This is a genomic window from Mesobacillus sp. ABV4_180 (genome assembly GCF_056158485.1).
This window is the reverse complement of the sequence record NZ_JBSWTJ010000001.1, coordinates 3,078,931-3,136,601: the sequence shown is the minus strand read 5'-3', so window position 1 is coordinate 3,136,601 and position 57,671 is coordinate 3,078,931. Positions and strand designations below refer to the sequence as shown.

Annotated in this window: 53 protein-coding genes and 1 other annotated feature (2 of these 54 only partly in view); of the genes, 52 read left to right on the top strand and 1 reads right to left on the bottom strand. The window is 44.5% G+C overall.

What is annotated here, in order from left to right; translation table 11 throughout:
• The 40 genes from ftsL to pyrE form a co-directional block, all read left to right on the top strand.
• Positions 1-300, top strand: the 3' portion of a protein-coding gene (ftsL, locus tag ACXAEA_RS16080) for a cell division protein FtsL (protein ID WP_475096883.1). Its footprint begins 60 nt before the window's first position; only the last 300 of its 360 coding nucleotides appear in the window; its start codon lies beyond the left edge, outside the window; the stop codon is at positions 298-300.
• Complete coding sequence (locus ACXAEA_RS16075) at positions 300-2,519, top strand: penicillin-binding protein (protein WP_475096882.1); 2,220 nt, start codon at positions 300-302, stop codon at positions 2,517-2,519. Before ftsL ends, ACXAEA_RS16075 begins: the two co-directional genes overlap by 1 nt.
• Before the next feature lie 191 nt (positions 2,520-2,710).
• Entirely contained in the window at positions 2,711-4,624 is a 1,914-nt protein-coding gene (locus ACXAEA_RS16070) for a stage V sporulation protein D (RefSeq protein ID WP_475096881.1), read from the top strand.
• Between the two features lie 176 nt (positions 4,625-4,800).
• Positions 4,801-6,261, top strand: a complete 1,461-nt coding sequence (locus tag ACXAEA_RS16065; RefSeq protein ID WP_475096880.1) for a UDP-N-acetylmuramoyl-L-alanyl-D-glutamate--2,6-diaminopimelate ligase — start codon at positions 4,801-4,803, stop codon at positions 6,259-6,261.
• 1 nt (position 6,262) lies between these two features.
• Entirely contained in the window at positions 6,263-6,709 is a 447-nt protein-coding gene (locus ACXAEA_RS16060; RefSeq protein ID WP_475096879.1) for a hypothetical protein, read from the top strand.
• A 1-nt stretch (position 6,710) separates the two neighbouring features.
• Positions 6,711-7,685, top strand: a complete 975-nt coding sequence (mraY, locus tag ACXAEA_RS16055) for a phospho-N-acetylmuramoyl-pentapeptide-transferase (protein WP_475096878.1) — start codon at positions 6,711-6,713, stop codon at positions 7,683-7,685.
• Complete coding sequence (gene murD, locus ACXAEA_RS16050) at positions 7,686-9,038, top strand: UDP-N-acetylmuramoyl-L-alanine--D-glutamate ligase (RefSeq protein WP_475096877.1); 1,353 nt, start codon at positions 7,686-7,688, stop codon at positions 9,036-9,038.
• A gap of 101 nt (positions 9,039-9,139) precedes the next feature.
• Positions 9,140-10,240, top strand: a complete 1,101-nt coding sequence (gene spoVE / locus ACXAEA_RS16045) for a stage V sporulation protein E (RefSeq protein ID WP_475096876.1) — start codon at positions 9,140-9,142, stop codon at positions 10,238-10,240.
• A 324-nt stretch (positions 10,241-10,564) separates the two neighbouring features.
• Entirely contained in the window at positions 10,565-11,659 is a 1,095-nt protein-coding gene (murG, locus tag ACXAEA_RS16040) for an undecaprenyldiphospho-muramoylpentapeptide beta-N-acetylglucosaminyltransferase (protein WP_475096875.1), read from the top strand.
• 61 nt (positions 11,660-11,720) lie between these two features.
• A complete protein-coding gene (gene murB / locus ACXAEA_RS16035; protein WP_475096874.1) occupies positions 11,721-12,629 on the top strand; it encodes a UDP-N-acetylmuramate dehydrogenase in 909 nt (302 codons plus the stop codon).
• Positions 12,630-12,900: 271 nt separating this feature from the next.
• Positions 12,901-13,692, top strand: a complete 792-nt coding sequence (locus ACXAEA_RS16030) for a cell division protein FtsQ/DivIB (RefSeq protein ID WP_475096873.1) — start codon at positions 12,901-12,903, stop codon at positions 13,690-13,692.
• Positions 13,640-14,374: a DUF881 domain-containing protein gene (locus tag ACXAEA_RS16025; RefSeq protein ID WP_475096872.1), complete on the top strand. Its 735-nt coding sequence runs from the start codon at positions 13,640-13,642 to the stop codon at positions 14,372-14,374. Before ACXAEA_RS16030 ends, ACXAEA_RS16025 begins: the two co-directional genes overlap by 53 nt.
• Before the next feature lie 87 nt (positions 14,375-14,461).
• The gene (locus ACXAEA_RS16020) at positions 14,462-15,235 is read left to right on the top strand and encodes a DUF881 domain-containing protein (RefSeq protein WP_475096871.1); all 774 of its coding nucleotides are present in this window, start codon (positions 14,462-14,464) and stop codon (positions 15,233-15,235) included.
• Positions 15,236-15,237: 2 nt separating this feature from the next.
• Complete coding sequence (locus tag ACXAEA_RS16015) at positions 15,238-15,588, top strand: small basic family protein (protein ID WP_475096870.1); 351 nt, start codon at positions 15,238-15,240, stop codon at positions 15,586-15,588.
• 139 nt (positions 15,589-15,727) lie between these two features.
• A complete protein-coding gene (ftsA, locus tag ACXAEA_RS16010; protein ID WP_475096869.1) occupies positions 15,728-17,011 on the top strand; it encodes a cell division protein FtsA in 1,284 nt (427 codons plus the stop codon).
• Between the two features lie 40 nt (positions 17,012-17,051).
• On the top strand, positions 17,052-18,194 hold the full coding sequence (gene ftsZ / locus ACXAEA_RS16005; RefSeq protein ID WP_475096868.1) for a cell division protein FtsZ: 1,143 nt from the start codon (positions 17,052-17,054) through the stop codon (positions 18,192-18,194).
• 392 nt (positions 18,195-18,586) lie between these two features.
• Positions 18,587-19,525, top strand: coding sequence for a sigma-E processing peptidase SpoIIGA (gene spoIIGA / locus ACXAEA_RS16000; RefSeq protein ID WP_475096867.1), 939 nt, complete (start codon positions 18,587-18,589; stop codon positions 19,523-19,525).
• 43 nt (positions 19,526-19,568) lie between these two features.
• Positions 19,569-20,288 (top strand): RNA polymerase sporulation sigma factor SigE, encoded by a 720-nt coding sequence (sigE, locus tag ACXAEA_RS15995; RefSeq protein WP_251542120.1) that lies wholly within the window; start codon positions 19,569-19,571, stop codon positions 20,286-20,288.
• A 166-nt stretch (positions 20,289-20,454) separates the two neighbouring features.
• Positions 20,455-21,234 (top strand): RNA polymerase sporulation sigma factor SigG, encoded by a 780-nt coding sequence (gene sigG, locus ACXAEA_RS15990; protein ID WP_207498507.1) that lies wholly within the window; start codon positions 20,455-20,457, stop codon positions 21,232-21,234.
• Positions 21,235-21,362: 128 nt separating this feature from the next.
• Complete coding sequence (locus ACXAEA_RS15985) at positions 21,363-21,635, top strand: YlmC/YmxH family sporulation protein (RefSeq protein ID WP_475096866.1); 273 nt, start codon at positions 21,363-21,365, stop codon at positions 21,633-21,635.
• A 68-nt stretch (positions 21,636-21,703) separates the two neighbouring features.
• Positions 21,704-22,531, top strand: a complete 828-nt coding sequence (gene pgeF / locus ACXAEA_RS15980) for a peptidoglycan editing factor PgeF (protein ID WP_475096865.1) — start codon at positions 21,704-21,706, stop codon at positions 22,529-22,531.
• Positions 22,532-23,218 (top strand): YggS family pyridoxal phosphate-dependent enzyme, encoded by a 687-nt coding sequence (locus ACXAEA_RS15975; RefSeq protein ID WP_475096864.1) that lies wholly within the window; start codon positions 22,532-22,534, stop codon positions 23,216-23,218. It abuts the gene before it with no gap.
• Position 23,219: 1 nt separating this feature from the next.
• Positions 23,220-23,660 (top strand): cell division protein SepF, encoded by a 441-nt coding sequence (locus tag ACXAEA_RS15970; protein ID WP_475096863.1) that lies wholly within the window; start codon positions 23,220-23,222, stop codon positions 23,658-23,660.
• 5 nt (positions 23,661-23,665) lie between these two features.
• Positions 23,666-23,926, top strand: coding sequence for a YggT family protein (locus tag ACXAEA_RS15965; protein WP_475096862.1), 261 nt, complete (start codon positions 23,666-23,668; stop codon positions 23,924-23,926).
• Positions 23,927-24,005: 79 nt separating this feature from the next.
• Complete coding sequence (locus tag ACXAEA_RS15960; protein ID WP_475096861.1) at positions 24,006-24,779, top strand: YlmH family RNA-binding protein; 774 nt, start codon at positions 24,006-24,008, stop codon at positions 24,777-24,779.
• 89 nt (positions 24,780-24,868) lie between these two features.
• On the top strand, positions 24,869-25,390 hold the full coding sequence (locus ACXAEA_RS15955; protein WP_475096860.1) for a DivIVA domain-containing protein: 522 nt from the start codon (positions 24,869-24,871) through the stop codon (positions 25,388-25,390).
• Positions 25,391-25,441: 51 nt separating this feature from the next.
• Positions 25,442-25,679, top strand: a binding site (T-box leader).
• A 79-nt stretch (positions 25,680-25,758) separates the two neighbouring features.
• The gene (gene ileS, locus ACXAEA_RS15950) at positions 25,759-28,518 is read left to right on the top strand and encodes an isoleucine--tRNA ligase (protein ID WP_475096859.1); all 2,760 of its coding nucleotides are present in this window, start codon (positions 25,759-25,761) and stop codon (positions 28,516-28,518) included.
• Positions 28,519-28,705: 187 nt separating this feature from the next.
• Positions 28,706-28,993 (top strand): TraR/DksA family transcriptional regulator, encoded by a 288-nt coding sequence (locus ACXAEA_RS15945; protein WP_475096858.1) that lies wholly within the window; start codon positions 28,706-28,708, stop codon positions 28,991-28,993.
• 377 nt (positions 28,994-29,370) lie between these two features.
• Positions 29,371-29,862: a signal peptidase II gene (lspA, locus tag ACXAEA_RS15940; RefSeq protein ID WP_475096857.1), complete on the top strand. Its 492-nt coding sequence runs from the start codon at positions 29,371-29,373 to the stop codon at positions 29,860-29,862.
• Positions 29,834-30,745 (top strand): RluA family pseudouridine synthase, encoded by a 912-nt coding sequence (locus ACXAEA_RS15935; protein ID WP_475096856.1) that lies wholly within the window; start codon positions 29,834-29,836, stop codon positions 30,743-30,745. Before lspA ends, ACXAEA_RS15935 begins: the two co-directional genes overlap by 29 nt.
• Before the next feature lie 211 nt (positions 30,746-30,956).
• The gene (gene pyrR / locus ACXAEA_RS15930; RefSeq protein ID WP_475096855.1) at positions 30,957-31,499 is read left to right on the top strand and encodes a bifunctional pyr operon transcriptional regulator/uracil phosphoribosyltransferase PyrR; all 543 of its coding nucleotides are present in this window, start codon (positions 30,957-30,959) and stop codon (positions 31,497-31,499) included.
• 171 nt (positions 31,500-31,670) lie between these two features.
• The gene (locus tag ACXAEA_RS15925) at positions 31,671-32,987 is read left to right on the top strand and encodes a solute carrier family 23 protein (RefSeq protein ID WP_475096854.1); all 1,317 of its coding nucleotides are present in this window, start codon (positions 31,671-31,673) and stop codon (positions 32,985-32,987) included.
• A 177-nt stretch (positions 32,988-33,164) separates the two neighbouring features.
• A complete protein-coding gene (locus ACXAEA_RS15920; protein ID WP_475098145.1) occupies positions 33,165-34,109 on the top strand; it encodes an aspartate carbamoyltransferase catalytic subunit in 945 nt (314 codons plus the stop codon).
• Positions 34,072-35,355 carry a dihydroorotase gene (locus ACXAEA_RS15915; RefSeq protein ID WP_475096853.1) on the top strand — a complete coding sequence of 428 codons (1,284 nt, stop codon included), beginning with the start codon at positions 34,072-34,074 and terminating at the stop codon, positions 35,353-35,355. Before ACXAEA_RS15920 ends, ACXAEA_RS15915 begins: the two co-directional genes overlap by 38 nt.
• Entirely contained in the window at positions 35,352-36,449 is a 1,098-nt protein-coding gene (locus tag ACXAEA_RS15910; protein WP_475096852.1) for a carbamoyl phosphate synthase small subunit, read from the top strand. The genes ACXAEA_RS15915 and ACXAEA_RS15910 overlap by 4 nt, the downstream gene beginning before the upstream one ends.
• Entirely contained in the window at positions 36,436-39,648 is a 3,213-nt protein-coding gene (carB, locus tag ACXAEA_RS15905; protein ID WP_475096851.1) for a carbamoyl-phosphate synthase large subunit, read from the top strand. The genes ACXAEA_RS15910 and carB overlap by 14 nt, the downstream gene beginning before the upstream one ends.
• Complete coding sequence (locus tag ACXAEA_RS15900) at positions 39,645-40,418, top strand: dihydroorotate dehydrogenase electron transfer subunit (protein ID WP_475096850.1); 774 nt, start codon at positions 39,645-39,647, stop codon at positions 40,416-40,418. The genes carB and ACXAEA_RS15900 overlap by 4 nt, the downstream gene beginning before the upstream one ends.
• On the top strand, positions 40,415-41,356 hold the full coding sequence (locus tag ACXAEA_RS15895; RefSeq protein ID WP_475096849.1) for a dihydroorotate dehydrogenase: 942 nt from the start codon (positions 40,415-40,417) through the stop codon (positions 41,354-41,356). The genes ACXAEA_RS15900 and ACXAEA_RS15895 overlap by 4 nt, the downstream gene beginning before the upstream one ends.
• Positions 41,328-42,044, top strand: coding sequence for an orotidine-5'-phosphate decarboxylase (gene pyrF, locus ACXAEA_RS15890; protein ID WP_475096848.1), 717 nt, complete (start codon positions 41,328-41,330; stop codon positions 42,042-42,044). Before ACXAEA_RS15895 ends, pyrF begins: the two co-directional genes overlap by 29 nt.
• The gene (gene pyrE, locus ACXAEA_RS15885; RefSeq protein ID WP_475096847.1) at positions 42,041-42,673 is read left to right on the top strand and encodes an orotate phosphoribosyltransferase; all 633 of its coding nucleotides are present in this window, start codon (positions 42,041-42,043) and stop codon (positions 42,671-42,673) included. The genes pyrF and pyrE overlap by 4 nt, the downstream gene beginning before the upstream one ends.
• Before the next feature lie 63 nt (positions 42,674-42,736).
• Here pyrE and ACXAEA_RS15880 read toward each other — a convergent pair whose 3' ends face one another.
• Positions 42,737-44,443 carry an Rqc2 family fibronectin-binding protein gene (locus tag ACXAEA_RS15880; RefSeq protein WP_475096846.1) on the bottom strand — a complete coding sequence of 569 codons (1,707 nt, stop codon included), beginning with the start codon at positions 44,441-44,443 and terminating at the stop codon, positions 42,737-42,739.
• A 151-nt stretch (positions 44,444-44,594) separates the two neighbouring features.
• Here ACXAEA_RS15880 and ACXAEA_RS15875 point away from each other — a divergent pair, with 151 nt between their 5' ends.
• The 12 genes from ACXAEA_RS15875 to ACXAEA_RS15820 all read left to right on the top strand — a co-directional run.
• Positions 44,595-47,285, top strand: a complete 2,691-nt coding sequence (locus ACXAEA_RS15875; RefSeq protein ID WP_475096845.1) for a cation-translocating P-type ATPase — start codon at positions 44,595-44,597, stop codon at positions 47,283-47,285.
• 110 nt (positions 47,286-47,395) lie between these two features.
• On the top strand, positions 47,396-48,271 hold the full coding sequence (locus ACXAEA_RS15870) for a YicC/YloC family endoribonuclease (RefSeq protein WP_475096844.1): 876 nt from the start codon (positions 47,396-47,398) through the stop codon (positions 48,269-48,271).
• A gap of 56 nt (positions 48,272-48,327) precedes the next feature.
• On the top strand, positions 48,328-48,591 hold the full coding sequence (remA, locus tag ACXAEA_RS15865; RefSeq protein WP_023614949.1) for an extracellular matrix/biofilm regulator RemA: 264 nt from the start codon (positions 48,328-48,330) through the stop codon (positions 48,589-48,591).
• 9 nt (positions 48,592-48,600) lie between these two features.
• Positions 48,601-49,215 carry a guanylate kinase gene (gene gmk / locus ACXAEA_RS15860; RefSeq protein WP_475096843.1) on the top strand — a complete coding sequence of 205 codons (615 nt, stop codon included), beginning with the start codon at positions 48,601-48,603 and terminating at the stop codon, positions 49,213-49,215.
• Positions 49,216-49,440 carry a DNA-directed RNA polymerase subunit omega gene (rpoZ, locus tag ACXAEA_RS15855; RefSeq protein WP_475096841.1) on the top strand — a complete coding sequence of 75 codons (225 nt, stop codon included), beginning with the start codon at positions 49,216-49,218 and terminating at the stop codon, positions 49,438-49,440.
• A gap of 154 nt (positions 49,441-49,594) precedes the next feature.
• Entirely contained in the window at positions 49,595-50,806 is a 1,212-nt protein-coding gene (gene coaBC, locus ACXAEA_RS15850; protein ID WP_475096840.1) for a bifunctional phosphopantothenoylcysteine decarboxylase/phosphopantothenate--cysteine ligase CoaBC, read from the top strand.
• Positions 50,803-53,217, top strand: a complete 2,415-nt coding sequence (gene priA / locus ACXAEA_RS15845) for a primosomal protein N' (RefSeq protein ID WP_475096839.1) — start codon at positions 50,803-50,805, stop codon at positions 53,215-53,217. The genes coaBC and priA overlap by 4 nt, the downstream gene beginning before the upstream one ends.
• A 107-nt stretch (positions 53,218-53,324) precedes the next feature.
• A complete protein-coding gene (def, locus tag ACXAEA_RS15840; RefSeq protein ID WP_475096838.1) occupies positions 53,325-53,810 on the top strand; it encodes a peptide deformylase in 486 nt (161 codons plus the stop codon).
• Positions 53,807-54,760, top strand: a complete 954-nt coding sequence (gene fmt, locus ACXAEA_RS15835; protein WP_475096837.1) for a methionyl-tRNA formyltransferase — start codon at positions 53,807-53,809, stop codon at positions 54,758-54,760. The genes def and fmt overlap by 4 nt, the downstream gene beginning before the upstream one ends.
• On the top strand, positions 54,753-56,102 hold the full coding sequence (gene rsmB / locus ACXAEA_RS15830; protein ID WP_475096836.1) for a 16S rRNA (cytosine(967)-C(5))-methyltransferase RsmB: 1,350 nt from the start codon (positions 54,753-54,755) through the stop codon (positions 56,100-56,102). Before fmt ends, rsmB begins: the two co-directional genes overlap by 8 nt.
• Before the next feature lies 1 nt (position 56,103).
• Positions 56,104-57,195, top strand: coding sequence for a dual-specificity RNA methyltransferase RlmN (gene rlmN / locus ACXAEA_RS15825; RefSeq protein ID WP_475096835.1), 1,092 nt, complete (start codon positions 56,104-56,106; stop codon positions 57,193-57,195).
• Positions 57,196-57,199: 4 nt separating this feature from the next.
• Positions 57,200-57,671, top strand: partial view of a Stp1/IreP family PP2C-type Ser/Thr phosphatase gene (locus ACXAEA_RS15820; protein ID WP_475098144.1) — the 5' portion only. Its footprint extends 281 nt past the window's final position; 472 of the gene's 753 nt are visible here — the first part of the coding sequence; it begins with the start codon at positions 57,200-57,202; the stop codon falls past the right edge of the window.

Sequence of the window (57,671 nt, the reverse complement as noted above, 5' to 3'; positions counted from 1 at the left end):
CCGGCAAAAGCACCGGCAAGAAGAAATTCGATCCTAACGCCCGGTGAAAAAATCCTGATGTTTGTTTTCGGAGCAATGGTATGCTTCGGTGCGACATTCATGGTATCAAAACAGGCCGCCATTTATGAAGTAAACAAAGACATCCAGATTATCGAAGGAAACATCCAGGAGCAGCAAAAAGTTAACAGTGATCTTGAAGTCCAGGTTAGCGAGTTAAGTACCTATGAGCGAATCAAGAAGGTAACTGAAAAGCTTGGTTTAACATTGAATGAAGACAATGTTAAGGGTGTTGAAAACTGATGGGCAAGAAACAGCCCTATATGAATCTTGGAGCAGCGGTATTATTCGTAATATTCAGCCTGCTCTTTTTTATCTTGATTTTCAGGTTCGTATCAATTCAGGTAACTGGTGAGGTACATGGACAAGCACTTGCTGCCAGGGCACAACAGAAATATGAAAATGAAAAAGTGATCGAAGCTGTCAGAGGTTCGATTTTTGACCAAAAAGGTGAGGTAATTGCCGAGGATACTACTGCATACACGCTGGTAGCAATTCTGGACGATTCAATGACTACGAACGAGAAAAAGCCGAAGCATGTAAAAGATCCGGGTAAGACGGCAAGCCAGCTTGCTAAATTTATCGATATGAGTGAATCGGAAATTTATCAGCGGTTGACGATGGAAGATGTCTTCCAGGTCGAATTCGGAAAAGCAGGCCGTGATATCTCCCATCAAACGAAACGGGAAATCGAAGAGTTAAAGCTTCCGGGCATCACTTTTTTACGAGATTCCAAGAGGTTCTATCCGAATGGGGTGTTTTCTTCGCATTTGATAGGGTTCGTTGAAAAGGAAGAAAAGAAAGAAAAGAAAGGGAAAAGTGTCACTTCCGGTAAACTGGGAATTGAAAAGACCCTGAATGATGAATTGACCGGTCAAAATGGGTCACTTTCTTTTGAAAGTGACCTTTGGGGATTCCTGCTTCCTGAGAGCGAGAAAAAAGTCACACCAGCACAGGATGGAAATGACGTTTACTTAACGATTGATAAAAAGATTCAGACATTTGTAGAGGATGCTGTCAACCGGGTGGATGAGGAGTATAAACCAAAAAAAATCATCGCAGTGGTTGCTGACCCGAAGACGGGGAATATTCTTGCGATGGCCCAGCGTCCGACATTCCACCCAACGACGCGTGAAGGGCTGGAAAAAAGCTGGCATAATGAAATTGTCGAAAACCCGCTGGAGCCTGGTTCTACCATGAAAGTCTTCACTTTGGCTGCTGCTGTAGAGGAGAAGAAATGGAATCCAGGGGAACTCTATAAATCTGGATCCTATAAGGTTACCGAAAAATCTGGGAGCATTGGTGACCACAACGGGCGTCAAGGATGGGGTACAATCACTTATCTTGAAGGGATTCAGCGTTCCTCTAACGTGGCAGTTGCGAAACTCGTTAATGAAAAAATAGGTACGGAAAAATTCCGCGAGTACCTGACTAAGTTTGGCTTCGATAATCCTACTGGCATTGATTTGCCCAATGAGGCGGTCGGTAAAATCCAGTATAAATGGCCAATTGAAAAAATAACTACCTCTTATGGACAGGGTTCTACGGTTACTCCAATTCAGCTTATCCAGGCAGCAACTGCCGTGGCGAATGATGGAACCATGATGAAACCGAGAGTCATAGACAAAATTGTTGACCCAAATACAGGAGAGGTTGTAAAACAAACTGAACCTCAAACGGCAGGCAAGCCTATTTCTGCTGAAACAGCTAAAGAGGTCAGGGATGTACTCGAAACTGTCATCACATCGGAAAATGGAACCGGAAAATCCTATGCAATAGAAGGATATAAAGTCGCCGGGAAAACAGGTACTGCAAACCTGACGGAAAACGGGAAATACCTGGACGGTGCAAATGATTATCTGTTTTCATTCCTTGGAATGGCACCGAAGGACGACCCGAAACTCGTTGTTTATGTTGCCGTCCAACAACCAGAAATTGATCATTACTATAAAGGCTCGATCCCGACGTCTATGATTTTTAAATCAGTCATGAAGAGCAGTCTTCAATATTTGAATATCAAGCCGACATCTTTGGAAAAAGCTGACTCAAGCCAGGTTCCTGACATCACTGGCATGGCTGCAGCCGAAGGAAAGAAATTGCTTGAATCAAAAGGATTTGAGACTGTTATTATCGGAGACGGGAACATGGTTGAAGATCAGCTGCCAAAGGCCGATACAATGGCTCTTGAAGGAGAAAAGATAATCATCAAAGCTTCCGGTGCGAAAACCTATCCTGAACTGACCGGCTGGTCGCTGAGGGATGTGTTGAAACTGGCACAAATTGCAGATGTTAAATTGAATAAAGCCGGAAGCGGCTATGTAACAAAACAGAACCTGAAGCCAGGCTCGCCAATCAACGAAGGTGAGAACCTGATCATCGAACTGGAAACACCACTTCAGCAATTTGAAGAATCACAGAAAAAAGAAGACAGTAATGAAGAAACAGAGGAAGTCGGCGGATGATGCCCTTCCTCTTTTTTTGTGCATTTTACAGGATTTAACAAAGTTGTCCGGAGCAGCCATGATGTCTGCCAAAACTCTGCTTGACTCGGACTTCTTGTTATATTCAAATTCGTACAAGCATATATTTGAACGAGTTAATAGAGTTTCCTGTTTAAATATTGGAACAAATATAGGGGAGGTTCGTTCATTATATGCGTGTTTCAAACGTGACGGTCAGAAAGCGGCTGGCGCTGATCTTAGTAGTTGGTATTCTGGTGTTTTTCATTATTGATGTTCGTCTCGGCTATGTACAGTTCATGTTAGGTGACTTTTTGACAGGGAAAGCAAAAGACTCCTGGAGCAGGAATGTCCCGTTCGAACCTCAGCGGGGCGAAATAACGGACAGGAATGGTGTAGCCCTGGCGACGAACATCAGTGCACCGACTGTATATGTAGTGCCCCGCCAGGTGAAGGAGCCGGAAACGACTGCTGAACAATTGGCGAAGGCATTGAATATGTCAAAGGAAAAAGCCTATCAGCATATCACAAAAAAAGAAATGATCGTCAAAATTCCTGAAGGCAGGAAAATATCCCATGAAAAAGCAAAAGAAATCAGGGCAATGGACATCAAAGGCGTGTATATCGGCGAAGACTCCAAACGCCATTATCCTTACGGCAGCTATCTTTCACATGTACTTGGGTTTGCGGGCATTGATAACCAGGGTCTGATGGGGCTGGAGCTTTATTATGATAAGGAACTGAAAGGTACCAAGGGTTCTGTTCAGTTTTATGCAGATGCAAAACAGCAGCGGATGAATAATATGGCAGATGACTATGAACCGCCAGTGGACGGGCTTGACCTTAAGTTGACAATCGACAGCAGGGTGCAGACAATCGTCGAAAGGGAACTGGATATTGCACAGGCAAAATACAATCCTGATGGAATCATCGCCATTGCCATGAACCCGAATAATGGCGAGATTTTGGCGATGTCTAGCAGGCCGGATTTTGATCCTGCAAACTTCAGGAATGTTGCGCCTGAGGTATATAACCGAAACCTGCCTATCTGGAGTACATATGAACCAGGGTCAACATTCAAAATCGTCACCCTGGCAGCTGCTCTACAGGAAGGAAAGGTTAATCTGGAAAAAGACCATTTCCATGATTCAGGTTCTGTAGAAGTGGCTGGGGCGAGGATCCGTTGTTGGAAAAAGGGCGGACATGGAAGCCAGTCCTTCCTTGAGGTAGTTGAGAATTCATGCAACCCTGGTTTTGTCGAGCTGGGTGACAGACTTGGAAAAGATACGCTTTTTAAATATGTTAAGGACTTCGGCTTCGGCCAAAAAACTGGTATTGATCTTCAGGGTGAAGGTAAAGGAATCATGTTCAATCTGGACAGAGTCGGGCCGGTCGAGCAGGCTACGACTGCATTTGGCCAGGGGGTATCGGTGACGCCGATCCAGCAGGTTGCTGCAGTGTCAGCGGCGGTGAACGGGGGTATCCTCTATACTCCTTATATCGCTAAGGAACTGGTCGACCCAGTAACGGGCGAGGTAGTCATAAAAAAAACGCCTCAAGCAAAAAGAAGGGTCATTTCGGAAGAAACCTCCAAAGAAATCAGGCATGCCCTTGAAAGTGTTGTTGCCAAAGGGTCTGGGAAAAATGCCTATGTTGATTCCTACAGGGTAGGCGGTAAGACAGGTACTGCTCAAAAGGCGCAGAATGGCCGATATCTTGAAAATAATCATATCGTGTCATTCATTGGATTTGCACCAGCAGATGATCCGCAAATCGTCATTTATGTAGCTGTTGATAATCCTAAAGGAACTGTCCAGTTCGGTGGTGTTGTGGCTGCCCCAATCGTAGGAGATATTATGGAGGACAGTTTGCGTGCGATGGAAGTAGAGCCGAGAAAGGACCAGATTGAAAAAGAGTTGACATGGCTTGATACACCAATGGTCGAGGTACCGGATCTGGTCGGCCTGACAAAAAAAGACCTTCAGCAGCAGCTGATCAATTTTAAATTGGATATTGCCGGTGATGGTGAGAAAGTCGTCAAACAGCTGCCATCACCAGGAGTGAAAATTAAGGAAGGCTCTACAATCAGAGTATATATGAATGATTAATTCGAGATGTTCAGCAAGGCATTGGGGAGCAGGGCGGCGGGGAGAGGGAAATCCGCTGCCCGTTTTTTCATGAGTTGCCCCAAAAAGGGCTTGGACAATTCAACTCAACAATGGCTAATTTCAGTCTAATCATGTAAAATAAGAGTCGCCATGTTGTTTGAGAGGATTTGATATTTATGAAATTACACGAATTGATTGGTTATTTGCACCCCTTCGTGGATTATAAGGGAGAAAATCCCGAAATTACTTCGATTGAAAATGATAACCGCAGAGTGACTACCGGAAGTTTATTCATATGCATTAAGGGCTATACAGTAGATGGCCACGATTTCGCAGGTTCAGCTGTTATAAATGGAGCATCTGCGGTGCTTGCTGAACGTGAACTTCCATTGAATGTACCGGTAATCGTGGTGAAAGATACGGTTCGTGCTATGGCGGTACTTGCTGATGCTTTTTACGGCCAGCCAAGCCAGAAGCTTCATTTGATTGGAATTACAGGCACGAACGGTAAAACTACGACAAGCCTTATTATTGAAAAAATCTTTAAGGATGCAGGTCAAAAAACAGGCGTCATCGGGACAATGTACACAAAAATCGGCGAACAAATCTTTGAAGTGAAGAACACCACGCCTGAAAGCCTGACACTGCAAAAGACGTTCAAGCAAATGGTAGACGAACAAGTTGATACTGCGGTTATGGAAGTGTCATCACATGCACTTGTATATGGACGTGTACATGGAACTGACTATAATGTTGCGGTTTTTACAAACCTTACTCAAGACCATCTTGACTACCATAAAACAATGGAAGAGTACAGGAAGGCAAAAGGGCTGCTCTTCTCCCAGCTAGGGAATGCATTCAATCATGATAAACCTAAATTTGCAGTCCTGAATGCGGATGACCCTGCGAGTGAAGAGTTTGCTAAGTTTACCTCTGCCCATATTCTCACTTATGGAATTGATAACCATGCTGATCTGCAAGCCACAAATATCAGCATGACCGCCAGCGGAACATCGTTTGATTTAGTCAGTCCATTCGGTGTACGCAATGTAAATATCCAGTTGATCGGGAAATTCAGCATCTACAATGTACTTGCGAGCATAGGATCTGCACTTGTTTCCGGTATTGATTTGGAGCAAATCATCGGCTCTGTTGAAGATGTAAAAGGAGTTTCAGGAAGATTCGAAGTAGTGGACGCGGGGCAGGATTTCTCAGTGATCGTTGATTATGCTCACACACCAGACAGTCTTGAAAATGTTCTTAAAACAGTCCAGCAATTCGCGCAGAAACGAATTTTCTGTGTTGTCGGCTGCGGCGGTGACCGTGACAGGACGAAACGCCCGCTTATGGCAAAAATCGCATGCGAATATACTACGGATGCCATCTTTACTTCAGACAACCCGCGCAGTGAAGATCCTGAACAGATTATCAGGGATATGGAAGAAGGAGTAAAAGGAGAGGTCTATACTTCGATTGTGGACCGTAAGGATGCAATCAAGCATGCAGTCAAAAATGCCAAAGCTGGAGATGTGATCCTGATTGCCGGGAAAGGTCATGAAACATACCAGCAGATTGGTGACAGGACATTTGATTTTGATGACAGGATTGTAGCGCGCGAGGCGATAGAGGAGAGGTAATATGCTGACATACCAGGATGTCTCTAGTCTGTTTTCAAGGACTTCCGGAATAAACGACGCAAACATACAGTTCAAGACTGTTAGCTGCTATGCCGGTGCAACGCAGCCTAAAGGACTGTTTGTCCCAATTTCCGAGGAATCCGGTACATTGCAGGAGGCAATTTCAAATGGAGCGGTTGCTGCAGTCTGGCCGGATAAGGAGCAGGTGCCGGTTTATGCACCCAACCATTTTCCAATATTTTATTCAGAAGACATATTGAAAGGCTTAGGAAAGATGATGGAATTATACTATAACTACCTAACACAACAAGAAATAAAAGAAGCAACAAAATTCATTTTACCGAACAAAGAACTTCTTAACGACAAAGAAGCAACATATGATATAGCTGTGATGGCAGAAAACATCAATTTTTATAGCAGCGAACAGACCAAGGCAGGTGAGGAATAGAATGCTGGAGCAAGTTATCTTTTTCACAATATTGATGGGTTTTCTGATTACGGTCCTGCTTTCTCCAGTTTTTATTCCTTTCTTGAGAAGGCTTAAATTTGGCCAGAGCATCCGGGATGAAGGTCCTAAATCGCACCAGAAAAAAACGGGTACTCCGACGATGGGCGGTGTCATGATTTTAATATCCGTGACGGTTACAACCCTCGTCATGACCGGGAAGTTTTCACAGCCTTCTGTGGAAACATACCTGTTGTTATTCGTTACTTTAGGGTTTGGTCTTCTGGGCTTTATGGACGATTTTATCAAGGTTGTCATGAAACGAAACCTTGGTTTGACATCAAAGCAGAAGCTTCTTGGCCAAATCATCATCTCTGTCATTTTTTATTTCATATTCAAGCAGAGTGAATTTTCCACAATAGTCAGTATCCCTTTAACGGACTATTCATTCGATCTTGGCTGGGGATATGCACTGTTCATTATTTTCTGGATGGTCGGTTTCTCGAATGCTGTTAACCTGACGGACGGGCTTGACGGGCTGGTTTCAGGTACTGCCGCCATTGCATTTGGTGCATTTGCAGTACTGGCATGGAATCAGTCACAATATGAACTGTCGATTTTTTCTGTTGCCGTCGTAGGAGCTGTATTAGGTTTCCTTGTATTTAATGCACATCCAGCGAAAGTGTTCATGGGGGATACGGGGTCGCTTGCACTTGGAGGAGCGATCGCTACGGTCGCGATTCTTGCGAAGCTTGAAATTATCTTGATCATCATTGGCGGTATTTTTGTTATTGAAACATTATCTGTTATCCTGCAGGTCATTTCATTCAAAACTACCGGGAAGAGGATTTTCAGGATGAGTCCGCTTCATCATCATTATGAATTGATCGGCTGGTCAGAATGGCGGGTAGTCGTTACATTCTGGACTGTAGGCCTTCTTTTCGCAATCCTTGGAATTTATATTGAGGTGTGGATTTAGATGAAACATATCACAACATATCAACATAAAAAAATTCTTGTACTTGGCCTTGCCAAGAGTGGAGTCAGCGCTGCTGCTCTGCTACATAAACTAGGAGCTTTCGTGACTGTCAATGACAGTAAACCACTATCTGAAAATCCTGAGGCCCAGGGCTTGCTAGAGCAGGGTATCAAAGTAGTTTGTGGAAGCCACCCAATTGAATTGATGGATGAAGGCTTTGAACTAGTCGTGAAAAACCCTGGAATACCATATCATAACCCGATGATTCAAAAAGCAATGGAAAAAGAGATTCCGATCATTACAGAGGTCGAGCTAGCTTATCAGATTTCTGAAGCGCCTTTTGTAGGGATTACAGGAACCAATGGGAAGACAACAACAACAACGTTGATCTATGAGATGCTTGAAGCTGGAAACAAAAAGCCTTTAATCGCTGGCAATATCGGTACGGTTGCCTCAGGCGTTGCACAGGAAGCAGCCGCAGATTCTACCATTGTCATTGAGCTATCCTCATTTCAGTTGATGGGAATCGACAAATTCAAACCAAGGATTGCCATCATCACGAATTTATTTGATGCTCATCTCGATTATCATGGGACGAGGAATGAATATATTGAGGCAAAAGCCAGGATTACGATGAACCAAGACGAAGAGGATTATTTGATTGTGAACGCTGACCAGGAAGAGGTCATGGAAATTGCCAGAAATTCAGGAGCGCGAATTGTTCCTTTTTCTACGAAGAAAGTATTGGACAATGGTGCTTATGTAAAAGATGGCTGGGTTTGCTTTAATGGTAACCAAATCATACAAACGAAGGACATCGTTCTGCCAGGCAAGCATAATCTTGAAAATATCTTATCATCCGTTGCGGCAACGCTTCTTTCAGGTGCCGATCAAGAAGCGATCGTGAAAGTGCTGACGACTTTCGCTGGCGTACGCCACAGACTTCAATTCGTTGATAATATTGGCGGAAGAAAATTCTATAATGATTCAAAAGCAACGAATATTCTGGCTACAGAAAATGCTTTGGCTGCTTTTGAAGAACCGATTGTTTTGCTTGCAGGTGGATTGGACAGGGGAAATTCTTTTGATGAACTTGTCCCATCTTTAAAAAATGTTAAAACATTGATTACATTCGGACAGACTGCTGAAAAAGTGGGACAGGCTGGGCGTGTTGCAGGAATAAAAACAATTATGCGGGTCGATAATGTTGAAAAGGCCGTTCCCGTGGCGTTTGAACATTCAGAACCCGGTGATGTTATCCTGCTTTCGCCTGCATGCGCAAGCTGGGATCAGTACAAAACTTTTGAGGTCAGGGGAGACATGTTTATCGAGGCCGTGCATAAGCTTAAGTAAGGGCTTGTCTTGAAACAGCATGACTCAGGTTGCCTGGCCTCGTGCAGGCTGGATGGGAAGCGGCAAATGAGCCCTAAATCATACAGCCGAGGTGTATTGCTTTGCCAACGAAAAGATCTACTCCTGATATTTTTCTAATGATTGTAACATTTACGCTTTTGGCAGTAGGCTTGATCATGGTCTATAGTGCGAGTGCTGTCTGGGCGGACTATAAGTTTAATGACTCTTTTTTCTTTGCAAAGAGACAGATGCTTTTTGCGGGAGTTGGAATCATTGCAATGTTCTTTATCATGAATGTTGACTATTGGACATGGCGGACATGGGGAAAGGTAATTTTGATTATCTGTTTTGTCCTCCTGATCCTCGTCCTGATACCCGGAGTAGGCAATGTGCGGAACGGGTCCAGGAGCTGGATTGGAGTTGGAGCATTCTCTGTCCAGCCATCCGAATTCATGAAAATCGCGATGATTGCCTTTCTCGCAAAGTTCTTATCGGAGAACCAAAAGGCGATCACCACATTTAAAAAAGGTCTCGTTCCCTCATTGGGACTTGTATTTTTAGCTTTTGGGCTGATCATGCTTCAGCCGGACTTGGGCACAGGCACTGTTATGGTCGGTACTTCCGTTGTCATGATTTTTATTGCAGGAGCAAGAATCAGCCATTTTGTGGGGCTCGGACTGATAGGGGCAGCAGGTTTCGTCGGTTTAATCATTTCTGCACCATACAGGATGAAGAGGATCACTTCATTCCTGGATCCGTGGCAGGACCCTCTGGGGAGCGGCTTCCAAATGATCCAATCGCTATATGCAATAGGGCCAGGTGGTTTGTTCGGCCTGGGACTTGGCCAAAGCCGTCAAAAATTCTTTTATCTGCCAGAACCTCAGACAGATTTTATTTTCGCGATTCTAGCTGAAGAACTCGGGTTCATTGGAGGATCTTTCATCCTCCTGCTGTTCTCGTTACTGCTTTGGAGGGGAATTAGAATTGCACTGGGGGCACCTGATTTATTCGGGACTTTTTTGGCAACCGGGATCATTGCGATGATCGCCATCCAGGTCATGATCAATATCGGTGTTGTCACCGGCCTTATGCCTGTAACTGGAATTACACTGCCATTCCTGAGCTATGGAGGCTCATCCCTTACATTGATGCTGATGGCTGTAGGTGTTCTGTTGAATATAAGCAGACATTCCAGGTACTAGATATAAAAGTCGATTGAAATAAAGACTATCTTAGGAAGAGTCATCATAATCATAAGAACAGACCCTCAGAGCAGGGTCTGTTCTTTTATGCAATAGCTTCAGATTCATGAATATTTATAGGAATATTCTCCTGTTCATGCTATATTACATTTAAATGACAATATCTTTAAAATCCGCTGTGGAGTTTAGATTATAGTAGAATAGGGTAAAACCGTGAAGTGCCATTTTTTAAGTTGCCTTTCACGGCGGGGCCATGCACGCCTTCGTATGTGTCGGCGTAATGGCGCAGAGATTAAATAGAGATATGTTGCTGAGGTGTGGAAGATGAAGATTGCAGTTAGCGGCGGCGGTACGGGTGGACATATTTACCCTGCGCTTGCACTGATCAGAGAGATTCAGAAAAAGGATAAAAATGTTGAGTTTCTTTACATAGGAACTGAAAAAGGGCTTGAAAGCAAATTGGTGCCCAGGGAAAATATCCCGTTCAAATCAATACATATCACAGGTTTCAAACGAAAGTTTTCATTTGAAAATGTTAAAACCGTCCTGCGCTTCCTTAAGGGTGTCAGCGACAGCAAAAAAATGCTTAAGGAATTCAAGCCCGATGTTGTCATTGGTACGGGCGGTTATGTTTGCGGCCCGGTAGTGTATGCAGCTGCAAAATTGGGCATACCTACAATTGTCCATGAACAAAATAGCGTGCCAGGATTGACGAATAAATTCCTTAGCCGTTATGTAGATAAAATAGCAATCTGTTTTGAGGAGGCAAGAGAGTTCTTCCCTTCACAGAAGGTCGTCCTGACAGGAAATCCAAGAGCCTCTGAGGTACTTGGGCAGGATGGAATCAGGGGAAGATTGTCTTCTGGCCTCAAGCTTAAAGTGCCGACAGTGCTTATCTTTGGCGGCAGCAGGGGAGCGAAGCCGATTAATGAAGCAGTCGTAAAAAGTCTGGCTGAATTAAGCGGAAAACCTTATCAAGTATTATATGTGACAGGCGATGTTCATTTTGATGAAGTCAAAAAGGAAGTTGAACTGGTTGGCAATCCGGATAATGTGATTATCAAACCATTCATCCATAACATGCCCGAAGTACTTGCCGGTGTTGATTTGACCGTTTCAAGAGCTGGAGCGACAACCTTGGCGGAACTGACTTCATTAGGAATTCCGAGCATCCTTATCCCTAGTCCATATGTAACAGATAATCATCAGGAAAAAAATGCCCGTGCATTAAGTGAAAATGGAGCAGCTAAGTTATTGTTGGAAAAAGACTTGACTGGTCCTAAACTGGTGGAAAGTATCGATCATATCCTTGGGAATGAAGAAAAATTGACCGATATGAAAAAAGCGGCAAAAAAACTTGGCATCCCGGATGCTGCCCAAAGACTGTATCTCCTTATGGAGGATTTGGCTAAAAAGTAGCCTATAGGCATACAGCTGCATAAAATAGTCAAAATAGCTGTATCGTGAAAGGAAGGTAATTATGAGGGATCTAGCTGACAAACTTAGAGAAATGAACATCGGTTCTGTAAAAGAAAACGAACCGCTGGCTAACCATACAACGATGAAAATTGGCGGACCTGCCGACATACTTATTGAGCCTTCATCGATAGAAAATCTTAAAAAAGCAGTTGATGTCATTAAGACCTCAGGTGTGAAATGGACAGTGATAGGAAGAGGGTCAAACCTTCTTGTCTCAGACAAGGGGATTGAAGGTGCTGTAATCAAACTAGGTTCTGGCCTCGATGAACTGGAAATTGACGGATCCAGAGTAACAGCAGGAGGAGGCCTTTCTCTTGTTAACTTTGCAATGACGATCAGTCGAAAAGGACTTTCAGGCCTGGAATTCGCTGGAGGAATACCAGGTTCAATCGGCGGCGCTGTATATATGAATGCTGGAGCCCACGGGTCGGATATCTCGAAAATCCTCGAAAAAGCATATGTTTTATTCGAAGACGGCTCGCTTGAATGGCTGTCAAATGAAGAAATGAATTTCTCATACCGGACATCCATTCTGCAGAAGGAACGCCCTGGGATTGTCGTGGCAGCAGTATTCCAATTGAAGGAAGGCAACCGGGAAGAAATCGTTGCTGAGCTGCAAAAGAACAAGGACTACCGCAAAGAAACACAGCCTTACAATTATCCGAGCTGTGGAAGTGTCTTCAGGAATCCGCTGCCGAATTATGCAGGAAACCTGATAGAAAAATCAGGGTTAAAAGGGCATCGTATTGGCGGTGCACAAATCTCTGAACTTCATGCCAATTTCATTGTCAATACAGGTAATGCAAAGGCAGAGGATGTACTCGGGCTTATTCAGCATGTAAAGGATACAGTTCAGGATAAGCATGGTGTAATAATGGAGACAGAGGTAGAAATTATCGGCCGAAAATAGCAGGAAATTGCTTTAAGCTGTCAATTTCTGTGATATAATAATTCATTAGATTAGGATGCAATTGCGAAAAAAGAAACGGCATGAATATTGCTCTCGTGCCGTTGGCTTCTTTCTGCAAACTGTTCTGTGCCAAAGTGGAAAATAAGATCCATTCTGTGACTCAGACATTCTAGAAAAGTATCGCAATCAAATGATGGCTTTGACCTGCAAGATCAATTGAAAAGATGTCAGCATTAGTGCTATGGGTTCAGCCGATAAAGAGGGGATTGAAATGGACAAGGGGAAAATAGTCTCAATTGAAGACAGGATTCCGAAATTAAAACATCAGAGGCGCAAGAAAGCAAACCGCAGACTGATTATGCTGCTGGCTTTGTTTTTTATTTTGATAGCTGGTGTGATCTATTTTCAATCACCGCTCAGCAAGGTTAAAAAAATATCTGTTTCCGGGAATGAATCTCATTCCTTTGAACAAATTGTTGCAAAAAGCGGTATTTCCCTGCAAACCAATGTTTGGAAAATTAACAGGGAAGACATTGAGAAGGAACTTGAAAAGATTCAGGAGATCCAAAAAGCGACAGTCAATGTCAGGCTGCCCAATACCGTTGCAATAACGCTTGACGAATATAACAGGCTTGCTTACATATCGAAAGGCAAGAATTTTTACCCGGTCCTTGAAAATGGAGATATCCTTGGTGAAAAACAAATTGATGAGATTCCTGTCAATGCACCGATTTTGATAGGATTCAAAGAGGGGAAAGTATTGGATGAAATGATTGCTTCTCTGGAAGAACTTCCGGAAGTGGTGATCAACTCCATTTCAGAAATCCACTCCACCCCGGGCAAAACAGATGCTTATCTTATCAAGTTATTCATGAATGATGGTTTTGAAGTAAATGCCACGCTTCGGACTTTTTCTGAAAAAATGGAACATTACCCGGCAATCGTCAGCCAGCTGGACCCTTCAAAGAAGGGTGTAATCGATCTCGAGGTTGGCTCGTATTTTAAAGCTTATGAAGCAGAGGAAGCTGAGGAAGTTGAAATTGAAAAAGAAAGTGAACAGTAATCGTGTGATTCTTTCGCTCGTTTCGCTGGTGCTCGGCTTCATGGTCGCTTTTTCCTTCCGTGTGACTCAGGACGAAAATGACAACAGCAAAGGCTTGACGGACAGGCAGTGGGAGCAGCACCTGAATTTGAGGAACGAGTTGATCGAAGAGGAAGAAAAGAACCGAGAGCTTCAGAAAGAATTGAACGCCAAGCAGGGCAAGGTCAGAAAGATAGAAGAAAGCCTGTCCAAGGAAGCACAAGTATTTTTTAATATGGCTGAAGATGCCGAGAAATACCGTATGTTCCTGGGAAAGGTGAAAGTCAGCGGACAAGGTGTCAAAGTGACTCTGGCAGATGGGGAGTACAACCCTGATGAAGAGAATATCAATAACTATCTTGTGCATGAGCACCATGTTTTTAAGGTGATCAATGAATTATATATTTCAGGAGCTGCAGCAATCTCAGTAAACGGGCAAAGGATTTCACATAAATCATATGTGCTCTGTACCGGGCCTGTCATAACGGTTGATGGATACCAGCATCCTGCCCCTTTTGAAATTACTGCAATTGGTGACCCAGATGTCCTTTCCTCCGCCTTGAATATTACTGGCGGGGTAAAAGATCAGCTTGTAAACGATCAAATTGTTTTTTCATTGGAAGAAATAGATGAAATAAAGATGGATCCCATACTTGGCAATTAATTTTACTTTCATCAAAATTTATTTCAAAAAAATTATTTTTCCGCATGTAGGATGTTTTGAAGTGCTTTTTTTGTCTGCAGGACGTAGATGCAGCGCATTAAAAGCCGTATAGAAAGCAAGGTGAATACTTTGGGTCGACCAAAAAATCTAAGCTTCATCATCATTGCTGCTATTATCGGGTTGATGGTCGCCGTTCAGTTTCAAACTGTAAGAGAGCCAGAAGTCAGGGATACGAGGGATACATGGCAGCTTCGCGAGGATTTAATGAAGGAAAAGGAACTTCAGTCCAAACTTCTTCTGGAAATCAGGTCAAATGAAGAAAAAATCGCTAAATATGAAACTGAGCGGCAGCAAAGCAAGGAAGAAGTTTTACGAGAAACACTTTCTGAATTAAAAGAAGAGGCCGGCCAGACAGAGATTACTGGTCCTGGCATCAGTCTGTCAATTGAGCCTGCTTTCAATCTTGTGGGGGAAGGGGACAATCCTCCGGCTATTTCACCAGACATGCTCAAAAGGCTGCTGAATGAATTGAATATGTATGGTGCACAGCATGTATCCGTTGATGGTGAAAGGGTTATCAATACAACAGTCATCAGGGATATTAACAGGGTGACCAAGATTGACGGCCACTCGCTGAATCTGTTTCCCATCAAAATTAACGTCATCGCCGAGAATGCTCAGGCGGCAGAAAAATTGTACAATCGCATGAAGGTTTCCACAGTTGCGGAAGATTTCTTCATCGATAACCTGGAAGTAAAGGTGAACAGGCCTGAAAGCGAACTGGTTGTTCCTGCCTATCAGGATACAATCAGGATCAGGTACATGGAACCCGTTAATACAGATAAAGGGGGAGGCAACTGATAATGTGGCTTCCAATTATGGGGTTGATAATCGGTGTGATCATCGGTCTGTTAACCGATATAAGAATTCCTGAAGAATATTCGAATTACTTATCGATCGCGATCCTGGCAGCCCTCGATACATTGTTCGGCGGGATCAGAGCCCAGCTTCAGAATATTTATGATGAAAAGGTATTTGTCTCTGGTTTCTTTTTTAATATAGTATTGGCAGCAAGTTTAGCTTTTCTAGGTGTTCATCTTGGTGTAGACTTGTATTTAGCAGCAGTTTTTGCCTTTGGGGTGAGGCTGTTCCAAAATATTGCCGTCATAAGGCGGATAATATTGACAAAATGGTCTGCTACAAGTGAAAAGTAGAAAAAAAAATGATATTTTAAAAGGGAAATATTTAATTGTGACGAATAAAGTAATGTAATTAAAAAACGAAAAACAATTAGATACGCGAAAGTCATATTGTTGTTCAAACAATAGGAATTGTTGAAGGAGGTGCCACAGAATGAACAGCAATGATATATATGTCAGTCTTGACATCGGTACATCCAATGTAAAAGTTATCATTGGTGAAATGGTCAACGACTCGTTGAATATAATTGGTGTTGGCAATGTAAAGTCCGAAGGGTTGAGAAAGGGCTCCATTGTTGATATAGATGAAACCGTTCATTCTATTAAAAGGGCAGTAGAGCAAGCTGAAAGAATGATAGGAATGAAGATTAACCAGGTGATTGTGGGTGTCACCGGGAACCATGTTTCGCTTTTGCCATGCCATGGGGTTGTGGCCGTATCGAGCGACAATCGCGAAATCACGAATGAAGATGTCGCGAGGGTCATTGATGCTGCACAGGTAGTATCAATCCCGCCGGAGCGAGAAATAATCGATGTGATTCCAAAGCAGTTCATCGTTGATGGCCTTGATGAAATCAATGATCCCCGAGGCATGATCGGTGTAAGGCTTGAAATGGAAGGTACGATTATTACAGGTTCCAAGACCATCTTACATAATACGCTCCGATGTGTTGAGCGCGCCGGCCTGGAAATTTTGGATATTGGCCTTCAGCCGCTTGCAGCAGGTGCGTTCGCACTCTCAAAAGATGAAAAGAACATGGGTGTCGTAATGATTGATATCGGCGGCGGATCTACTACTGTCGCAGTTTTTGAAAACGGGCACTTAAGAGGTACATCCGTCATTCCGGTTGGTGGAGACCATATTACGAAAGACTTGTCGATCGGCCTGCGTACGACAACGGAAGAAGCGGATAAATTAAAATTGAAACATGGACATGCCTTTTATGACCATGCTTCTGAAGAAGAAGTTTTCGAAGTTTCAATCATCGGCAGCGACCAGCAGCAGCAGTTTAACCAGCTGGAAGTGGCTGATATCATAGAGGCGAGGATGGAGGAAATCTTCTCCCTTGTCCAGGATGAATTGAAACACATGAACATAAGGGACCTGCCTGGTGGGTTTGTCCTTACAGGAGGCACAGCCAATATGCAGGGAGTTCTCGAACTGTCTCAGGATATCTTCCAGAGCAGGGTGAGGATTGCCATTCCTGATTATATTGGTGTCAGGGAACCACAATATACAACTGCAGTTGGTTTGATTCAATTTGCTTACAAGAACGCAAAATTAAAAGGGAAGAAAATGGAAGCAGCTTTTAGCGAATTAGAACCAAAAGAAAAAAGAGTTCAAAAACAGCCGCATCCAAAATCGAAGCCTGAGAAACAGCCTGAAGAAAAAGTCACCACAAGAATGAAAAAATTTCTTGGCTACTTTTTTGAATAATCAGAGCTAACAGGAAATCGGCGAATTAGGAGGATTTGTCATGTTGGAATTTGATATGAATTTAGATTCACTTGCTACTATAAAAGTTATCGGTGTTGGCGGCGGCGGAAATAATGCGGTTAACCGAATGATTGAACACGGTGTACAGGGCGTGGAGTTCATTGCGGTCAATACAGACGCACAGGCATTAAATCTTTCCAAAGCTGAAATCAGAATGCAAATCGGTGCGAAACTTACACGCGGTCTTGGTGCTGGTGCCAACCCGGAAGTAGGGAAGAAAGCTGCCGAAGAAAGCAAAGAGCAGATCGAGGAAGTACTGAAAGGTGCGGACATGGTCTTCGTAACAGCGGGCATGGGCGGAGGAACTGGAACAGGTGCTGCTCCAGTAATCGCCCAGATCGCTAAAGACCTTGGAGCTCTTACAGTTGGTGTAGTTACACGTCCATTCACTTTTGAAGGACGCAAGCGCGCTGGCCAGGCTGGCGGTGGAATTTCTGCTATGAAGGAAGCAGTGGATACACTGATCGTCATTCCAAACGACCGCTTGCTTGAAATTGTTGATAAGAGCACACCTATGCTTGAAGCATTCCGTGAAGCAGATAATGTACTTCGACAGGGTGTCCAGGGTATTTCTGACTTAATTGCTACTCCAGGACTGATCAACCTTGATTTTGCGGACGTAAAAACAATCATGTCCAACAAAGGCTCTGCATTGATGGGTATCGGTGTAGCTGCAGGTGAAAACCGTGCAACAGAAGCAGCCAAAAAAGCTATTTCATCTCCTTTGCTTGAAACATCTCTTGATGGAGCACAAGGTGTCCTAATGAACATCACTGGCGGTACGAACCTGAGCCTTTACGAGGTACAGGAAGCTGCTGATATCGTTGCTTCGGCTTCTGACCAGGATGTGAACATGATCTTTGGTTCTGTCATTAATGAAAACCTGAAGGATGAAATCATCGTTACTGTCATTGCAACAGGCTTCAATGAAGAAGTCGTTCAGCCGAAGCCGACAAGACCAGGTTTCGGAGGCCAACAAAAGCCTGGACTAGGTGCGATCAAACGCGAACAGCCAAAGCGTGAAGAAATCCAGCAGGAAGCACCAAGAAGCAATCCGTCTCCTCAAGGTGATGACGCTCTTGATATTCCTACATTCTTGCGTAACCGCAACAGAAGACGCTAATCAATTAAAATCAAGGCATAGCCAATTTCGGCTATGCCTTTTTCTATTGCTGAAGACTTTCGCATGCTGGAACCTATTAATTATCATTTGTTTTCTCCGCAAATAAGCCGGAAAATTTTCAATTTTAAAAAAGTACAAACGTAAAAACCTTATTAAATTAAGGATTATTCTATCTCAAAAGCTTAATAATCTGAAAATTGACAAAATCCGAATGGAAAAGTGAAAATCTCTGTAGTTTTGTTGCCAGAATGTGACACACTTCATAGGCCAATGACGATATACTTTTCCGTAACGGAATGATAGAGAAATCAACGATGGCTTTTCAACAAAACGCTTACTGATATGATTTGGGATTATAAATCGCTCGCGCTTTTCTAACAGGAGGATGAGAGGTGAAAGTCTATCTTGATGTGATTTGGGCTTTGAATCTATTATTTGATTCATTTCTTCTTTATTTGACTGCGATCATCCTTAAAAGGCATTTCAAACTTTGGAGGCTGGCGCTGGGGGGATTCATTGGTTCACTGCTCATTCTATTGTCTGTAACTCCGTTTCATGCAGCAGCGGGGCATCCGGCCGGAAAACTTATTTTTTCAGTACTTATGGTCTTGTCGGTGTTCGGCTTTCATAGGTTTCGTTATTTTGTAAAAGCACTCATGACTTTTTATGTTACGACTTTCCTGCTAGGCGGAACATTGACAGGTGTACATTACTTTATCCAATTCGATATGAATCTGGCATCGGATGTGGCGATGAACCATATAAAGGGTTTTGGTGACCCGATCAGCTGGTTATTTGTATTACTGGGGTTTCCTCTTGCGTGGCATTTTTCGAGACGCAATATTGAACAATTTGAAATGACAAAGATTCAATATGATTCTCTCGCAGAAGTGCAGGTCCAATTCATGGGTATGACCTTTCACCTCAGGGGTCTGATTGACAGTGGCAATCAGCTCTATGATCCGATTTCAAAAATGCCAGTCATGATTTTATCCATTGCCAAAGAATTGGAGCGGATACCTGCTGAAATTAGAAGAATTGCAGAGAATCCGGATTGTGTATTGTCAGGTGAAGGGGATTTTTCACAACAGCTTGAAAGCAGGATGAGAATCATTCCATGCAAGGTGGTAGGACAAGAGCATCAATTAATCATTGCCTTTAATCCTGAAAGCATTAGGATCACAACTGATGACGGAGTGTATGTCGCAGAGAAAGGCCTGATCTCATTTGCCGCCCAGGAACTTTCTGCGGATGGCAGCTTCCAGTGCATTATCCATCCGAAAATGATGGCTGGGATGGCGAAGGCTGATACAGCCATTAAGGTAAGTTAATATACTATACTCAGAAATACATAATTTAGAAGGAGGACAATCAATGAAAAATTTACGGCTGCGTTTATCCTATTACTGGTATAAATTACTAATGAAGCTCGGCTTAAAAACTGATGAAATATATTATATCGGCGGTAGCGAAGCGTTGCCCCCTCCTTTAACGAAAGAAGAGGAAGAGGTGCTTTTAAATAAACTTCCTAATGGAGACAAAGCTGCAAGGTCCATCCTCATTGAAAGAAACCTGAGGCTTGTCGTGTACATTGCACGTAAATTCGAGAATACAGGCATCAATATTGAAGATTTGATCAGCATTGGCACAATCGGCCTGATTAAAGCAGTCAATACGTTCAATCCGGAAAAGAAAATAAAGCTGGCTACATATGCATCAAGATGCATTGAAAATGAAATACTGATGTACCTGCGCAGAAATAACAAACTGCGGTCTGAGGTTTCATTTGATGAGCCATTGAATATCGATTGGGATGGCAATGAACTGCTCTTATCCGATGTCCTGGGTACGGACGACGACATCATTACAAAGGATCTCGAATCCAATGTTGATAAAAAACTGCTTGTAAAGGCATTGCAGCAGCTTTCAGACCGGGAGAAGCAAATCATGGAATTACGCTTCGGGCTCGGAAGCGGTGAGGAAAAAACACAAAAGGATGTAGCCGACATGCTGGGCATTTCACAGTCTTACATTTCCCGGCTCGAGAAAAGAATCATTAAGCGTTTACGCAAAGAATTCAATAAAATGGTATAGCAGAAAAATTTTTCAAAAATATTTTTAACATCATTAACATTGATAATCTGCGGTTTTCCTGGCTGTTTCTTCCTGAAGTCTGCCAGGTGCCGGGTAAATAGTGCATATTTTTCCTTCCTGCGGAGATACTGAATTTTGACAGCAGCTCCTGTGAGGAGGGAAAAGATTGACACGGAACAAAGTTGAAATTTGCGGTGTTGATACATCAAAGCTTCCCGTTCTTAAAAACGAGGAAATGAGAAAACTTTTTAGAGAAATGCAAAGCGGTGACATCACAGCAAGAGAAAAACTTGTGAATGGGAACCTAAGGCTTGTTTTAAGTGTTATCCAGCGTTTTAACAACCGGGGCGAGTTTGTCGACGATCTATTTCAGGTCGGATGTATAGGCCTTATGAAATCCATTGATAATTTTGACCTGGGGCAGAATGTTAAGTTTTCAACCTATGCAGTCCCAATGATAATAGGTGAAATCAGACGGTATCTAAGAGATAATAATCCGATCAGAGTCTCCCGTTCTTTAAGGGATATAGCATATAAAGCACTGCAAGTACGGGAAAGGCTGATGAGTGAGGCTTCAAGGGAACCAACAGCTGAAGAAATCGCCAAAGTCCTTGAAGTGCCCCACGAGGAAATCGTCTTTGCACTGGATGCAATCCAGGATCCGGTTTCCCTGTTTGAACCGATCTATAATGACGGCGGGGATCCGATATATGTGATGGACCAATTAAGCGATGAGAGAAATAAGGATACACACTGGATAGAAGAAATCGCACTCAAGGAAGGCATGAGACGCCTTAATGAAAGGGAAAAGTTGATTCTGCGTAAACGATTCTTCCAGGGTAAGACGCAAATGGAGGTTGCCGATGAGATTGGCATCTCACAAGCACAGGTTTCCAGGCTTGAGAAAGCGGCCATTAAACAAATGAATAAGAATATCCAAAGTTAAGCTGCCTATTCTGGCAGCTTTTTATTTTGCCTCGAACGATGTGGGCATCAAAAATCATACATCTGTTTTCGGTTCATATATTTTATAAAAGGTGAAAAAAGCACCAATGTGAATCCGGAGGGATCAATATGGTAAAGGTGACTGAATTCCAGGTAAAAGATGTTGTAAATGTTTCGGATGGCAAAAGGCTGGGGAATATTGAGGACTTTGAAATCAATTTGAATACTGGAAAAATCGAAGCGGTAGTCATAGGAAGCTCTGGGAAAGTACTTGGTTTTTTCGGCAAAGAAGATGAAGTCATTATTCCCTGGAGGAATATATTGAAAATTGGCGAGGATGTCATCCTGGTACGCTATAAGGATAGCGGGGAATATATCCAGCATGATGAACGGGAGGAGTAAGGCTGTATCACTGTTGTGTTACAGTCTGTTTGTGATACACTAGACAAAAACACGGTGAGGGAAAAATAATGGAACCATTCATCTTGCAAAGCGAAGAATTTTTTTCAATAAAAAAGTGGATGGATCGTTTTCCTGGCCTCCAAGCTGGTTTTACGTCAAAGAATGGCGGAGTCAGCCAACAGGCTTTTTCAGGATTGAACTTTGGCTTTCATGTAGGAGATGAGCAAGCGGCAGTTTGCGAAAATCGTCTCCTGCTCGCAAATAAAATCGATTTTCCGCTTTCCAGCTGGATTGGTGCAGAACAAACCCATGATATCCAAATTGCGATGGTAAAGAAATCTGACCAGGGACGCGGCTCTGACCAATATGATTCTTCCTTTTCAGGGACAGACGGATTTATGACCGCCGAGAAGGGAATATTGCTGACGCTTTGTTTTGCAGACTGTGTCCCGCTTTATTTTATCGATCCAGAATCAGGGTTGATTGGTGTTGCTCATGCCGGGTGGAAAGGTACAGTGAACGGCATTGGGTCTGAAATGATTAACAAATTTCAGCAAAATGGGGCAAAAATAGAAAAAATTTCTGCTGTAATTGGTCCATCGATATGCAAAAAATGTTATATTGTTGATGAGATAGTAACTAGTTTAGTAAAAAATATACTAGATGATGTCGATATATTGCCATATAATCAAGTTAGTGAAGGGCAGTATGCTCTCGATCTAAAGGAAGTAAACCGGCAGATTCTTTTAAAGGCCGGCGTGAAAGACGAAAATTTATTCGTTACCGATTATTGCACAAGCTGCCATCGGGAACATTTTTACTCTCACAGGCGGGATAAAGGCAATGCAGGCCGAATGATTGCCTATATTGGCTGGAAGGAGGATAGCCGTCCTTAAATGAACGTTTTAGATAATCTGGAGGTTATCCAGAGTCAAATAGCAGAAGCATGTAAAAAAGCGGATCGCAGTCCGGAAAATGTGAAAATTATTGCAGTCACTAAATACGTTTCACCGTCACGCGCCCAGGAAGCGATCGAAGCTGGCGTCATTCACCTTGGTGAAAACCGTGATGAAGGACTGCTTGATAAAATCAGCCATTTAAAGGACAAGCCTGTATGGCATTTTATTGGATCGCTGCAAACGAGAAAAGTCAAAAACATCATTGAACATGTTACATACATCCATTCACTTGACCGTCTGTCTCTTGCAAAAGAAATTGATAAGCGTGCCATTTCAAAAGTGAACTGCATGATTCAGGTCAATGCATCTGGTGAAGAAAGCAAGCACGGGCTGAAACCTGACGACGTCCCTGGCTTTGTAACTGAATTAAGACAATATCCCAACATCCTCGTAAGCGGGTTAATGACCATGGCACCCAACACAAGGGACGAGCAGGTCATCAGGAATTGCTTCAAGACATTGAAACAGCTTCAGAATCAGGTCAAATCGCTGAACCTGGATTACGCACCATGTGAAGAACTGTCAATGGGTATGTCAAATGATTTTCAAATAGCTGTTGAAGAAGGATCTACTATGGTGCGAATCGGCACTGCATTGGTAGGCAATGAATCGGAGGTGCAATAATATGAGCTTAAAATCAAAAATTAAGACATTTTTTTTCCTGGAAGATGAATATGACTATAATGATGAGGAAATGCTCGAAGAGGAAGCTGAGCCGTTCAAGCCAAGCAAGCAGCCGGTTCAGCAAAAACAGAATGTCGTCAGTCTTCAGAGTGTGCAAAAATCATCAAAAGTGATTCTGATGGAGCCAAGGATGTATGCGGAGGCACAGGAAATCGCTGACCATTTAAGAAACCGCAGGGCAGTCGTCGTCAACCTTCAGCGGATCGAACAGGATCAGGCAAGGCGGATTGTCGATTTCCTCAGCGGTACTGTCTATGCAATCAGCGGTGATATTCAGCGGATCGGAATGAATATCTTTTTATGTACCCCGGATAATGTTGAAGTGACAGGGAATATTTCTGAACTGATGCAGGAGCGGGATTACCAAGAGTCGAGGTGGTAGATTAAATGAATTTGGTAGTATCGATTATAGCTAATTTAGTAAGTATTTATCAGTGGGCCTTGATCATTTATATTTTCATGTCATGGTTCCCGAATGCAAGGGAAACAGCGATCGGCCAGTTTTTGGCGAGGATTTGCGAGCCGTTCCTGGAGCCGTTCCGCAGGATTGTGCCGTCAATCGGAATGATAGACATTTCGCCAATCGTGGCCTTCCTGGTATTGAAATTTGCTGTGAGCGGCTTATACCAGCTGGCTGCATGGTTTTAATAAGGATAACTTCTTGCAGGGTCTGACTCAGGCCCTGCTTGTTTTCTATCAAAGGTATTGTAGGTAAAAGGAGAAGAAAATGAGTATATACCAGCATTTCCGTCCTGAGGAACGGGAATTTATCGACCAGGTCCTGAACTGGAAAGAATATGTTGAACAAAACTATGCTCCAAAATTGACTGATTTCCTGGATCCAAGGGAACAGCAAATCCTATCCACTGTTATTGGCAAGCATCCTGATGTAAAATGGGAGCTTTTTGGCGGTGCGCCAGGGACGGAAAGAAAACGGGCATTACTTTTTCCAGAGTATCTGGAAGCGCATGATGAGGACTTCCAGGTAAAGCTTTTTGGCGTCGAATATGCGAAGAAGTTCGTGAACATTGAACACCGGCAGGTTCTCGGGAGCCTAATGTCTCTTGGATTAAAACGCGGGAAATTCGGTGACATTCTGATCGGCGAAGATACTGTTCAATTTTTCGCTGCAGCTGAAATCGCTGATTATATTCGTCTTCAGCTGGAATCGGTCGGCAGAGCATCGATCAGCCTGACGGAGCTTCCGCTTGATCGTGCCGCTGCGATTGATGAGGAATGGAATGAAATGAATACAACTGTTTCATCTTTGAGACTGGATACAGTGATGTCTGCGCTCTTCAATCTTTCACGGCAAAAATCCCAGCTGCTCATACAGCATGGACATGTAAAGGTAAATTGGACAGCCATAGAAAATACTGCTTTTGACTGTGGTGAAGGAGATGTCATCTCTGCACGAGGATATGGGCGTGCAAAAATCATCACAATTGAAGGCAAAACAAAAAAAGATAAATATCGAGTTATTGCCGGAAGAAAAAAATAATTATATAGTTATTAAGAAGGATTTTTAGCTTTTTTGTCGAATCATAGCTTTAAGTACATAAAGGATTATAACTTATGGGAGGTGGCGTAATGCCTTTAACGCCGTTAGATATACACAACAAAGAATTCAATAAGGGATTTCGCGGGTATGATGAAGATGAAGTGAACGAGTTTCTTGATCAGGTTATCAAGGACTACGAACTAATTATCCGAGAGAAAAAAGAGCTTGAAGAAAAGCTTAATGAAATGAACTCAAGGCTTGGCCATTTTACGAATATTGAAGAAACACTCAATAAGTCGATCGTGATTGCCCAGGAAGCAGGGGAAGAAGTACGCCGCAACGCACAGAAAGAAGCAAAGCTGATCATCAAGGAAGCAGAAAAGAATGCTGACAGGATCATCAATGAATCACTGTCGAAGGCGCGTAAGATCGCATTGGAAATCGAGGAATTGAAGAAACAGTCCAAAGTATTCAGGACCCGATTCAAGATGCTGATTGAAGCACAGTTGGATATGCTGAACACCGATGACTGGGATCACCTGCTTGAATATGAACTGGATTCAACAGAATTAAAGGCGGCTGCGAGAGAAGAAGAAGATTCACTGGCTTGACGCAGAAGCGTTGTTTCGCATATAATTTCATAACAAAGTGCAATACATGACAGAAAAACGATGACAGGGACAGTATGGCGTCCAGATGCTTGCTTTTTCAGCGAAATGGGGAAGGTGGAAGCCCATTGCAAGCGGTAGCCAGAATATCACCCTGTAGTTCCGAGCTGAACATCCGGATTGGATCATTAAGCGCAGGCGTGACATTCGCGTTAAGAATGCTAAGAGGACAGGAGATCGTTTCTTGTCTATTTAGGGTGGTACCGCGGGAATAAACCTTCTCGTCCCTTTTCAGGGATGAGGAGGTTTTTTTATTTTCCATCATCGTTCTCTTTCATGGCTGCAACGGTAAAAATAGGAGGATCAATTAAATGGAGTACAAAGACACATTGCTGATGCCGAAGACCGAATTCCCAATGCGCGGAAATCTTCCGAACAGGGAACCGGAAATCCAGGCGAAATGGGAAGAAATGAGTATCTACGAAAAAGTCCAGAAACACACGGAAGGACGCCCGCTGTTCATCCTTCATGACGGACCTCCATACGCAAATGGGGATATCCATATGGGGCATGCACTGAATAAAATCCTTAAAGATTTTATCGTCCGTTATAAATCAATGAGCGGTTTTTGCTCTCCGTATGTTCCTGGCTGGGACACACATGGTCTGCCAATCGAGCAGGCTCTGACAAACAAGGGTGTTAAACGCAAGGAAATGACTGTCGCTGAGTTCAGGAAGCTGTGTGAAGAGTATGCTTATGAGCAGATCAACAACCAGCGCGAACAGTTCAAGCGTCTGGGAGTCAGAGGCGACTGGGAGAATCCTTACATCACTTTGAAACCTGAGTACGAGGCACAGCAGATCAAGGTGTTCGGCGATATGGCCAAAAAAGGATATATCTACAAAGGCAAAAAGCCTGTGTACTGGTCACCTTCAAGTGAATCAGCGCTGGCAGAAGCTGAAATCGAATACCAGGATAAGCGTTCTGCTTCCATCTATGTTGGTTTCCCTGTAAAAGACGGAAAGGGTGTTCTTGACCAGGATGTAGAAATCATCATCTGGACAACAACTCCATGGACAATTCCAGCAAACCTTGGAATTTCAGTTCACCCTGAATTAACCTATGCAGTGGTTGAAGCAGACGGAAGAAAATTCCTTGTTGCCGAAGAACTGCTTGAAGCCGTTACGAATGAAATCGGCTGGGAAAATGTTTCTGCTGTGAAGAAAGTCGTTGGAAAAGAGCTTGAGGGCGTACTGGCAAGCCATCCATTGTATGGCCGGGATTCACTTGTCATGCTTGGTGAGCACGTTACAACAGATGCGGGTACAGGATGTGTACACACTGCACCAGGACACGGGGAAGATGACTTCCATGTCGGCCAGAAGTATGGCCTTGAAGTTCTATGCCCTGTTGATGATAAAGGTGTTATGACAGCTGAAGCAGAAGGCTTTGAAGGGTTATTCTATGATCAGGCGAACAAGCCAATCACAGAAAAGCTTGAAGAAGCTGGTGCTTTGCTGAAGCTAAGCTTCATCACACACTCATATCCACATGACTGGAGAACGAAAAAGCCTGTAATTTTCCGTGCTACTGCACAGTGGTTCGCATCCATCAAGGATTTCCGCGGTGAATTGCTAAAAGCCGTTGAAGAAACAAAATGGGTGCCGGCATGGGGAGAAACAAGATTGTTCAATATGGTCCGTGACCGCGGGGACTGGTGTATTTCACGTCAGCGTGCATGGGGAGTTCCAATCCCTGTATTCTACGCTGAGAACGGTGAAGCGATCATTACGGATGAAACAATCGACCATGTATCAAACCTTTTCCGCGAGCATGGGTCTAATATTTGGTTTGAAAAAGAAGCAAAAGAATTGCTGCCTGAAGGCTTCAGCCATTCCGGAAGCCCTAATGGCCATTTTACAAAAGAAACGGATATCATGGATGTTTGGTTCGATTCTGGTTCATCACACCAGGCAGTGCTTGTAGAGCGCGATGACCTTCAGCGTCCTGCAGACCTTTATCTTGAAGGCTCTGATCAATATCGCGGCTGGTTCAACTCATCTTTGTCAACAGCAGTAGCTGTAACAGGGAAGGCTCCTTATAAAGGTGTTCTCAGCCATGGTTTTGCACTTGACGGCGAAGGCCGCAAGATGAGTAAGTCAATCGGTAACGTTGTTGTACCTGCCAAAGTCATGAACCAGTTAGGAGCAGATATCCTTCGTCTATGGGTTGCTTCCGTTGATTATCAATCAGACGTGCGTGTATCTGACGCAATCCTTAAGCAGGTTGCTGAAGTTTACCGTAAAATCCGCAACACGTTCAGATTCTTGCTTGGGAATTTGTCCGACTTCAACCCTGCAACAGATGCAGTACCATTCGATCAGCTGCGTGAAGTAGACCAGTTCATGCTTGTTAAGCTGAACAAATTAATCAAGTATGTCCGCAATGCTTATGATCACTATGAATTCGCAGGCGTGTACCATGCGGTCAATAACTTCTGTACATTAGACCTAAGTGCATTCTACCTGGATTTTGCAAAGGATGTCCTTTATATCGAAGCTGCAGATAATGCTGAGCGCCGCGCTATCCAGACAGTGTTGCACGAAAGCTTGCTTGCATTGGTTAAACTGACTGCTCCAATCCTTTCACATACGGCTGATGAAGTATGGGCATTCATCCCATCAGTGAATGAAGAAAGCGTCCAGCTTACGGATATGCCTGAAGCGAAGGAAATTGCCAATTCAGAAGCGCTTGAGAACAAGTGGAATTCTTTCATGAAGCTTCGCGATGATGTTCTTAAGGCTCTTGAAGAAGCAAGGAATGCTAAAGTAATCGGAAAGTCATTGACTGCAAAGGTTTCATTATATGTCAATGACAGCACGAAGGAACTTCTTGACTCAATCTCTGAAAACCTAAGCCAGCTGTTCATTGTATCAGGCTTTGAAGTGGCAGGAAGCTACGAACAGGCTCCTGAAAATGCAATCAAGCTTGAAAATGCAGCGATTGTCGTTACAAAAGCTGAAGGTGAAACATGCGAAAGATGCTGGGTTGTTACACCTGAAGTTGGCAAAGTGGAAGAACACCCAACACTTTGTGAACGCTGTGCAACTGTAGTTAAAGAAAATTACTAAGTGACGTAGTAAACTCCGGGGATTCCCCGGAGTTTTTTGTTTTTGTGAACCTGGCCAGGCGGCTTGCGCTTTTATTGTGATAATATCTTCCTTCTCCGGGAATTCCTGCAGTACATGTAAAAAGTTAAGCTGACTCAGCGAACTGCATGAGGAAATAATAGCTATAAACAGGAACGGGGGCAGATATATGGAAGGTAATTTCGATTACATTTACACCGAGCTCCGCGAAACGAGAACAGAATTGTTAGCGTACCTGAATTACGGACAGAAAGATGAAAGGATTTTGCACTATATCAAAGATGAGCTAAAGGATATTGATGCAGCACTGGAAAAACTGGAAAATGGCGAGTATGGAAAATGCGAAAAATCGGGAGAATATCTGCCATACCAGTTTTTGCAGACAATCCCCACAGCAAGATCCGCATGCGAAGTGGACCAAATCGAACAATATTGCCGAAAACCAATATATTCTTGAATTGGGGTAATTGCTTACTTAATTGAAGCAACTTTAAGAGCTTATTGGAACCCAAATTTGTAAGTTTAGCTAAAAAGAGGTAACCAAAAGACTCTATTGGAGCTCAAAATTCCATGGTTAGCTAAAAAGAGGTAACCCAAAGACCCTATTGGAGCCCGAATTTTCATGTTTAGCTAAAAAGAGGTAACCAATAAAGCCAATTGGAGCCGAAAACTCCACAGTTAGCTGAAAAAAGGTAACCAATACAGTCCTTCAATTTGGTTTCTGCAGCTTTTTACACTGGCTGTTTCACCTCAACTTATAATATCTGTCGTTTTAACCTTATATGTGCTAAAATGCTAAGGTAATGAATTGTTGTGGATGTGGAGGTTACCTTTGTGTTTTATTACATAATTGCACTTTTTGTTGTATTGCTTGATCAGCTGACGAAATGGTTGATTGTAAAGAACATGGAGCTTGGTGAAAGCATCAAGTTCATAGAGAATTTCTTGTACATTACTTCGCACCGCAATCGTGGTGCTGCATGGGGGATTCTTCAAGGGCAAATGTGGTTCTTCTATGTCATTACCATCATCGTGATCATTGGCCTTGTCATTTATATCCAGAAGGCAGCTAAAGGTAAACTGCTGCTGGGTGTTTCGCTTGGTTTTATGCTGGGCGGAGCAATCGGTAATTTTATCGACAGGGTGTACCGAAAAGAAGTAGTCGATTTTATCAATACTTATATTTTCGGATACGATTTCCCTATTTTCAATATCGCAGATTCTGCACTTGTTGTCGGTGTGGGCCTGCTGATGATTGACATGATCAGGGAAGAGAGAGAGGCGAAAAAGAAAGCTTATGGAGAAAATGGAACACATCATCAGTGAAGAACAGGCTGGTGACAGAATAGATAAGGTTGTTTCGACACTTGATCCTGAGTGGTCGAGAAGTCAGGTCCAGCAATGGATCAAGGTTGGAAATGTACTTGTTAATGGAGCACAAATCAAAACAAACTATAAATGCAGCATGGATGATAGGCTTGAAATCCGTATACCGGAGCCTGAAGCGTTAGATGTCATTCCGGAAGAAATGGACCTTGAAATTTTTTATGAGGATCATGATGTGCTTGTAGTGAACAAGCCTAGGGGTATGGTCGTACACCCGGCACCTGGGCATATGTCAGGGACGCTCGTAAACGGATTGATGGCCCATTGTAAGGATCTCTCGGGAATCAACGGTGTACTTCGCCCTGGAATCGTCCACAGGATTGATAAAGATACATCAGGGCTGCTGATGGTTGCGAAGAATGATTTGGCACATGAAAGCCTTGTGAACCAGCTTGTTGCTAAAACGGTAACTCGCAAATACAAGGCACTTGTCCATGGCAATATCCAGCATGATCATGGAACGATCGATGCTCCGCTGGGACGTGACCAAAAAGACCGCCAGAGCATGACGGTCGTCGATAATGGGAAACACGCTGTCACCCATTTCAATGTTCTCGAACGTTTCAAAGACTTTACTTTTGTTGAGTGTCAGCTCGAAACGGGCCGGACCCACCAGATTCGTGTGCACATGAAGTACATCGGATATCCGCTCGCAGGCGATCCGAAATACGGGCCAAAGAAGACGCTTGATATTGGCGGCCAGGCTTTGCATGCTGGCCTCCTCGGTTTTGAACATCCGAGAACTGGTGAATATCTTGAATTTGAAGCTCCACTGCCAGAGTATCTCGTAGAGCTTTTGAATGAATTAAGAGAAAATCGTTGACAAAGTTCAACAAGTATCTTAAGATGACTATAGTTTAATAAGTCCTTTAAAGACAGTCCCGTGAGGCTGAGAAGGAAACGGATTTGCATCAGGCATATTTGTGTGCCCTGCTGCAAGCTAACACCACACGTTTACCCTCTTGCCTAATCTGGCAAGAGGGTTTTTTACTTGGTCCGTTTTCAAACCATAGACAGAGAAGGAGTGAAAACAAATGACAGAAAAAGCTGTAGTACTCGATAATCAGGGGATTCGCAGAGCATTGACGAGGATTGCCCATGAAATCATTGAAAGAAACAAGGGAATTGAAGACTGTGTACTAGTCGGAATCCGGACAAGAGGAATTTATATCGCGAGAAGGCTGGCTGAAAGGATCCGTGAAATTGAAGGTGCGGAAATGCCGGTTGGAGAGCTGGATATTACCCTTTACCGCGATGACCTGACAAAAAAGACAAATGATCAGGAGCCCGAGGTAAAAGGATCAGACATCCCGGTCGACATCGCCAATAAGAAAGTGATCCTGGTGGATGATGTACTTTATACAGGCAGGACAGTCCGCTCAGCGATGGACGCGTTGATTGATATAGGTCGCCCCGCGACAATCCAGCTTGCGGTGCTGGTTGACAGAGGACATAGGGAACTGCCGATCAGAGCGGATTTTGTCGGAAAGAACATCCCGACATCAAGCTCTGAAAAAATCGTGGTCGAACTGCAGGAAGTTGACGAAGAAGAACGAGTAAGCATTTTTGAAAAATAAATAGCCCTTTTAAACGCAGTCCAGAGAGGCTGAAAAGGGGGAGCGCATCGCTGATGGCTTTGTGCGGGCTTTTTTGCCCAAACCCTCTTTGCACCTTCTGGCAAAGAGGGTTTTTTTATAGGGGCTGACCAAGGCGCTTGCGCATTTGTTATAAAAGAGAGGGGAATAAACATGAACAAACCAATCCTGGACATAAAAGACGTACCTTCACCAATCCAATGGTTCACACTAAGTCTTCAGCACTTATTCGCCATGTTCGGCGCAACGATTCTTGTACCTTATCTGGTGGGCTTGAGCCCCGCAATCGCATTGATTTCAAGCGGGCTTGGCACGATTGCTTTCCTGATCATTACGAAATTCCAGGTGCCTGCTTACCTTGGATCATCATTCGCTTTCATTGCTCCTGTCATTGCGGCTAAGGCCGGCGGCGGACCAGGTGCCGCAATGGTCGGAACCTTCCTTGCAGGTCTTGTATACGGGGTTGTTGCCCTGATTATCAAGAAGGCTGGCTACCGCTGGATCATGCGCCTGCTTCCTCCGGTAGTTGTCGGACCGGTGATTATCGTAATCGGACTCTCACTCGCAGGTGTTGCAGTAGATATGGCAATGAACGAGCCAGGCACCAGCAATTACAGCCTGATTCATTTCTCCGCTGCTCTGGTAACACTTGCAGCAACAATCGTCTTCACGATTTATGGTAAAGGTATGCTAAGCATGGTTCCGATTCTTGGAGGCATCGTTGTCGGATATGTCTACTCCCTGGCAATTGGAATCGTAGATTTAAGCGGGGTAAAAGCAGCAAAAATCTTTGAAATGCCAGATTTCATCATTCCTTTTGTCCATTACGATGTAAGCATCAGCTGGAAACTCGTGCTGCTGATGGTCCCGGTTGCGATCGTAACAATATCAGAACATATCGGCCACCAGCTTGTACTGAGCAAGGTTGTCGGCAGAGATTATATCAAAGAACCCGGTCTTCACCGCTCTATCCTGGGTGACGGAATGGCAACGATGATTTCCGGTCTGATTGGCGGACCTCCGAAAACAACGTACGGTGAAAATATAGGTGTCCTCGCAATTACGAGAGTGTACAGCGTTTATGTCCTGCTTGGAGCAGCTATCATTGCGACAGTATTCGGTTTCATCGGTAAAATAACTGCTCTGATCAGCTCAATCCCAACTCCGGTCATGGGCGGCGTATCCATCCTGCTGTTCGGGATCATCGCTTCATCAGGTTTGAGAATGCTTGTAGACAGCAAAATCGATTTTGGCAACACTCGCAATCTTGTTGTCTCCTCGGTCATCCTAGTAATCGGCATCGGTGGAGCTTTCATCAAGGTAAATGAAAACTTCGAAATACATGGAATGGCTTTGGCAGCACTGATTGGGGTCATCCTTAACATTGTCCTTCCAGGCCGTCCGGAAATCGAAGAAGATATGTTTGAAGAAGATGAAAAAAAAACTGAGAAAAAGCACGATGTAGCATAGTACCATCTTTTAAAAAGGTCCAGAGAGGCTTAAAAGGGTGTTATGAGCGAACCGGTTTATTCACCATGCACAAAATCCAGCGATGTCGCGGATTTTTGCCGGCAAAAGCTCACAGTAAAGCACCCTGTTATCAGACAGGGTGCTTTTTTTCTAGAAAAATAAGGGGGCTGACGAATGATGAAATGGGACCTGTTGACCACATCGCTATTGAGTATAGAGGAGATCATGGAAATCCTTAAGACTGCGGACGATTTTTCTAAAGGCATGACATGGAAGCCTAAAGGAAAAATGTTCATCAGCAATTTATTCTTCGAGCCAAGCACAAGGACAAAATCCAGCTTTGAAATCGCAGAACGCAAGCTGGGGCTTGAGGTGATACCGTTTGAGGTGCAGACATCAAGCGTCCTTAAAGGCGAGACATTGTATGACACAGTCAGGACGCTTGAAGCGATTGGCACAGATGCGGTCGTGATCAGGCACAGCGCGGACAATTATTTTTCTGAACTTGAAAAGGGGATTTCGATTCCGGTCATCAACGCCGGTGATGGGACTGGCCACCATCCAACCCAGTCATTGCTTGACCTGATGACGATCCAGCAAGAATTCGGAAGCTTTAAGGGACTGACAGTGACGATCATCGGCGATATCCTCCACAGCCGTGTTGCGAGGTCGAATGCCGATGCCCTGGTAAGGCTTGGAGCAAATGTTGTTTTTTCAGGACCTGAAGCCTGGGTGGGCATTAATCATCTTCCTGCTGGCTGCAGATACATGACTGTCGATGATGCCATTAAGGAAGCAGATGTGGTCATGCTGCTTCGAGTACAGCATGAACGCCATGACGGCAGCATACTTTTTGATAAAAATGATTACCATCATCGATTCGGCTTAACGATTGAGAGGGAGAATCAAATGAAGGAGATAAGCATCATCCTCCATCCAGCACCGGTCAATCGCGGTGTCGAAATCGCGGATGAATTAGTGGAAAGCACGAAATCAAGAATCTTCAAACAGATGGAAAACGGAGTATACATAAGGATGGCAGTGTTGAAAAAAGCACTCGAATACAAGAACGGGGGAATGAAACATGTCAATGTTGATCAAAAATGGCAAATTGCTTACTGAGAACGGGTTTGAAGCAACTGATATTTTAATAGAGGATGGGAAAATAGCAGCCATTGGACCTCAACTAGTAGCCGATTCCCAACAAATCATCGATGCCGAAGGGAAATTGCTTGCACCGGGATTTATCGATTTGCATGTCCACCTGCGCGAGCCGGGAGGAGAAAAGAAAGAAACGATTGCGACAGGAACGAGGGCTGCGGCACGAGGTGGTTTCACAACAGTTGCTGCCATGCCGAACACTAGGCCAGTTCCTGATTCAAAAGATCAGCTCGAATGGCTTCAGGAAAAAATTCAGCAAACTGCTAAAGTCCGTGTTCTGCCATATGCTTCGATTACGATCAGGGAGCTTGGCCAGGAGCTCACTGAGTTTTCTGAATTGAAGGAAGCGGGTGCTTTTGCCCTGACTGATGACGGTGTCGGAGTACAGTCTGCAGGAATGATGCTCGAAGCAATGAAGAGGGCTGCAAAGCTTGATATGGCAATCGTCGCTCATTGCGAGGACAATACATTGATCAACAAAGGCTCGCTCCATCAGGGAAGGAAAGCCGAGGAGCTGGGAATCAACGGAATCCCTTCAGTGTGTGAGTCTGTACATATAGCAAGGGATATCCTGCTAGCCGAAGAGGCAGGCTGCCACTACCACGTCTGCCATATCAGTACGAAGGAATCTGTCAGAGCGGTGCGAGATGCGAAGCGGTATGGCATTAAAGTCACAGCTGAGGTAACACCGCATCACCTGCTTTTAAATGAAGATGACATTCCCGGAAATGATGCCAACTATAAAATGAACCCACCGCTAAGGAGCAAGGCGGACCAGGAGGCATTGATTGAAGGGCTGCTCGACGGGACCATCGATTTCATTGCCACTGACCACGCGCCGCATACAAGCGAGGAAAAGGCAGAGGGAATCCGGCTTGCTCCATTCGGTATTGTCGGGCTTGAAACAGCATTTCCGCTTTTGTATACACACTTGGTGAAAACAAACATCATTACTTTAAAACAGCTGATTGAGTTTTTGACTGCCAAGCCTGCGAAATCATTCGGGCTGCCATATGGAGTGCTAAAGGTTGGGGCTCCTGCTGACATCGTCGTGATTGACCTTGACGAAGAAAAAGAAATCAACTCAGATGAATTCTTATCAAAGGGAAAGAATACACCATTCACAGGCTGGAGCTGCAAGGGATGGCCTGTTCTAACGATTGCTGAAGGAAAAATAGTCTGGGAAAAGGGAGTTGTAACAGCATGAAGAAACAATTGATTCTGGAAGATGGAACGGTCTTTGTGGGTAAGGGTTTTGGAAGTGAAAAGGCAACAACAGGCGAGGTTGTTTTCAACACTGGGATGACCGGCTATCAGGAAATCCTTTCTGATCCATCTTACTGCGGCCAGATTGTGACACTAACCTATCCTTTGATTGGGAATTACGGAATCAACAGGGATGATTTTGAATCCATCAGTCCCTCAGTCCATGGCATGATTGTAAAAGAAAGCGCGGATTTCCCTTCCAACTGGCGTTCGGAGCTGTCTCTGGACGAATACCTAAAAATGAAAAACATACCTGGAATCGCTGGTATCGATACAAGGAAACTGACGAAGATTATCCGCAAGCATGGAACATTGAAAGGATCCATTTGTGGAATCGATGAAAATCCAGAGGAGGTTATTGCAGCTTTAAAGAGCAAGTGCTTGCCTAACGATCAGGTAAAACAAGTATCCACAAAGACTGCATATCCAAGTCCGGGCCGTGGACATCGTGTGGTTCTCGTCGATTTCGGGCTGAAGCACGGAATTCTGAGAGAATTGAATGACCGGAACTGCGATGTCATTGTTGTCCCTTACAATACGACAGCTGAAGAAATCCTCAGCCTTAGTCCGGATGGCATCATGCTCTCCAATGGACCTGGGGATCCAAAGGATGTTCCTGAAGCAATCGAAATGATCAAGGGGTTACTGGGCAAGGTTCCGTTGTTCGGAATATGTTTGGGACACCAGCTGTTCGCCCTTGCCGGCGGGGCAGATACAGAGAAGATGAAATTCGGACATCGCGGCTCCAACCATCCCGTTAAAGATTTGCAAACAGGGAAAGTCGCACTGACTTCTCAAAACCATGGATACACCGTTAAAGAAGATTCAGTCGCAGGTACAGACCTGGAAGTTACACATATGGCCCTGAACGATGGCACGATCGAAGGACTTGCCCATAAACATTTTGCAGCATTTACGGTTCAGTATCATCCAGAAGCATCGCCAGGGCCAGAAGATGCGAACGGTTTGTTCGATCAATTCATGGAGTTAGTTGAAGCAGAAAAAAAGGAGGCTGTCATAAATGCCAAAGCGTAAGGATGTTAACAGTATATTAGTCATCGGGTCAGGCCCAATCATTATCGGCCAGGCTGCAGAATTTGATTATGCAGGAACACAGGCATGCATCGCTTTGCGTGAAGAGGGCTATAAGGTTATCCTAGTAAACTCGAATCCTGCCACAATCATGACTGACACTGAAATAGCTGATGTTGTATATATAGAACCTCTTACCCAGGAGTTTGTGGCAAGGATTATCCGCAAGGAGCGGCCAGATGCTATCCTGCCAACCCTTGGAGGTCAGACCGGCCTGAATCTGGCTGTTGAGCTGGCAAAGGCAGGAGTGCTGGAAGAATGCGGCGTTGAGATTCTCGGAACAAAGCTAGAAGCGATCAACCAGGCAGAGGACAGGGAGCTGTTCCGAAGCCTGATGAACGAGCTTGGTCAGCCGGTCCCTGACAGCGACATCATCCACAGCCTTGATGAAGCCTACACATTTGTGGAGAGAATCGGGTATCCGGTGATTGTCCGGCCTGCATTCACTATGGGTGGCACAGGCGGCGGAATCTGCAGCAATGAAAAAGAATTGATTGAGATCGTGTCGAGCGGCCTGAAAAACAGCCCGGTAGGACAATGTCTGCTAGAAAAGAGCATTGCTGGATTCAAGGAGATCGAGTATGAAGTGATGCGTGACAGCAATGACAATGCGATTGTCGTCTGCAATATGGAAAATTTCGACCCGGTCGGTGTGCATACAGGAGATTCAATCGTAGTGGCACCAAGCCAGACGCTTAGTGACCGGGAATACCAGCTCCTCAGGAACGCGAGCTTGAAAATCATCAGGGCTCTTAAGATAGAGGGCGGCTGCAATGTCCAGCTTGCACTAGATCCTGACAGCTTCAATTATTATGTAATCGAAGTAAATCCGCGCGTCAGCCGTTCATCGGCACTGGCATCGAAAGCAACAGGCTATCCGATCGCCAAGCTGGCTGCAAAAATCGCAGTTGGACTGACACTTGATGAAATGCTGAATCCCGTGACTGGCAAAACATATGCCTGCTTTGAGCCTGCGCTTGATTATGTCGTAACCAAGATTCCGCGCTGGCCATTCGATAAATTTGAATCCGCAAACCGTACACTCGGAACACAAATGAAAGCAACAGGCGAAGTCATGGCAATCGGCCGAACCTTTGAAGAATCATTGCTAAAGGCAATTCGTTCACTTGAAGCGGATGTTACACATCTCTCCTTGAAAAATAAAGACGAAATAGATGATGCATTGCTTGAAAAGAGAATCCGCAAAGCTGGTGACGAGAGATTGTTTTATCTGGCTGAAGCGATCAGAAGAGGGATCACAATCGAAGAGCTTCACGGCTGGAGCAAAATCGACTTATTCTTCCTTCATAAATTAGAGAGATTAATAGCTTTTGAGCAGGAGATTGCTGATCACCCGTTTGACTTAGAAACAGCCAAGTCTGCAAAAAGAAAGGGCTTTTCAGATACGGTAATGGCAAATCTATGGAATACGGATGAAAAAGCAGTGTACAACTGGAGGCTTGAAAATAGGCTGATTCCAGTCTTTAAAATGGTTGATACATGCGCAGCCGAGTTTGAGTCTGAAACACCGTATTTCTACGGAACATACGAGGAAGAAAACGAATCGGTGGTCACTGGCAAGCAAAGTGTGATCGTGCTTGGTTCAGGTCCAATCAGAATTGGGCAGGGGATCGAGTTCGACTACGCAACCGTCCATTCTGTAAAAGCGATCAAGGAGGCGGGCTATGAGGCAATCATCGTCAATAACAATCCTGAAACTGTCTCTACTGACTTTAGCATCTCTGATAAATTGTACTTCGAACCACTTACAATCGAGGATGTCATGAATATTATCAATCTTGAAAAGCCAATTGGAGCTGTCGTCCAATTCGGTGGCCAGACGGCTATCAATCTAGCTTCAAAGCTGGTGGACAGGGGTGTAAAGATTCTGGGAACAAGTCTTGAGGATCTTGACCGTGCCGAGGACCGTGACAAGTTTGAGCATGCACTGTCAGATCTGCGTATACCACTGCCAAAAGGAAGCACAGCGAAGTCAGTGGAGGAAGCGGCGGAAATCGCAGCAGAAATCGGTTACCCAGTCCTTGTCCGTCCTTCGTATGTACTCGGCGGCAGAGCGATGGAAATCGTTTATAAAGAGGCAGAACTGCTTCACTATATGAAAAACGCAGTCAAGGTAAATCCGGAATATCCCGTCTTGATCGACCGTTACCTGACAGGAAAAGAAGTAGAGGTCGATGCGATTTCTGATGGCGAGAATGTACTGATTCCTGGAATTATGGAGCACATTGAAAGAGCAGGCGTCCACTCAGGGGATTCCATCGGGGTGTACCCTCCGCAAAGCCTTAGTGAAGAAGTAAAACAAAAGCTTGTATCGTACACGATCGATCTTGCAAAGGGATTGAATATTGTTGGATTGCTGAACATCCAATATGTCATCGCGAATGAGGAAGTGTATGTACTCGAGGTTAATCCTCGCTCCAGCAGGACTGTTCCATTCCTGAGCAAAATCACGAATGTCCCAATGGCTAAAATCGCTACAAAGGTGATCCTCGGCCAGAGCATTAAAGAACAAGGTTATGAAACAGGTTTAGTTCCTGAGCAAGAAGGAGTATATGTCAAGGTGCCAGTGTTCTCCTTTGAAAAATTGCGCCGCGTAGACATTACGCTTGGGCCTGAAATGAAATCAACCGGGGAAGTAATGGGCAAGGATACAACTCTCGAAAAAGCATTATATAAAGGGATGATTGCTGCAGGGATGAAAATCAAAGAGTTCGGTACCGTCCTGCTCACGGTCGCAGATAAAGATAAAGAAGAAGCACTTGCGCTGGCGAAAAGATTTTCAAATATCGGTTATCAATTGATGGCGACAGAGGGTACCTCAAGATACCTGCAGACTGCCGGCATTAAGGTGAAAACTGTCGGCAAGATTGGATCGGAGGGCCAAAATCTCATAGATGTAATCCGCAGCGGGGAAGCCCAGATGGTCATCAATACGCTGACAAAAGGGAAACAGCCGGAGCGCGATGGCTTTAGGATCCGCCGTGAATCAGTTGAGAATGGAGTGCCGTGCCTGACTTCACTCGATACAGCAAAGGCCATATTAAGAGTCATTGAATCTATGACATTCTCTGCCGATGCCCTTAAGCCGATGGAGCAAGCCAAAGAAGGTGTCCATTCATGATCAGGCAGGAAAACTGCAAAATAGTCAGCAACAGGGAAATTGCCGACAATATTTATGAACTGGTTTTAAGTGGCGAGCTTTCCGCCGAAATGGAGCAGCCTGGGCAGTTTGTCCATGTGAAGGTTTCTGAGGGATTCGATCCGCTATTGAGAAGGCCAATCAGTATTTCTTCCATCGATGGTGATACATTCACGATTATTTACAGGAGGCAGGGACGAGGCACTTCCCTGCTTTCTGAAAAAAACTCAGGAATGTCAGTAGATGTCCTGGGACCTTTAGGGAATGGGTTTCCAGTTAACGAAGCAAAGCCAGGGCAAACGGCCATCCTTGTTGGCGGTGGAGTTGGAGTTCCTCCTATGTACGAATTGGCCAAACAGCTCGCCCGGAATGGAGTCAAGGTGATAAGCATAATTGGGTTCCAGACATACAGGGCTGTTTTTTACGAAAAAGAGCTGGCTGAATTCGGTGAAGTCTATGTCGCCACTGTTGATGGATCGCATGGTAGACAGGGATTCGTCACCGATATCCTGGCAGATATCGGGGCTCCGGCAGATATTTTGTTTGCATGCGGTCCTACCCCAATGCTGCGGGCGATCGAGAAAGGTCAATATGCACCAAAAACGTATCTGTCGCTAGAGGAACGAATGGGATGCGGAATCGGTGCATGCTTCGCATGTGTATGTCACATACAAGCGGATCCTACAGGATTTTCATATAAAAAAGTTTGCAGCGATGGACCAGTTTTTCAAGCGGGGGAGGTTGTCATATGAGTACACTTTCAATTAAGCTGCCGGGGCTCAATTTGAAAAATCCGGTAATGCCTGCGTCAGGGTGCTTTGGTTTTGGCAAAGAGTTCAGCCAATTATATGATTTGAGTTTACTGGGAGCCATCATGGTGAAAGCCGCGACTCCAGAACCGCGATTTGGGAATCCGACTCCGAGGGTTGCCGAGACACCGGGAGGGATGCTTAATGCCATTGGCCTGCAAAATCCCGGTCTGGAGAAAGTATACAATGAAGAACTGCCTTGGCTTGAACAGTATGATGTGCCGATCATTGCGAACATTGCCGGCTCAACCGAAGATGATTATGTGCAGGTAGCAAAACGTTTGTCAAAGGCACCGAATGTTCATGCGCTTGAATTGAATATTTCCTGCCCGAATGTAAAAACAGGCGGGATTGCTTTTGGCACTGATCCTGAAATGGCAAAGGCATTGACCAGAAAAGTAAAAGAAGTATCTGAAGTGCCTGTGTATGTGAAGCTATCTCCGAACGTGACAGATATTGTCAAAATTGCAAGGGCAGTCGAGGATGGCGGTGCGGATGGACTCACGATGATCAACACCCTGCTTGGAATGAGAATTGACCTGGCTACAGGTCAGCCGATCCTGGCGAACAAAACAGGCGGATTGTCTGGACCATCTATTAAGCCAGTAGCAATCAGAATGATCTATGAAGTCAGCCAGCAGGTATCAATTCCGATCATTGGCATGGGAGGAATCCAGTCAGCTGAAGATGTCATCGAATTTTTCCTTGCCGGGGCAAGCGCTGCGGCAGTCGGAACACAAAATTTCGTTGACCCATTGATTTGCCCGAAAATCATTGAAGAATTGCCGGATTATGTTTCAAAGCTTGGCGCTGACCATATTTCCGAATTAACGGGGAGGAGCTGGAAGAAGAATGAAAGACTCGCTTATTATCGCCCTTGATTTTCCCACAAGGGACCAGGTTTTCGAGTTCCTTAAGCCTTTTGAACAAGAACAGCTTTTTGTGAAGGTAGGCATGGAGTTGTTTTATTCAGAAGGACCGGCAATCATAGAAGAATTGAAGAAGCAGAACCATCAAATTTTTCTCGACTTGAAGCTCCACGACATTCCGAATACGGTCAAGAGTGCGATGAAGGTGCTTGCTGGCTTGGGATGTGACCTTGTCAATGTGCATGCGGCAGGCGGATCTGAAATGATGGCAGCAGCTATAGACGGATTGGATGCCGGAACACCTACCGGAAGCAAAAGGCCGTTCTGTATCGCAGTTACTCAGCTGACAAGTACTTCAGAGTTACAGGTCAGAAAGGAACAATTAATAGGTGTATCTTTGCAGGATTCGGTATTGAATTATGCTGACCTGGCAAAGAAATCCGGACTCGATGGGGTTGTTTGCTCACCGCATGAAGCTGGTTTAATCCACCGTCATCAGGGGGCCGAGTTCCTTACCGTCACACCGGGAATCCGTCCTGCAGGGAGCGGAAGGCATGATCAAAAACGGGCGGCAACTCCAGAGTTTGCAAGGGAACAAGGAATTTCAGCAATCGTCGTCGGCAGGCCCATTACACGTGCAGCAAATCCGCACGAGAGTTACCAGACGATTAAAAATGAATGGAAGGGTGTTTTTAAATGAAAAAAGAAATAGCGCAGGCGTTGCTTGAAATTGAAGCTGTAAGCCTACAGCCGGAGAATCCATTCACATGGTCGTCTGGGTTAAAGTCACCAATTTACTGTGACAACCGTCTGACTCTCTCATATCCTGCTGTCCGCAGAAAGGTTGCGGAAGGCCTGAAAAGTTTGATTGCTGAGCATTTTCCTGAAGTTGAAATGATCGCGGGGACAGCGACTGCTGGAATCCCTCATGCTGCCTGGGTAAGCGAGCTGCTTGACCTTCCCATGAGCTATGTCCGCTCAAAAGCAAAGGGGCATGGAAAAGGTAATCAAATCGAAGGAAAGGTGTCTGAGGGACAGAAAGTCGTTGTTGTCGAGGATTTGATTTCAACAGGAGGCAGTGTGATCGAAGCCGTGCAGGCATTGCGCGACGCAGGCTGTGAAGTACTCGGAGTTGTCTCGATTTTTACATATGAACTTGAAAAAGGTATTCAGCAGTTGAAGTCTGAGAAAATAACTGCATATTCATTGACAGACTTTACTGCTCTGGCAAAGCTAGCAGAGGAAAAAGGCCTGATCACCAGCGAAAACCTCGAAAGCTTAGCCATATGGCGGAAGGATCCACTCGAATGGGGAGCCGCAATTAAATAGAATGAAAATCAGCAAAAAGAAGAACCCGCCGGAGCTGTGTCCTGGCGGGTTCTTCATTGTTGATTACTTTAATTTTAATATCAGGTCTTCATTCGGTGTCACGAAAACTGTCTGCTGCTGTTCATATATCACGAATCCAGGCTTTGCTCCGGCTGGTTTCTTGACATGGCGCACTTTCGTGTAGTCAACGGGAACGGAGCTTGAATTCCTTGCTTTGCTGAAGTAGGCTGCAATCTGTGCTGCTTCAAGAATCGTTTCATCTGATGGCTCTTTGCTGCGGATGACAACGTGGGAGCCTGGGATATCCTTTGTGTGCAGCCAAATGTCATCTCTGGCAGCGGCTTTATTGGTCAAATAATCATTCTGTTTATTGTTTTTCCCGACAATGATTTCGGTACCGTCCGAAGAGATGTATTTTTCCAGGACAGGTTTAAGATTTGGTTTGTTTTTACTGCCTTTTTTTTGCCTGGCGCGAATATACCCGCCCTCGATCAATTCTTCCCTGATTTCTTCAATATCCTTCGGAGATGCTGTTTCAACCTGCTGGAGCAGGGAATCAAAGTAAGCAGCTTCCGCACTTGCTAATTCAATTTGCTCTTTTACAATATTAACTGAATTCTTGGCTTTTTGGTATTTCGTAAAATACTTTTGGGCATTTTCCGAAGGAGTCTTCCTCGGATCCAATGGGATCGTGATGGATGCTCCGTTTTCATCATAATAATTAACGACCGAAATTTCTTTCATTCCTTTTTGAGCCATGAAGATATTTGCTGTCAGAAGCTCCCCGTACAATTGAAACTGTTCTGCTTTTTTCGCGTCCTCCAAGGTTACTTCAAGTTTTTTGATTTTCTTCTCATTTTTCTCTTTTTCATTCCCGATCAGTCGCTCAAGGTCATTTCCCTGCTGCTTGACCCGGTCACGTTCTGCCTTGCCGAAATAATAACGGTCAAGCAGGCTGCTCAAAGATTCAAAGGTTTTTACTTCTCCCTTCATATGCTCGAGAGGAATCAGGTAGAAGGCTTCCTTGCTGTTTCCATATGAAATGGATGGAGTATAGGCATGATTTCTGAGTTCATCCATCACAGCCAGAAATGCCTTTGGCAGCGTAGACCGATTAGCGAGCCCGGCCTTAAAAACGATTTCCCTGGCCAAGACTGGTGAGACCCCTGCAAAATTGGCCACGAGCTGCTTATCCAGTTTGCCAGCGTTAAAATCGATGAGTCTTAACACATCTTCTTCTTGTGATTCAAACGGGTTTACTTTCTCCTGCTGCGGAGGCATGACATACTGCTGCCCTGGCATAATAGCACGATGGGTATTCACAGCAAAAGAAATATGCTTGATGCTGTCCAGAATCAGATTGCGGTTCTTATCCACAATAATGATGTTGCTGTGCCGGCCCATGATTTCAATAATCAATTGCTTGTATGAAAGATCCCCGAGTTCATTTCTCCCTTTCACCTCGAAAATGATCATCCGGTCAAGTCCGGCCTGCTTGACCTCTTCAATAATGAAGCCTTCAAGATGCTTGCGCAAAAGCATACAGAACATCGGCGGCTCATTTGGGTTGTCATATTGCTCATTTGTGAGTTGTAACCTTGCGTAGCTCGGGTGAGCAGACAGAAGCAATTTGTGGTTCACACCGTTTGCTCTTACGGCAAGGATGATTTCATTTTTATATGGCTGGTGAATTTTATTGATACGTCCTCCCTTTAGGAGGGTAGAAAGTTCGTTCGTGATGGCTCTTGTAAACAATCCGTCAAATGACATTTGAAATACATCCTTTTCTATTTATCTATCGTCATATATGTATTCTGACCATGGCTGAAATAGCTTTCCATAACATTTTATCATTTTTTTGGACAGGGCTGAATAAGCTTTCTTTAGAGTAGGACAAACAAGGAGGAAGTGTGATGGCCCCATGAAGTTCCATGAGATGAATGAAACTGAAATTGCCAGTGCCTTAAGAACAGATTTTACAGAAGGATTGGATGAAAAGGAAGTAAAAAGCAGACGTGAACAGCATGGGTATAATGCATTGGCCGAGGGGGAAAAACAATCGGCCTTGTTATTATTTTTCAGCCAGTTCAAAGATTTCATGGTGTTGGTGCTCCTTGCAGCAACTTTGATATCCGGCCTTCTTGGTGAAATGGTTGATGCAATCGCCATCATTGCCATCGTTCTGGTAAATGGCGTTTTAGGTTTTTTTCAGGAAAGAAAAGCAGAAAAATCACTTGATGCACTAAAAGAACTCTCAGCTCCTCAGGTACATGCATTAAGAGATGGAGGATGGGTGAAGGTCCCTTCAAGAGAAGTCGTGCCAGGAGATATCCTGAAATTCACCAGCGGAGACAGAATTGGTGCAGATATCCGCCTGATTGAATCAAGGAGCCTGGAGATTGAAGAATCCGCTCTTACCGGGGAATCTGTACCTGTCCAGAAAAACACAAGTCCGTTAAGGATTCCGAATCCAGGTCTTGGAGACATGGAGAATATGGCGTTCATGGGCACGATGGTCACCAGGGGCAGCGGGACAGGTGTGGTCGTTGCTACTGGCATGAAAACAGCTATGGGCCAGATCGCAGATTTGCTGCAATCAGCAGAAGCACAGGAAACACCATTGCAGCGCAGGCTTGAGCAGCTAGGCAAAATCCTCATTACAGCTGCGTTATTCCTGACTTTATTGGTCGTTGGAATCGGTGTCCTTCAGGGGCATGATTTATATACGATGTTCCTGGCAGGGGTTAGTTTGGCCGTTGCTGCAATACCAGAAGGCCTTCCGGCAATTGTTACCGTAGCTTTATCTTTGGGTGTCCAGAGAATGATCAGGAAGAAAGCAATCGTCAGGAAGCTTCCGGCTGTCGAAACGCTTGGATGTGCATCTGTCATTTGCTCTGATAAGACAGGAACGATGACACAAAACAAAATGACCGTCACACACTTATGGAGCGGCGGAAAAACCTGGACTGTCGAAGGTGTTGGTTATTCCCCGACAGGATCATTTTATAAAAATGAAAAAAGCATCGACCCACAAAGCGAGAAATCACTTCAGCAGCTATTGACGTTTGGCATGTTGTGCAACCACGCAGAAATGATTGAAAAAGACGGTGAGTACGCGATTGACGGCGATCCAACTGAGGGAGCATTGCTGGTGGCAGCCATGAAGGCTGGCTACAGAAGAAACAGTTTGCTGGATCAGTTTGAAATCATCAATGAATTCCCATTCGATTCTCAGCGAAAAATGATGAGCATGATCGTCAAGGATAAAACAGGGAGGAAGTTTGCAGTCGTAAAAGGGGCTCCGGATGTGCTGATCGGCTTGAGTGAATCGATCCTTTGGGAAGAAAGACAGCAATATCTTTCAAAGGATCTTTCTGACAAGGTAAAGAGGGCAATTGAGGAGCTTGCAGGAAACGCATTGAGGACAATCGCGATTGCCTATAAACCAATCCCGCAAAACACGGTAGTCCTTCATGAAAATGAAGCCGAAAAGGGCCTGACATTCATTGGGCTGCAGGGGATGATCGACCCGCCAAGACCAGAAGTAAAGACGGCTGTAAAAGAGTGCAGGGACGCTGGAATCAAGACGGTAATGATCACTGGAGACCATGTGATTACCGCTAAAGCGATTGCAAAACAGCTCGGCATTTTAACAAAGGACAGCAAGGTTATTGACGGCAAGGCGCTTTCTGAGATGTCTGTAGAGGAGCTTGAGGATATAGTTGATGATGTTTCCGTATTTGCGAGAGTATCACCGGAACACAAATTAAAAATAGTAAAAGCGCTTCAAAATCGTGGACATATTGTTGCGATGACAGGGGATGGCGTGAACGACGCTCCGGCAATCAAAGCGGCTGATATTGGTGTAGCAATGGGAATCACCGGAACAGATGTAGCTAAGGAAGCATCCGCGCTAGTGCTGCTAGATGATAATTTCGCAACGATTAAAGCGGCCATTAAAGAAGGCCGCAATATCTATGAAAATATCAGGAAGTTCATCAGGTATCTGTTGGCCTCAAATGTTGGAGAAATCCTCGTCATGCTGTTTGCGATGATTCTTGGCTTGCCGCTGCCACTCGTTCCGATCCAGATTCTCTGGGTTAATCTTGTGACCGACGGACTTCCGGCAATGGCACTTGGACTTGACCAGCCGGAGGATAATGTAATGAAAAGGCCGCCCCGCCATCCTAGAGAAGGAGTTTTTGCGCGCGGTTTGGGATGGAAAGTTGTTTCAAGAGGCTTCTTGATTGGATTGGTAACCTTGTTCGCCTTCATGATCGTCTATCACAGGAATCCAGATGATCTGGCATATGCACAGACAATTGCATTTGCGACATTGGTCATGGCCCAGCTGATCCATGTGTTTGACTGCCGGAGCGAAAAGTCTGTCTTTGCCCGCAATCCTTTTGGAAACAAGTATTTGGTTTGGGCTGTCATTTCATCCCTCGTGATGGTGCTTGTTGTCATCTACTCACCAGCTTTACAGCCAATCTTCCATACAGTATCAATCATGCCATCTGACTGGCTGCTGATCCTTGGTTTATCGGCAGTTCCTACATTTTTGCTTGCCGGAACATTTTTTGCAAGAAAAACAAAGAGAAATATGATATAATCCGTTAGGTAATAGAGAAGGCTCTATTGCCTTTCTTTTTTTTTACATAATTTACCCGATCCATGGGTCTGCATGAATTCGACTTTTTAGAGAGAATGGATGTGTCTGAAATGGTCGTCAGTATGACTGGGTTTGGAAGGAGCAAGGCTGAGTCTGAAAGGTTCAGTGTTACGGTTGAGGTGAAAACGGTCAACCACCGTTTCTGTGAATTCCACATTCGCATGCCCCGCCAGCTTCTGAAAACAGAAGAGAAAATCAAAAAGAAACTTGGCGAACACATAAAAAGAGGGAGAGTCGAAGTATTTGTAACTTTGGAGGGTGAAGGCGCAGTTAGCCGAAGTGTACATATAGACTGGGAAGCCCTGGACGAATTCGTCCATAACATATCTGAGATCAAACACAGGTACGGCATAACCGGGGAGCTTGAACTCCGGGATGTTTTAAGCAGGGAAGAAATGATTCATATCGAAGAAAAAGAAGCCGAAAATGATGATCTTGAATTGCTTGTCCTTTCTGCAATTGAGGATGCAGGCAGGCAGCTGGTCCAAATGCGCCAGCTTGAAGGAGAGGCCCTTGAAAACGATGTACTGCAATACATCCAGCTATTAAAAGGGAATATCTCCAGCGTGAACAAGTTTGCACCGGATGTTGTGGAGCAGTACCGGGAGAGGTTGAAAAAGAAAATGGCGGACTTCCTGGACGGCCAGGCAGATGAAGACAGGATCCTCAATGAAGTGGCCTTTTTTGCCGATAAAGCGGATATAAGCGAAGAAATTACCAGACTGGAAAGCCATATCAGCCAATTTACCGAGATCCTGAAGGTGAATGAACCTCTTGGCAGGAAACTGGACTTTCTTCTTCAGGAAATGAATCGCGAGGTCAACACGATTGGATCCAAAGCGAATGATTCAAGAATTGCCAGGGAAGTTGTCGAAATGAAAAGCCTCCTTGAAAAGGTGAAGGAACAAGTCCAAAATATAGAATAGCGTTTAGAAAGAGCCTTGAAAGGCCAAAATAAATAACTGATGATTGGGGGACCAGCATGGCAATAAAGCTTATAAATATAGGCTTCGGCAATATTGTTTCAGCGAACAGGATCATTTCGATCGTAAGTCCTGAGTCGGCACCGATAAAAAGGATCATCCAGGATGCACGCGATCGCGGGTCGTTAATAGATGCTACATACGGACGAAGAACAAGGGCTGTCATTGTAATGGACAGTGACCATGTCATTCTCTCTGCGGTTCAGCCGGAAACGGTAGCCCACCGTTTGAATGATCGTGATGATATTATTGATGAAGGGTAGGACTTTTTAATGCAGGAAAAAGGATTGTTGATTGTTCTTTCAGGACCATCAGGTGTTGGCAAAGGAACGGTCCGTAAAGAATTATTCTCCCAGCCGGATACCGCTTTTGAATATTCCGTGTCAGCTACAACGAGGCTGCCTCGGGAGGGAGAGAGGAATGGAGTTGATTATTTCTTCAAATCAAGGGAAGAATTCGAAGAGATGATCAAAATGGACCAGCTGCTTGAATACGCAGAGTTTGTTGGCAACTACTATGGCACTCCAGTGGAGTACGTCAGGGAAACACTTGATGCCGGCAAGGATGTGTTCCTTGAAATTGAGGTACAGGGAGCAAGCCAGGTCCGGAAGAAATTCCCGGAAGGATTGTTCATTTTCCTTGCACCACCTAGCCTTTCAGAGCTTGAGAACCGAATCGTGACAAGAGGCACAGAGACGGAGGATATCATCAAGGGCAGGATGAAAGCCGCAAGAGAAGAACTTGAAATGATGGAATTGTATGATTACGTTGTTGAAAACGACCAGGTTGAAAGAGCAGCCGCACGAGTGAAGTCAATCGTCGTTGCTGAACACTGCCGCAGGGAACGGGTTCAACATCGCTATAAAAAAATGCTGGAGGTAGAATAAATGCTTTATCCTTCTATTGATTCACTTATGACGAAAATTGATTCCAAATATTCATTGGTATCTGTAGCAGCCAAGCGTGCACGCAGCATGCAGGTTCACATGGATCCGAAAATCGAAAAGTATGTTTCACATAAATTCGTTGGTAAGGCGCTTGAGGAAATTAACGCTGAAAAGCTTCATTTCAAAACTGCAGCCAGCCACGAAGAGTTAAACATCAACGAATAATTCCGCGATAACAACCTATTTATTGGGTTGTTATTTTTTTGTTTAAGATTTTAAGTCTGGTTTGCCATTATCTTGCCTATTTCATGCTTAATCTCTGAAAAAATGTTATAGTTCAATCATAATGATAGTTTGTCTACACTGGGGGTTCGCTGACATGCTGAACGGGAAAAAAATACTTTTATGCGTAACTGGAGGCATTGCTGTATACAAAGCTGCAGCGCTGACAAGCAAACTGACACAGGCTGGTGCCGAAGTGAAGGTGATCTTGAGTGAATCGGCGGCCAAATTCGTTACACCGCTTACTTTCCAGGCATTGTCCCGGAGTGAAGTTTATACAGATACATTCGATGAAAAAAATCCTGAAAACATCGCGCATATCCATCTTGCAGATTGGGCCGACCTGATCATGATCGCTCCAGCGACTGCTAATATAATTGGCAAGCTAGCGAATGGAATCGCCGACAATATGATTTCCACTACTTTGCTGGCAGCTACAGCGCCCGTTTGGGTTGCACCGGCGATGAATGTCCATATGTACAATCATCCTGCTGTTAAGAAGAACATGGAAACATTAAGGAGCTATGGCTATGACTTCATAGAACCGGGTGAAGGTTATCTGGCCTGTGGCTATACTGGAAAAGGCCGTCTTGAGGAGCCGGAAACAATCGTTGAACTGGCAGGACAGTATTTTAATAATAGTGTCGGGGGTCTATCGGGCAAGACAGTATTGATTACTGCAGGTCCGACCCGTGAAAAAATCGACCCAGTCCGTTACCTGACCAATCTTTCAACAGGAAAGATGGGATATGCCATTGCAGGTGAGGCTGTGAAAATGGGAGCAAGAGTCATCCTTGTTTCAGGCCCCGTCCAGCTTGACCCGCCGAGAGGGGCACAGCTTGTTTCAGTTGAAAGTGCCGAAGAGATGTATGAGGCTGCCATGGAACATTTCGAACAGGCAGATGTAGTGGTCGGGACAGCTGCGGTTGCGGATTACCGCCCGAAATATGTATATGATGTGAAAATGAAGAAACAAGCTGGTGACGAATCTTTAGAATTAGAACGAACGAAAGACATTCTTTTTGAGCTGGGCCAAAGGAAGAATACGCAGGTCATCGTTGGATTTGCTGCAGAAACAAATGATGTTGAAGAACATGCAAAAGGAAAGCTGGCAAGGAAAAACGCTGATATGATTGTCGCAAATGATGTTAAGCAAGAAGGAGCAGGCTTTGGCACTGATACGAACATTGTAACCATCTATAAAAAGGACGGAACGAACATTCAGTTGCCATTAATGTCAAAAACGGATGTTGCCAAACATATTCTCCTGGAGGTCGTCCAGCAAATCAAAGAGGATGAGAGCGAATGAATATAGCAAGCGTTATTGTCGATGTGCCTGCAAAGCAGACAGACAAAACTTTTGACTATAAAATACCGGAAAAATATAAAGATGTCATCAAGCCAGGGACGAGGGTCATCGTCCCTTTTGGTCCGCGTAAAATCCAGGGTTTTGTGACAGGCCTTAAAGACAAGTCAAGCTTTTCAAATCTAAGGGCAATCATCGAGCCGCTTGACTTAACACCGGTATTGAATTCGGAACTCCTTCAACTTGGCGAATGGCTCACCGAACACACTTTAAGTTATAAAATATCCTCATACCAGGCTATGCTGCCAGCTGCCTTGAAAGCGAAATATGAAAAGAAAATCGTGCTCGCAAAGGAAGCGGACATAAATGAACTGCCTGATGCCCTTAAGGGATTTTTCGATGAGAGCAAGGAGCTTAAATGGGAAGATGCTGTTTCTCATGGACTTGTTCAGCAGCTTCAAAAGGAAGCCTCAGCCGGACGGGTTGATGTCATTTATCAAGTCAAAGATCGAGTGCGAAAAAAGCTGCTTAAGCATGTATATCCAGCTTTGAATCCTGATGAGCTTAAAGAAGTAAGACAAAAAATTACAGCTCAGGCATCAGGACAGCTGGCCATCATTGATTTTTTCCTGGAGCACCCGGACCCGGTAGAGCAAAGATCGATTCTTGCAACTCTTGGGATTTCCCAGGCTTCGATTAATTCACTCGTGAAAAAAGGAATCCTGAAAGCAGAAGAATTAGAGGTATACAGAGATCCATACGCCGAGAGGGAATTTAAGAGAAAAAAAGCTCTAGCACTGACAGATGAGCAAGAAAAAGCAATTAGCACAATCCTTGCATCAATTGAAAAAAAATCACATGAAGTCTTTCTTTTATACGGTGTGACTGGGAGCGGCAAGACAGAGATTTATCTGCAATCCATTCAGGAAGTGTTGAAAGATGGAAAGGAAGCGATTGTGCTTGTTCCGGAAATATCGCTGACACCGCAGATGGTCACCCGCTTCAAGGAACGATTTGGCGACCTGGTTGCTGTCATGCACAGCGGCCTGTCTGCAGGAGAGAAATATGATGAGTGGCGGAAAATCCAGCGCAAGGAAGTAAAGGTAGTCGTAGGAGCCAGGTCAGCAATCTTTGCTCCCTTTGAAAATATTGGGATCATCATTATTGATGAGGAACATGAAACGAGCTATAAACAGGAAGAGAACCCAAGGTACCATGCCAGGGATGTTGCGATCCAGCGGGCAAAGACTTATCAATGTCCGGTCGTTCTCGGCAGCGCTACACCATCGCTTGAATCTTTCGCACGCGCCCAAAAAGGCCGATATACATTGCTGTCGCTGCCTAAGCGGATGAACAATCAGTCCCTTCCAGCTGTTGATATTGTCGATATGCGTGAGGAATTGCGGACTGGGAACCGCTCAATGTTTTCCGTAAAGCTTTTTGAAAAAATAAAGGATCGGCTTGAGAAAAAAGAACAGACCGTCCTGTTTTTAAATAAGCGCGGCCATTCTTCATTTGTCATGTGCAGGGATTGCGGTTACGTAATGAACTGTCCGCACTGCGATATCACGCTGACTTACCATCGATATAATGAGCAGATGAAATGCCATTATTGCGGCTATGAAGACCGGGTGCCAACGAGCTGTCCGGAGTGCAGCAGCGAACATATCCGCTATTTTGGGACCGGTACCCAGAAGGTAGAGGAGGAGCTGCTTAAGCTGCTCCCTGAAGCGCGAGTCATCAGGATGGACGTAGACACAACCGGAAGGAAAGGCTCTCATGAAAAGCTGCTTACTGCTTTCCAGGAGGGACAGGCGGATATCCTGCTCGGAACACAGATGATCGCAAAGGGGCTGGATTTCCCCAATATTACACTTGTAGGTGTCCTATCAGCAGATACCATGCTGCATTTGCCCGATTTCCGTTCGTCCGAAAAAACGTTCCAGCTGCTGACACAGGTAAGCGGGCGGGCAGGAAGACATCAGCTTCCCGGGGAGGTAGTCATCCAGACATATACACCTGAACACTACAGTGTAGAGCTAGCTGGAACACAGGATTACGACCGGTTTTACCAGCAGGAGATGATGGTGCGGAAGGTGCATCAATACCCACCATTCTATTATCTATCACTGGTAACGGTCAGTCATGAGGAATTGATGAAAGCTGTATCGGTAACTGAAAAAATAGCAAAATTCATTTCTTCGAGGCTGTCGCGTGAAGCAGTCGTGCTGGGACCGGTGGCGTCGCCGATCCCCCGCATCAACGATAGATATCGCTATCAATGTCTGATAAAATACAAAAAGGAACCAGAACTGAGTAATGCGCTTAAAACAATACTGGATCATTACCAGCAGGAGACGGGAAGCGGGGGACTGCAGATTTCCGTCGATTTGAACCCTTATATCCTTATGTAGGCCAGATATTTTAACAATTAATGATTTCAGGAAAGTTTATGGTAAAAGCTGATTGAACAAGCTAATACTAAATAAATATTTTAAATGGATTTATTGGAGGATTTATTTTGGCAGTAAGAAAAATAGTAACCTACCCGGCAGATATTTTAGAGATTGAATGCGAAACGGTCACCGTTTTCGATAAAAAACTCGCCAAGCTGCTGGATGACATGTATGATACAATGATTGAATTTGATGGTGTAGGCCTTGCCGCTCCTCAAATTGACATAAATAAGCAGATTGCCATTGTCGATATCGATGATGAGCATGGAACAATCGAATTGATTAACCCTGTAATTCTCGAAACTCGCGGTGAGCAGACCGGACCTGAAGGCTGTCTAAGCTTTCCTGGATTATACGGTGAGGTCACGAGGCCTAATTATGTAAAGGTCAAGGCGCATAACCGAAAAGGGAAAAGCTATGAACTTGAAGCTGAGGAGTTTTTAGCGAGAGCGATCCTGCATGAAATTGACCATTTGCATGGCGTTTTATTCACAGCCAAAGTGTCAAGATATTTGGAAGAAGCTGAGTTAGAGGAGTTGATCCAGGAATGACAAGAATTGTATTTATGGGAACTCCGGACTTTTCCGTTCCGGTTTTGAGAAGATTGATCGAAGATGGTTACAATGTCATCGCAGTTGTTACCCAGCCCGACCGACCAGTTGGCAGGAAACGTGTACTGACACCGCCCCCGGTAAAAGCAGAAGCGGTGAAGCATGGCATTCCAGTGTATCAGCCGGAAAAAATCCGCCAGCAAGAGGAGTTGGATAAAATTCTTGCGTTAGAACCTGATTTAATCGTGACGGCAGCCTTCGGGCAAATATTGCCTAAGCAGCTGCTCGAAGCACCTAAGTATGGATGTATTAATGTACATGCCTCGCTTTTACCCGAGCTTCGCGGTGGTGCGCCAATTCATTATTCGATTATCCAGGGCAAGGAGAAAACGGGAATTACCATTATGTATATGGTTGAGAAACTGGATGCAGGGGACATCCTTACTCAGGTAGAAGTACCGATTACTGAACAGGATACGGTTGGCACTTTGCATGATAAGATGAGCCCGGCAGGAGCTGACCTTTTATCAGAGACAATTCCAAAGCTGTTAAAAGGAGAAATCACGCCTGTTCCCCAAAACGATGAAGAAGCTACATTTGCCTGGAACATTAAACGCGAACAGGAGAAAATCGATTGGACCAGGCCTGGAGTTGAGATTTATAACCATATCCGCGGCATGAATCCGTGGCCAGTAGCGTATACGACATTGGATGGATCAGTGATGAAGGTTTGGAGTGCAGTGAAAACCGCCCTTTCAGGCAATGATGAACCAGGAACGATTGTGAATATTGAAGATGACGGCCTGATCGTCGCTGCCGGAGACCATACAGCCATCAAAATCACCGAGCTTCAGCCAGCCGGCAAGAAAAGGATGGATGCAAGACAGTTTTTGCTTGGTGCAGGAGCGAATATTGAGCCAGGTGTTAAGTTAGGAGACAGCAATGAGTAAAAAGCAAAATGTCAGGAACACAGCAGTGCAGCTCCTGGAAACAATCGAGAAGAATCAGGCATACAGCAATCTGCTCTTGAACAGTGCGATTGAAAAAAATGAAATCAGTCCGATTGACACAGGATTGCTGACAGAGCTGGTATATGGCACGCTTCAGAGAAAAATGACCCTCGATTTTTACCTTAAGCCATTTATTGAAAAAAATAAAAAGCTGCAGAGCTGGGTCATCAATCTTCTTCGCATGACGGTTTACCAGATGGTCTATTTAGATAAAATCCCAGAAAGAGCGGCTATATTTGAAGCAGTGGAAATCGCAAAAAAAAGAGGGCATAAAGGAATTGCCAGTCTTGTGAATGGCGTCCTCAGGAACATTCAGAGAAATGAACTGCCGTCCCTTGATACAATTGCTGATCCAGCTGAAAGAATATCCGTTGAGACCAGCCATCCGTTGTGGCTTGTGAAAAGATGGGTGAACCAATTCGGCGTGGAAAAGACGCGCGAAATGTGTGAAGTCAACTTAACCGCGCCATTGCAGACAGCAAGGGTAAATCTGACGAGGATTTCCCGTGAAGAATGTCTTGGTTTGCTGGAGGAGGAAGGCTTTGATGTTGAGCCAAGCGCGATTTTACCTGAAGCAATCAAATGCTTCAAGGGCAATCTGGCATCCTCCAAAGCTTTTAAATATGGGCTGTTGACAATTCAGGATGAGAGCTCGATGTTAGTCGCCCATGCACTGGGCATAAAGGAAGAAGAGGTAATTCTTGATGCATGTGCAGCGCCGGGAGGGAAATCTACGCATATCGCGGAAAAACTCGGCAATAGCGGGAAGGTCATCTCTCTCGACCTCCATGAGCATAAAGTCAAACTCATAGCCCAAAATGCTGAGCGTCTGGGCCTAGAAAATATCAAAGCCGAAAAAATGGACAGCCGCCAGGCAGCAGAGCATTTTGAAAATGATTCTGTAGACCGTATTTTGCTTGATGCACCATGCTCAGGTCTTGGAGTAATGAGACGAAAACCCGATATGAAGTATACTAAGAAAGAACAGGATTTATCACAGCTGCAGTCAATCCAGTTGAGTCTGCTTGAATCGGTTGCTCCGCTTTTGAAGGCTGGCGGAACACTTGTTTATAGCACATGTACGGTTGACCGTGAAGAAAATCAGGATGTAATTGGGAAATTTTTACTGGAGCATGCTGAATTCGAAGGAGATCCAGGGTTTCCAGAAAGAATGCCTGAGGCAATCAAACCATTGATTGTTGGTTTCGATCTCCAGATTCTCCCTCAGGATTTTGGCTCAGATGGGTTTTATATTGCTTGTTTAAGAAAGAAGGTGGAATAACATGGAACAGGGAAAAACAACAGGAACATCAGCAACAGAGGAAACTTCGAAAAAGTCCATTTATTCACTTCAGCTAGAAGAATTGAAGGACTGGCTGAAGGAACAAGGGGAAAAACCATTTAGGGCAGAACAAATCTTTGACTGGCTTTATAAGAAAAGAGCAGCCTCCTTTGAGGACATGTCCAATCTTTCAAAGTCTTTAAGGGACAAGCTAGACGAGCATTTCGTATTGACAACTCTGAAAACAATTATTCAGCAGACATCATCAGACGGAACAATCAAGTTTTTATTTGAAATGCATGACGGTATGTCGATTGAAACAGTGCTTATGAGGCATGAATATGGAAATTCAGTCTGTGTAACGACACAGGTGGGCTGCAGAATTGGCTGTACGTTCTGTGCTTCGACACTTGGCGGTTTAAAAAGAAACCTGGAAGCAGGAGAAATCGTTGCTCAGGTCGTAAAAGTACAACAGGCACTTGATGAGACTGACGAAAGAGTAAGTTCGATCGTTATCATGGGAATCGGCGAACCGTTTGATAATTATGACCATATGCTTTCATTCCTGAAAATCGTCAACCATGAAAAAGGCTTGAATATTGGTGCTCGCCATATTACCGTCTCCACAAGCGGGATCATCCCGAAGATTTATCAATTTGCCGATGAAAATATGCAAATCAACTTTGCGATTTCCCTGCACGCGCCGAACTCTGAACTTCGAAGCAGGCTGATGCCGATTAACCGTGCATATAAGCTTCCTGATCTAATGGATGCAGTTCGCTATTATGTGAATAAAACAGGACGAAGAATCAGTTTTGAATATGGCTTGTTCGGCGGCGTCAATGACCAGGTTGAGCATGCAGAGGAGCTTGCGAAGCTTGTAAAGGGCCTGAAATGCCATATTAACCTTATTCCAGTCAACTATGTACCTGAACGTGATTACGTAAGGACACCAAAGAGCCAGATCTTCAAATTTGAACGCACGCTTCGTGACAAAGGCGTGAATGTTACAATCAGAAGAGAACAAGGGCATGACATTGAAGCAGCTTGCGGACAACTTCGGGCAAAAGAAAGAAAAGAAGAGACGAGGTGAAAAGATGAAGGCTGTTTTCATGACAGACAGGGGAAAAGTTCGCCTGCATAATGAAGACAATGGCGGCATCTTTATAAATCCTGACGGGCAGCGCCTTGCCATCGTAGCGGATGGCATGGGCGGTCACCGTGCAGGAGATGTTGCCAGTGATATGACGATTAGACACCTGAAGGGCCTCTGGGAAAGTTCATCAAAGGTCAATACAGCAGAAGAAGCAGAAAAATGGCTTGAACAAGCCGTATTACAGGTGAATAAAGAACTATTCCAGCATTCTTTGGACAACACGGAGTGTGAGGGAATGGGCACAACGATCGTTGCAGCTGTTTGCACTGACCTATTTGCCACTATCGTCAACATTGGCGACAGCCGCTGCTATCTATTGAACGAGTCAGGGTTCAAGCAGTTGACGGAGGACCATTCGCTTGTAAATGAACTTGTGCGGTCGGGACAAATCTCGAGAGAGGATGCAGAGCACC

Excerpts from the sequence above, each read along its gene's own strand:
- pgeF (WP_475096865.1), top strand. The coding sequence starts at position 21,704 with ATGGAACCATTCATCTTGCAAAGCGAAGAATTTTTTTCAATAAAAAAG.
- ACXAEA_RS15955 (WP_475096860.1), top strand. The coding sequence starts at position 24,869 with ATGCCTTTAACGCCGTTAGATATACACAACAAAGAATTCAATAAGGGA.
- ftsA (WP_475096869.1), top strand. The coding sequence starts at position 15,728 with ATGAACAGCAATGATATATATGTCAGTCTTGACATCGGTACATCCAAT.
- ACXAEA_RS15895 (WP_475096849.1), top strand. The coding sequence starts at position 40,415 with ATGAGTACACTTTCAATTAAGCTGCCGGGGCTCAATTTGAAAAATCCG.
- rlmN (WP_475096835.1), top strand. The coding sequence starts at position 56,104 with ATGGAACAGGGAAAAACAACAGGAACATCAGCAACAGAGGAAACTTCG.
- ACXAEA_RS15975 (WP_475096864.1), top strand. The coding sequence starts at position 22,532 with ATGAACGTTTTAGATAATCTGGAGGTTATCCAGAGTCAAATAGCAGAA.
- ACXAEA_RS16070 (WP_475096881.1), top strand. The coding sequence starts at position 2,711 with ATGCGTGTTTCAAACGTGACGGTCAGAAAGCGGCTGGCGCTGATCTTA.
- ACXAEA_RS15925 (WP_475096854.1), top strand. The coding sequence starts at position 31,671 with ATGAACAAACCAATCCTGGACATAAAAGACGTACCTTCACCAATCCAA.
- sigE (WP_251542120.1), top strand. The coding sequence starts at position 19,569 with ATGAAAAATTTACGGCTGCGTTTATCCTATTACTGGTATAAATTACTA.
- ACXAEA_RS15870 (WP_475096844.1), top strand. The coding sequence starts at position 47,396 with ATGGTCGTCAGTATGACTGGGTTTGGAAGGAGCAAGGCTGAGTCTGAA.
- ACXAEA_RS15910 (WP_475096852.1), top strand. The coding sequence starts at position 35,352 with ATGAAGAAACAATTGATTCTGGAAGATGGAACGGTCTTTGTGGGTAAG.
- ACXAEA_RS16075 (WP_475096882.1), top strand. The coding sequence starts at position 300 with ATGGGCAAGAAACAGCCCTATATGAATCTTGGAGCAGCGGTATTATTC.
- ACXAEA_RS16030 (WP_475096873.1), top strand. The coding sequence starts at position 12,901 with ATGGACAAGGGGAAAATAGTCTCAATTGAAGACAGGATTCCGAAATTA.
- murB (WP_475096874.1), top strand. The coding sequence starts at position 11,721 with ATGAGGGATCTAGCTGACAAACTTAGAGAAATGAACATCGGTTCTGTA.
- ACXAEA_RS15960 (WP_475096861.1), top strand. The coding sequence starts at position 24,006 with ATGAGTATATACCAGCATTTCCGTCCTGAGGAACGGGAATTTATCGAC.
- murD (WP_475096877.1), top strand. The coding sequence starts at position 7,686 with ATGAAACATATCACAACATATCAACATAAAAAAATTCTTGTACTTGGC.
- ACXAEA_RS15915 (WP_475096853.1), top strand. The coding sequence starts at position 34,072 with ATGTCAATGTTGATCAAAAATGGCAAATTGCTTACTGAGAACGGGTTT.
- ACXAEA_RS15965 (WP_475096862.1), top strand. The coding sequence starts at position 23,666 with ATGAATTTGGTAGTATCGATTATAGCTAATTTAGTAAGTATTTATCAG.
- ACXAEA_RS15920 (WP_475098145.1), top strand. The coding sequence starts at position 33,165 with ATGAAATGGGACCTGTTGACCACATCGCTATTGAGTATAGAGGAGATC.
- ileS (WP_475096859.1), top strand. The coding sequence starts at position 25,759 with ATGGAGTACAAAGACACATTGCTGATGCCGAAGACCGAATTCCCAATG.
- rpoZ (WP_475096841.1), top strand. The coding sequence starts at position 49,216 with ATGCTTTATCCTTCTATTGATTCACTTATGACGAAAATTGATTCCAAA.
- carB (WP_475096851.1), top strand. The coding sequence starts at position 36,436 with ATGCCAAAGCGTAAGGATGTTAACAGTATATTAGTCATCGGGTCAGGC.
- ACXAEA_RS16065 (WP_475096880.1), top strand. The coding sequence starts at position 4,801 with ATGAAATTACACGAATTGATTGGTTATTTGCACCCCTTCGTGGATTAT.
- coaBC (WP_475096840.1), top strand. The coding sequence starts at position 49,595 with ATGCTGAACGGGAAAAAAATACTTTTATGCGTAACTGGAGGCATTGCT.
- remA (WP_023614949.1), top strand. The coding sequence starts at position 48,328 with ATGGCAATAAAGCTTATAAATATAGGCTTCGGCAATATTGTTTCAGCG.
- rsmB (WP_475096836.1), top strand. The coding sequence starts at position 54,753 with ATGAGTAAAAAGCAAAATGTCAGGAACACAGCAGTGCAGCTCCTGGAA.
- ACXAEA_RS16015 (WP_475096870.1), top strand. The coding sequence starts at position 15,238 with ATGTGGCTTCCAATTATGGGGTTGATAATCGGTGTGATCATCGGTCTG.
- ACXAEA_RS16025 (WP_475096872.1), top strand. The coding sequence starts at position 13,640 with ATGAAGCAGAGGAAGCTGAGGAAGTTGAAATTGAAAAAGAAAGTGAAC.
- pyrR (WP_475096855.1), top strand. The coding sequence starts at position 30,957 with ATGACAGAAAAAGCTGTAGTACTCGATAATCAGGGGATTCGCAGAGCA.
- mraY (WP_475096878.1), top strand. The coding sequence starts at position 6,711 with ATGCTGGAGCAAGTTATCTTTTTCACAATATTGATGGGTTTTCTGATT.
- ACXAEA_RS16020 (WP_475096871.1), top strand. The coding sequence starts at position 14,462 with ATGCAGCGCATTAAAAGCCGTATAGAAAGCAAGGTGAATACTTTGGGT.
- fmt (WP_475096837.1), top strand. The coding sequence starts at position 53,807 with ATGACAAGAATTGTATTTATGGGAACTCCGGACTTTTCCGTTCCGGTT.
- ACXAEA_RS15945 (WP_475096858.1), top strand. The coding sequence starts at position 28,706 with ATGGAAGGTAATTTCGATTACATTTACACCGAGCTCCGCGAAACGAGA.
- ftsZ (WP_475096868.1), top strand. The coding sequence starts at position 17,052 with ATGTTGGAATTTGATATGAATTTAGATTCACTTGCTACTATAAAAGTT.
- ACXAEA_RS15935 (WP_475096856.1), top strand. The coding sequence starts at position 29,834 with ATGGAGAAAATGGAACACATCATCAGTGAAGAACAGGCTGGTGACAGA.
- ACXAEA_RS15875 (WP_475096845.1), top strand. The coding sequence starts at position 44,595 with ATGAAGTTCCATGAGATGAATGAAACTGAAATTGCCAGTGCCTTAAGA.
- priA (WP_475096839.1), top strand. The coding sequence starts at position 50,803 with ATGAATATAGCAAGCGTTATTGTCGATGTGCCTGCAAAGCAGACAGAC.
- gmk (WP_475096843.1), top strand. The coding sequence starts at position 48,601 with ATGCAGGAAAAAGGATTGTTGATTGTTCTTTCAGGACCATCAGGTGTT.
- ACXAEA_RS15985 (WP_475096866.1), top strand. The coding sequence starts at position 21,363 with ATGGTAAAGGTGACTGAATTCCAGGTAAAAGATGTTGTAAATGTTTCG.
- ACXAEA_RS15880 (WP_475096846.1), bottom strand. The coding sequence starts at position 44,443 with ATGTCATTTGACGGATTGTTTACAAGAGCCATCACGAACGAACTTTCT.
- ACXAEA_RS15900 (WP_475096850.1), top strand. The coding sequence starts at position 39,645 with ATGATCAGGCAGGAAAACTGCAAAATAGTCAGCAACAGGGAAATTGCC.
- pyrE (WP_475096847.1), top strand. The coding sequence starts at position 42,041 with ATGAAAAAAGAAATAGCGCAGGCGTTGCTTGAAATTGAAGCTGTAAGC.
- murG (WP_475096875.1), top strand. The coding sequence starts at position 10,565 with ATGAAGATTGCAGTTAGCGGCGGCGGTACGGGTGGACATATTTACCCT.
- ACXAEA_RS15970 (WP_475096863.1), top strand. The coding sequence starts at position 23,220 with ATGAGCTTAAAATCAAAAATTAAGACATTTTTTTTCCTGGAAGATGAA.
- pyrF (WP_475096848.1), top strand. The coding sequence starts at position 41,328 with ATGAAAGACTCGCTTATTATCGCCCTTGATTTTCCCACAAGGGACCAG.
- ACXAEA_RS16060 (WP_475096879.1), top strand. The coding sequence starts at position 6,263 with ATGCTGACATACCAGGATGTCTCTAGTCTGTTTTCAAGGACTTCCGGA.